A 56,498-nucleotide genomic window follows, 5' to 3' on the forward strand; every position below is an offset into this window, starting at 1 on the left:
GTGTGGTGGGGGGGGGGCGGGCTTGCGCGGGGGCGCGGCGCCCCGCCCCGGGCGCGGGATGGGAGGTCAGTCCCGGATCTGCGACTCCATGGGCACCCGGACACCGCGTTCGGCGGCGACCTCCACGGCGCGGGAGTAGCCGGCGTCGACGTGGCGGAACACGCCCATGGCCGGGTCGTTCGTCAGCAGCGCGGTGAGCTTGGCCGCGGCCAGCTCGGTGCCGTCGGCCAGGCCCACCTGACCGGCGTGGATGGAGCGGCCGATGCCCACGCCGCCGCCGTGGTGGATGGACACCCACGTGGCGCCGGAGGAGGTGGCGGTCAGGGCGTTCAGCAGCGGCCAGTCGGCGATGGCGTCCGAGCCGTCCAGCATGGACTCGGTCTCCCGGTACGGGGAGGCCACGGAGCCGGAGTCCAGGTGGTCGCGGCCGATGACGATCGGCGCCGTGACCTTGCCCTCGGCGACCAGCCGGTTGAAGAGCAGGCCGGCCTGGTGGCGCTCGCCGTAGCCGAGCCAGCAGATGCGCGCCGGCAGGCCCTCGAACTCCACGAACTCGGCGGCGCCGTCCAGCCAGCGGTGCAGGTGCTCGTTCTCGGGGAACAGCTCCTTGAGGGCCTCGTCGGTGACGCGGATGTCCTCCGGGTCTCCGGAGAGCGCGGCCCAACGGAACGGGCCCAGGCCCTCGCAGAACAGGGGGCGGATGTAGGCGGGCACGAAGCCGGGGAACTCGAAGGCGCGGGAGTAGCCGGCCTTGCGGGCCTCGTCGCGGATGGAGTTGCCGTAGTCGAACACCTCGGCGCCGAGGTCCTGGAAGCCGACCATCGCCTCGACGTGGCGGGCCATGGACTCCTGGGCCTTCTTGGTGAAGGTGTCCGGGTCTGCGGCGGCCTCGGCCTGCCACTGGTCCACGTCGATGCCGATCGGCAGGTAGGAGAGCGGGTCGTGCGCGGAGGTCTGGTCCGTGACGATGTCGATCTCCACCTCGCCGCGCTTCTGGCGCTCGAGCAGCTCGGGGAACACCTCGGCGGCGTTGCCCACCAGGCCCACGGAGACGGCCTCACCGGCGCGCTTGGCCTGCATGACGCGCTCGACGGCGCGGTCCAGGTCCGTCTCCACCTCGTGCAGGTAGCGCTTGCCCATGCGGCGGCGCAGGCGTTCCTCGGAGACGTCCACGATCAGGCAGACACCGCCGTTGAGGGTGACGGCCAGGGGCTGGGCCCCGCCCATGCCGCCGCAGCCACCGGTGAGGGTCAGGGTGTTCTTCAGGGTGCCGTCGTACTTCTTGCGGCCGATTGCCGCGAAGGTCTCGTAGGTGCCCTGGAGGATGCCCTGGGTGGCGATGTAGATCCAGGAGCCGGCGGTCATCTGCCCGTACATGATCAGGCCCTCGGCCTCGAGCTCGCGGAAGGTCTTCCAGTCCGCCCAGTCGCCCACGAGGTTGGAGTTGGCGATCAGCACGCGCGGGGCCCACACGTTGGTCTTGACGACGCCGACGGGCTTGCCGGACTGCACCAGGAGGGTCTCGTCCTCCTCGAGGTCCTTGAGGGTGGCGACGATCGCGTCGAACGCCTCCCAGGAGCGGGCGGCGCGGCCGGTGCCGCCGTAGACCACGAGGTCCTCGGGGCGCTCGGCGACCTCCGGGTCCAGGTTGTTCATGAGCATGCGCAGCGGGGCCTCCGTCTGCCAGCTCTTGGCGTTGAGCTCCGTGCCGCGGGGGGCGTGGATCTCGCGGGAGGGGTCGTGCTGGGTGAACGAGGCGGTCATGCCGGTCCTTTCGCTGGAGCGTCGCGGGCGACGTCCTCCCAGCTTTTCACGGGGCGGAGTCGTCCTGCCGCCCATTGAAACAGTGAGGGGTGTCACAGGCAAGGGGTGAGCGGTTAGCATCCATCCCCATGCCCGCGACCTCCGCCCCCGCCTCCACCCGCACCGTGGACCGCGCCCTCGAACTGCTGGCCGCCGTCACCGACCATGCACCGGTCACCCTCACCGACGCCGCCCGCACCGTGGATCTGCCCGCCTCCACGGCGCTGCGCCTGCTGCGCAGCCTCGAGCTCTCCGGCCTCGTGGCCCGGGACGAGGCCGGCCTCTACCGGCCCGGGCCCCGCCTGATCCAGCTGGGGGCCCGGGCCTTCACCCGCGAGCCTCTCGTTCGCCTGGCCCACGACCCCATGGAGGAGGTGGTCCGCCGCACCGGTGAGTCCGTGTACCTGGCCGTCCAGGCCGACGCCGAGACCGCCGTCTACCTGGCGATCGTGGAGGGCACCCACTCCGTGCGGCACACCAGCTGGGTGGGGCGCACCGTCCCGCTCGAGGGCACCGCGGTGGGCCGGGCCCTGCGCGGGCAGGCCCCCGCCGGCGGCCACGTGCTGGTCGCGGACACCGTGGAGCCGGACGTCACCGCGCTGAGCGCCCCGGTGATGGCCGGGGGCGTGGCGGCCGGGGCGCTGAGCACGCTCGTGCCCGCCTACCGGTGCACCGAGGAGCTGGCGCAGCGGTGCGCAGCGGCCCTCGTGGACGCCACCGCGCAGATGTCCCAGGCCCTCGGGGGCCCCGCCTCCTGAGCGACGACGGCGCCGCAGCCGGCAGGCCAGCACCCCGGGTTCAGCTTTCAGGAAGTCCCCAGGCGGCGCCCCTGGAACGCCCATGGAGCGGCCCTACGCTGAAGGCACCTCATCGACGGTGCGAGTGATGAAGGTGCGAGTGATGACAGACGAAGGCCCCGACCGGCAGCGGTCGGGGCCTTCGCCGTTGCAAGCCTTCGCTGCTCCGGGCCTGCCCCGTTCCGAGGCGGGGCCGGACGGGGCCGTCAGCGGCGGGCGGAGGTGAGCCCGGCCCACAGGCCGCCGAGCAGACCGGACAGCGCCAGCAGCCAGAACACGTGGAAGCCGATGGTCAGCACCGCCGTGTTGGAGAAGATCATCAGCACGAGCAGCGCGGCCACGAGCCCGCCCACGACCCCGCCGACCGCATAGCGCGCCACCGACCGCGCCGCACCGCCCTGGAACAGCACGAGCAGGGCACCGATCGCCGCGGTCAGGGCGCCGCCGAAGACCCCGAACAGCAGGCCCAGGGTGGTCTCCACGAAGCCGCGGCCGCTGGTGCCCCACTGCCAGGAGCCGCCGGTGGGCTGCTCCACCACCACCCGCAGCACCATGAACGCGGTGACCGCCAGGGTGGCGACGATCATCACACGGTTGCTGAAGCCCCAGCCGTCCACCGGGCGCACAGGCTCCACGGCCTCGGCCGGCACCACGGCGGTCCGCACAGGGCGGTGCGGGGCGGTGCGGTTCTCGACGACGCGGCGCTGGGCCGGGGTGCCGATCACGGCGGGGCCGGTGGCGATTTCGACGGCGTGGGCGCCGTGCAGGTTGCTGCTCATCGTGGCTGGTGCTCCCTCGGTTCCGCCCCGTCCCCGGGGCGTGGTGCGTGATGCCGGGCGCGGGGCGCCCGTCAGTGATGGACCTGCCCCGATTCTAGGTGTCCCCCCGCTGGCCAGGGCAATGACGGGCGGCTCAGCGGCCGGCGTCGGGAGCGGGCGGGGCCAACAGGTCCGTGCGACGCCCGGCGAGCACCGGCACCGTGCGGCGCACCTCGGCCGTGCGCTGCACGGACACCTCCGCGGTGGCCACCGCCTCGGCCTCCTCGGTGAGCTCGGCGGCGGTCAGGGCCAGGGGGTCGAGGATCGCCGAGTGGCCCACGGTCGCGGCCGAGCAGGTGTCCGCTGCCGCCACCCACACGGTGTTCTCCACCGCCCGGGCCCGCAGCAGGGTCTGCCAGTGCATCACCTTGTGCTCGCCGGCGAACCAGGCCGCCGGCACCGCCAGCAGATCTGCACCGGCCACCGCGAGCGCCCGGGAGACCTCCGGGAAGCGAAGGTCGTAACAGGTCTGCAGGCCCACGCACAGCCCGGCCAGCTCCAACGGTGCGGGGGCGCGGTCGCCGGGGGTGATCAGGTCCGACTCCCGGTGCGCGAACGCGTCGTAGAGGTGGAGCTTGCGGTAGGTCCCGGTCTCGGTGCCGTCGGCGTCCACGGCCACCAGCGTGTTGTAGGGGCGGTCGGTGCCGCTGGGCTCGTAGCCGCCGGCCACGATCGCCAGCCCGTGCTCCCGGGCGGCGGCGGCGAGACCGGTGCGGAACCGGTCCCAGCCGGCGTCGACGGCGGCCGCGAAGTCCCCTTCCACCTCACGGAAGGTGAACATCGTCTCCTCGGGCAGCACGAGCAGCGCCGCCCCCTCGGCGGCGGCGCGGGTGGCCAGCCGGCCGACCACGGCCAGGTTGTCCTCCACACGGCCGAAGGGCCCGAACTGTCCGACGCTGATCCTCACCGGGGCTGCTGCGCTCATGGCGCCAGAGTACCCACCGAGCGCCAGGGTACCCACCGGGGGCGACATGACCGGCCGAGGGTCCGTCCGGCCTGGTCAGACCCGCCCCCGGGACCGCAGAGTGGAGGCGGGGCCGCGCGTCGCCGTCGTGCGCCGGGTCCGGCCCCGGACCGACCGTGCACAGCCGCACGGCGCCGCCGCCGACAAGGAGCACACCGCCATGACCGCGCAGCAGCCCCCGATCCCGGGCACACCCGGCCCCGTCACCCCCGCCGCGCAGGAGCCGACGCCGCCGAGCGCCGCCGACGCCCCCCTCGCCCCGCCGGCCCCGGACCAGCAGGGCCCGGCCACCGTGTCCGCCACCGGCCAGGCCACGGGCGCGGACCCGGCCACCGCCGCCCAGGGCTGCCCCTACCTGACCACCGCCCACGGGGTGCGCCTGCGCGACTCGGACCACTCCCTCAAGGCCGGCCGCCGCGGCCCGACCCTGCTGCAGGACCACCACCTGCGCGAGAAGCTCAGCCACTTCGACCACGAGCGCATCCCCGAGCGCGTGGTGCACGCCCGCGGCGCCGGTGCCCACGGCGTGTTCCGCGGCTACGGCACCGGTGTGAAGATCAGCCAGGCCGGACTGTTCGCGAAGGACAAGGAGACCCCGGTGTTCGTGCGGTTCTCCACCGTGGCCGGCTCCCGCGGCTCCTCCGACCTCGCCCGCGACACCCGAGGCTTCGCCACGAAGTTCTACACGGACGAGGGCACCTGGGACCTGGTGGGCAACAACATGCCCGTGTTCTTCGTGCAGGACGCCATGAAGTTCCCGGACGTGGTGCACTCCGTGAAGCCCCACCCGGACCGCGAGATCCCGCAGGCCCAGTCCGCGCACGACACCTTCTGGGACTTCGTCTCCCTGCACACCGAGGCCCAGCACCTGACCCTGTGGAACATGTCCGACCGCGCCATCCCGCGCTCCTACCGGACGATGGAGGGCTTCGGCGTCCACACGTACCGGTTCATCGCCGCGGACGGCAGCACCTCGCTGGTGAAGTTCCACTGGAAGCCCGTGCTCGGGACCCACTCGGTGACCTGGGAGGAGGCGCTGATCACCAACGGCGCGGACCCGGACTTCCACCGCCGGGACCTCGCGGACGCGATCGAGTCCGGCGCGTTCCCGGAGTGGGAGCTGGGCGTGCAGGTGTTCGAGGACAACGAGGAGCAGATGTTCCAGGGCATCGACCTGCTCGACCCCACCAAGCTGGTCCCCGAGGAGCTCGCCCCGGTGCAGCCGCTGGGGAAGATGACCCTCAACGCGAACCCGACGAACTACTTCGCCGAGACCGAGCAGGTGGCGTTCAACCCGGCGAACCTGGTGCCGGGCATCGACGTCACCAACGATCCGCTGCTGCAGGGCCGCCTGTTCTCCTACCTGGACACCCAGCTCTCCCGCCTGGGCGGGCCGAACTGGACACAGCTGCCCATCAACCGCCCGCACGCCCCGGTGAACGACATGCTGCGCGACGGCATGCACCAGACCGCGGTGCACCGCGGGGTGGCCCCGTACCGGCCGAACACCCTCGACGGCGGCATGCCGTTCGAGACCCCGGCGGACGGGCGTCCGTTCATCGACCACCCGCAGCCGATCGAGGCCTCCGCGGAGAAGGTGCGCGAGCACGCGGCGTCCTTCGACGACCACTTCTCGCAGGCCCGCCTGTTCTTCCTCTCCCTCTCCGAGGTGGAGCGTGAGCATGTGGCACAGGCCTACACCTTCGAGCTGGCCAAGTGCTACGAGGAGGCCATCCGGGTGCGTCAGCTGCGGGCTCTGGGGGCGATCGACGCCCGCCTGGCCGAGGTGGTGGCCGAGGGTCTGGGCCTTGAGGTGCCGGAGCCGGCCGAGGCTCCCGCGGAGGATGTGGAGCCCTCGGCGGCGCTGTCCCAGGTGGGCGGTCAGTGGCCGGTGGACGGCCGGCAGGTGGGCATCGTGGTGGGCGAGAGCCCGGATGCCACCGCCCTGGACACGCTGGTGCAGGGCATCCACGCCGAGGGCATGGTCCCACTGGTGATCGCCCCGAAGGGCGGCCCGGTGGGCGGGGACCTGGTGGCCCAGCGCACCTACCTGACGGCGGCCTCGGTGGAGCTGGACGCCGTGGTGGTGCTCGGAGCGACCCCGCCGGCGGCCGACGCCCGGCACGGCCTGGACGCCAAGTCCGCCGCGGATGCCCCCGAGTCGGTGGACCCGCGCGTCGCGAAGGTGGTGCAGGAGGCCTGGCGGCATGCCAAGGCTGTGGCCTCGGTGGGCGAGGGTGCGCGGCTGCTCGAGGAGCTCGGTGCCGCCGGCACCCCGGGCGTGGTGACGGCCGACGACGCCGAGGCCGCCCTGGCAGCGATCACGGAGCTGGTGCCCGGTCACCGCGTGTGGGACCGGTTCCCGACGACCGGCCGCCTCGCCGACTGACACTTCCGTTCGAGAAACGGGAGGTCCCCGGAGCACTTCGGTGTGAGAAACGGGAGGTCCCCGGGGTGTTCCCGTTCGAGAAACGGGAACACCCCGGGGACCTCTTTGCGTCTCTTCCCGTTTCTCGAACGGAAGCGGTGGAGGACCCTCCCGTTTCTCGAACGGAAGCTCTGGCACCATCTCCCGTTTCGTGCACCGGAGCGGCCGGAGAACCTCCCGTTTCTCGAACGGAAGTGCTGCGGGTCAGTCCTCGATCAGGTCCCGGACCTGCACCACCTGGTCGCGGCCCGGGCCCACGCCGATCGCCGAGATCCGGCAGCCGGAGAGCTCCTCCAGCGCCGCCACATACTTCTGGGCGTTCGCCGGCAGGTCCTCCAGGGTGCGGGCCCCGGAGATGTCCTCGGTCCAGCCGTCGAAGTGCTCAAAGATCGGCGTGGCGTGGTGGAACTCGGTCTGCGTCATGGGCATGCGGTCGTGCCGCACCCCGTCCACGTCGTAGGCCACGCACACGGGGATCTTCTCGATGCCGGTGAGCACGTCCAGCTTCGTGAGGAAGTAGTCCGTGAACCCGTTGACGCGCGCGGCGTAGTGCGCCAGGACGGCGTCGTACCAGCCGGTGCGGCGGGGGCGGCCGGTGTTCACGCCGAACTCGCCGCCGGTGGTGCGCAGCTGCTCGCCCATCTCGTCGAACAGCTCGGTGGGGAACGGGCCTGCGCCCACACGCGTGGTGTACGCCTTCACGATGCCGATGGTGCGGGAGAAGCGGGTCGGGCCGATGCCCGCGCCCACGGAGGCGCCGCCGGCGGTCGGGTTCGACGACGTCACGAACGGGTAGGTGCCGTGGTCCACGTCCAGGAAGGTGGCCTGGCCGCCCTCCATGAGCACCACCTTGCCCTCGTCGAGGGCGTCATTGAGCATGTTCACCGAGTCCACCACCATGGGGCGCAGACGGTCCGCGTAGCCCAGGAAGTAGTCGGCGATCTCCTCGACGGTCACGGCGCGGCGGTTGTAGAGCTTCACGAGCAGCTCGTTCTTCTGCCGCAGGGCGCCCTCGATCTTCTGGCGCAGGATGGACTCGTCGAAGATGTCCTGCACGCGGATGCCCAGGCGGGCCACCTTGTCCATGTAGGTGGGGCCGATGCCGCGGCCGGTGGTGCCGATGGCGCGCTTGCCCAGGAAGCGTTCGGTGACCTTGTCCATGGTCTGGTGGTAGGGGGCCACCAGGTGCGCGTTCGCGGAGATCTTCAGGTTCGCGCAGGAGTGGCCGCGGGACTCGAGTCCGTCGATCTCATCGAACAGGGCCTCCAGGTTGATGACCACGCCGTTGCCGATCACGGGGGTGGCGTTCGGGGAGAGGATGCCGGCCGGCAGGAGCTTGAGCTCGAACTTCTCTCCGTTGACGACGACGGTGTGCCCAGCGTTGTTGCCGCCGTTCGGCTTCACCACGTAGTCCACTCGCCCGCCCAGCAGGTCGGTGGCCTTGCCCTTGCCCTCGTCGCCCCACTGGGCGCCGACGATCGCGATCGCTGGCATGCTGCATCTCTCCTCTGGGCCCGCCGGGACTGCTCCGGGGCGGGCCCGCACATGGAAAACGCCCCCGGCTGTGCGCACGGGAGGCCGTACCGGTCGATCCTACCAGCGTGACGCGCACCACACGCTGGTAGGGGGGGTCTCACGCGTTGGCCGGGGCGTCCGTGCCCGCACCACGACGCCGGAGAGCCGGCGCGGGCGTGTGCGTCGCCTCACCCTCGGCGCGGCTGGCGGCCTCCGCCGCCGAATCCCCGTGCCCGGACCCGCAGCAGCCGCCCGCGGCGCTGCCGCAGCCGGATGCGGAGGCGGGGGTGGAGGCGGAGGCGCTGCCGCAGCCAGAGGCGGCCGCGCCGCCGCAACCACCCCCGGGGTGACCGTCGGCACCGTCGAGCGCGGCACCGTGGTGCGGGGCGTCGTCGTGCGGGGCGTTGTCGTGCGGAGCGCCGTCGTGCGCAGTGCCGGCATGCGCAGGGCGGGACTCGGCCCCGACCACCGTGTAGCCGGCGTCGGCGATCATCCGCAGATCCGCCTCGGCCGCCTGGCCCTCGGAGGTGAGGTAGTCCCCCAGGAAGATCGAGTTGGCCACCTGCAGGCCCACCGGCTGCAGGGTGCGCAGGTGCATCTCCCGGCCGCCGGCGATGCGCAGCTCCTTCTCCGGGCAGGCCAGGCGGACCATCGCCAGGATGCGCAGGCACTCCAGCGGGCTCAGCTGCACGTGCCCCTCGAACGGGGTGCCGTCGAAGGGCATGAGGAAGTTCACGGGGATCGAGTCCGAGTCCAGCTCCCGCAGCGCGAACACCGCCTCCACGAGCTGCTCGTGCGTCTCCCCCATGCCCGCGATCAGCCCGGAGCAGGAGGACAGCCCCGCGGCGCCCGCGCGCTCCACCGTGTCCACGCGCTGCTCGTAGGTGTGCGAGGTGCAGATGGACTCGTAGTGAGACTCGGCGGTGTTCAGGTTGTGGTTGTAGGCGTCCACACCAGCGGCCTTGAGCTTCTCCGCCTGGCCGTCCTTGAGGAAGCCCAGGCACGCGCAGACCTCCACGTCCGGGTGCTGCTCCTTGAGCTGTCCGACCATCCCGGCCACGCGGTCCACATCCCGGTCCGTGGGGCCGGTGCCGGAGGCCACCATGCACACGCGGGTGGCGCCGCCGGCGATGCCCATCCCAGCCTGGCGGACGGCCTCGTCCGGCTTGAGCCACGTGTACTTGAGGATCTCCGCCTCGGTGCCCAGGCGCTGTGAGCAGTAGGTGCAGTTCTCCGGGCAGAGGCCGGTCTTGAGGGAGACGAGGTAGTTGACCTTCACGGTCCGGCCGAAGTGCTTCTCCCGCAGGCGGGAGGCGGCCGCGACGATGCCGAAGGTGTCCGCGTCCGGGGCGTCGAGGACGGCGAGGGCCTCCTCGGCGGTGAGGCGGTGGCCGGCGTCGATCCGGGCGACAAGGGCGTGGATGTCGAGGGCGGGGGCCGGGGTGACGGTGTCGACCGGGGTGGCCTGGGGGTCCTGGATGGCGGTCATGGCGGGCCTCGTTCCGTGGGTGCAGGGTGCTGGCGGGGTTGCGGGCGACGGTGCCCGGCGACGTCGGGCCGACGACGGCGGCGGGCCGGCCCTGCTGTGCAGGCGGCCCGGGCGGCGTGGCGGATCCGACATCGGGAGCACCGCTCCCGCAGGTCTGAGTGGCACCCTAACAGGGTTCCTGAACAGTGTTCAGCAAGCGTCGGAGTGAGGCGGTTCGGTGAGGGGCTTCGGGAGCGGCTCGGCGGGGTGGTTCGGGAACGGTTCGGCGGGGCGACTCACCGCGAGGCCGCCGGACTCTCGCCGCATCGACGGTTTCTCGTCGCAACGACGCGGCCCGCGCAGGTTCCGCGAGAGACCGTCGGTCCAGCGCAGCACCGTCGGCCCGAGGACGCCGGGGCGCCGTCGTCGTGCTCTCAGACCGCCGATTCAGAGGGTGCGGCGCAGGCGGCGGGTGGCGGCCAGCGCGAAGGCGAAGGCGAGCAGAGCCAGCACCTGCCAGCCCACCAGGACCCATCCCACACCCCACGCGGCCCCGGCCGCACCGCCGAGGAGCGTCGCCACGGGCGCGGAACCGCGCGTGAGGGTCCGCCGCATCGCGGACACTCTCCCCAGGGTGCCCTCGGGGCAGGCGCGGGCGAAGATCCCGGCATTGGCGATGTTGCCCAGCACCACCATGAACCCCCACAGGCCGACTCCGGCGATCAGGAGCGGCCGCGCGTAGGTGCGGTCGACGAGCACCGCCAGGTGCAGCACGACGACGAGGGCACAGCCGACCGACCCGATCAGGACGCACCCGCCTTCGCCGACGACCTCGATGGCCCGAGCCGCGACGCTGGAGGCCGCCAGGGCGCCGAGCGCCCCCACCGTGAGCTGGAAGCCGAGGAACTCAGGGCCGAGCTGCAGGTCCGTGAGCACCCACACAGCCTCCACCGGAGCGAACAGGGCCATGCCGATGTTGGCGGCCACGCTGCTGAGCGTGAGCAGCCACAGCAGAGGGGTGTGTCGGAGCGCGGTCCAGCCGTAAGCGGCGTCACCCCAGAACCGTGCCCAGCGGGAGAGGACGACGGCGGCGGTCGCCTCGGCCGGCTCGGAGGCCGGCGAGGGGGCCGCGGGAGCCATGCGCACCTTCAGGGCCACGAGACCGCCTGCGGCGAGGAACGCGGCGGCGACGCCCAGCACCGGCCCGGCTCCGAGGGCGCCCACGAGCAGGCCTGCAGCGGCCGGGACGATCAGTCCCAGAGAGGCGTCCGCGGACTCGAGGCGCGCGATGAGTCGGCTGATCGACGTCGGGGCCACGAGACGCGGGACCAGGGTGGTCTGGATGGTCTCGGCGAGGACGGTGAGCACGCCGAGGAGCGCCATGACCCCGGCGAGATGGACGAAGGTGAGCGCGTCCAGGGCCCAGGCGGCCACGAGAGTGGCGAGCAGGGCCGCCTTGGCCAGGCCTGCCGCGGCCAGGAGCCGAGGGCTGAGACGACGGTCCACGAGGATGCCGATGGGGACGCCGAAGAGCAGGAAGCCCAGCCCGGAGAGCGCCATGAGCACCCCCATCTGATCCGTTCCGAGACCGAGCGCCAGAACGGCGAGCACATCCAGGGCCACGTCTGACGCGGAGCGGCCACTGGCGTCGAGGGCATTCGAGACCACCAGCCTGCGGGCGGCCCCGGGCAGTCCGGCAGGGCGAGCGGAGGCAGACCGGGCAGTCGGATCGGGGACCATGCGCCAAGGATGGCAGATCCGCGCGGGGACGGGATGGGGCCGGTCGGGGTGACTCAGCGCGACGCGGCCGGACCGACACTCACTCACCGCATCGACGGTTTCTCGTCGCAACGACGCGGCCCACGCAGGTTCCGCGAGAAACTATCGGTCCTACGCAATACCCTCGGCCCTATGCAGCGCTCTTGGCACGACGACGCCGGCCCCCACCGAGGCGGTCGCCGCAGGACTCCGCGCACCTCGCCCGAGCCCTCCCGGGCGCACACACCCCGAGCCCTCCCCGACACAAACAAAGGGCCCCGGATCTCTCCGGGGCCCTTCGCCTGTCATCACTCGCACCTTCATCACTCGCACCTTGATGAAGTGGTTCCACCGTAAGCACCCCACATGGACACACCCCCCAGAGCAGCTGGCAGAACCCTGGCAATCCCGCGCCGCCACAGCCCAGCACGCATCCCCCTCAGCCCAGCCGGCCGCCGGACTCTCTCAGGTAGCAGGACGCACACAGCGACTCGTACGTCACCTCCACGCCGTCGATGGCCACCTGGTCCCCCTCGAACACGAACCGCCGCTCCCCTGTGCCCGCGTCCGTCACGGCCCGCGTATTGAACACGGCCTTGCGCCCGCACCGGCAGATCGTCTTGAGCTCCTCGAGCGAGTGCGCCACCTCCAGCAGCCGCGCCGAGCCCGGGAAGGAGCGCGTGCGGAAGTCGGTGCGGATCCCGTAGGCGAGCACCGGCACGCCGTCCAGCACGGCGATCCGCAGCAGGTCGTCCACCTGCCCCGGCTCCAGGAACTGGGCCTCGTCCACGAGCAGGCAGGCCACGGGCGGCACGGGCCCGTCCACGTGGTCCACCAGTGCGTCCGGGTCTTCCACGGCCGCGTGCCGCCGGAACAGCTCGAGCACGGACACCCCGTGGGGGATGAGGAAGTCCACGGGGCGGGTCACGCCCAGGCGGGAGACGACGTCGGCCTCGCCCTTGGTGTCCACCTGCGGCTTGGCCAGAAGCACCCGTTGGCCGCGTTCCTCGTAGTTGAAGGCGGCCTGGAGCAGGCCGGTGGACTTGCCGGAGTTCATCGCTCCGTAGCGGAAGTAGAGCTTGGCCATGCCTGCGGCGGGTCCGGGTGCCCGGCCTCAGCGGCCGAGGGCCTCGATGTTCTCGGCGGCGGTGGGGTCGGAGTCGTTCAGGAACGTCCGGATGCGCTCGACCTCCGCGGACTCCCCGATGCCTGCGGCGGCCCGGCCCAGGGCGTACAGGGCGCGCAGGAACCCGCGGTTGGGTTCGTGCTCCCACGGCACCGGCCCGGCCCCGCGCCAGCCCGCCCGGCGCAGCGCGTCGAGGCCGCGGTGGTAGCCCACCCGCGCGTAGGCGTAGGAGTCCACGGTGCGGCCCTCGGCCCAGGCGTCCTCAGCCATGAGCGCCCACACGAGGGAGGAGTCCGGGGCCACGGGCACGATGTCCTCGGGCAGGTCGCCGGCCTCCAGGCGGGCCTGCACCTCGGGTTCCTCGGGCAGCCGGGTGGCCGGCGGCTCCATCAGGTTCCGGCCGATCGGGGACTCGGACATCGCTTCCTCCTGGGCAGGGCCGCGGCACCGGGGTGGCGGCGCGGGGCGCGGACGCCGGCACGGAGCCGGCGGGGTCCCGGCCGAGTCTAGCCACGGCCCACCGGGAGCTCACAGGGGCGGGCGGGGCCGCGTCCGGGTGGGTCCGGTACCGTATGCGGAGCGTCCGTCCGGGGGTCTCTCCGCGCGCCTGGACGCGAGCGCCGTCGAAGGAGTCCCGCATGCCCCATCCCGCCCCCGCCCGACGTCGGGCCGTCGCCGCCGCAGGCACCGCGGCCCTGGCCCTCGTGCTGGCCGGGTGCGCCGACGGCGGCCAGTCGCCCGCCCCGGCCGTCACGCCTGCCGCTGCGAGCGCCGTGCCCACCGATCCGGTGTCGTCCGCGAGCGCGGCCGCCACGGACCCCGCCTCGCAGGCGGCGGCCTCGATCTCCCAGGCTCTGGAGTCGGAGCAGGCCGCGGGCACGCGTCGGCCGGAGCCGCGCCAGGCCCTGGAGACCCGGGGTCCGGGGGTGAAGGGCGGGGCCGCCACGTCCCTGTGGCAGCGGCTGGCCTCGGCGAAGAACGACACGGTGTCCGTGATGGACTGCACCCGGGACGTGCTGGACCAGCAGACCCTGGACGCGGTGGCCACGCACATGCCGAATGCGAGCCAGCTGGAGATCGTGCAGTTCTTCGCCTCGGCGGATGACACCCACGAGTTCCTCACCTGTGTGTACACGGGCCTGTACCAGCGCAGCCCGGGCATGCCCATGGCCCAGGTCCACTACCAGCACAACCTCGACGGCTCCCGCCTGGACTGGTGCACCGAGACGCCTGCGGCCGTGGCGGACGAGTACTCGTTCGACCCGGTCACAGGCAAGGGCCTGATGGCGCTGCTGCGCCCGGGCATGGTGGGCGGCGAGGACGGCGCCCCCCTGCTGCCGCAGCGCACGGGCTGGGCGTGCACGGAGGACGGCACGCAGATGGTGTCGGTGACCTTCGGCGCGATGGAGGGCTTCGGGGACGCCAACAGTGGCCTCACCCAGGTGACGGGCTCACCGGTGGCGCAGAGCACGACGGTCGTCACCCAGGCCCGTGACCATCTGGCGGACACGGTGCTGAAGGATCCTTCGGCGTTCCAGCGGGTCATCGCGATGAGCTCCCCGTTCTTCCTGGACGCGCAGATGGATGAGGAGACCCTCCGCAAGGCGGAGCAGGTCCCGGCCGGCCGGGTGCCGCGGGAGCAGTTGACGGATCAGTCCACCATCGACCGGCCCGAGGGTGCCCCGGAGCCGGTGGCGCCGGGCCAGCCGCCGCGCCCGTTCCAGGGTGCTGCCCGTGAGGCGGCGGAGTCGGCCCGGGCGGCGGCCTCGGCCAGTGCGTCGGGGGGCCCGTCCGCGTCGGCGAGCGGCAGCCCGCGGCCGTCCTCGGAGAGCCCGTCCCCGTCGCCCACGCAGGACTGAGCAGGTCTGGGCCGGGCTGAACAGAGGCAAGGCTGAGCAAAACTCGACCGCGCACGACGCCGGCCGGTCGCCTCCCACGCGGAGGTGACCGGCCGGCGTCGTGGTGGGGGTGCGGGTCCGCACCCGGGCCGGTGCCCGGGGCCGGTGCCCGGTGCCAGCGCCAACCGCCAGTGGTCAGCGGCCGGGGTCGAGCTCCCCGGCCCGCCGTTCCCAGGCCTCCTGCTCGATTTCGCGCTCGGTGCGGCGGTCCAGGCGGAGTTCGAGGCTGTCCACCCGGGCCCGCAGCCGATCGACCTCCGCGCGGGCCTCGTCCCGCTCGGTGCGGGTGCGCTCGAGCTCGGCCGCCTGACCGCGGCCGCGGTAGACGATCAGCAGGACCGCAATGGTGGTCAGCGCCAGGATCACCAACACGAGCACGTCCGCCGCGTTCGTGGGTACGTCGGCCGCCACGGGGGCGAGGGCCGGCAGCAGCTCTGCCGTGAGGGGCATCGCCACGGTCAGCGGATGGACTTGCCGGCGGAGCCCAGGTTCTGGGCGGCCACGCCCACCCGGGCGGCCATGGCCTCCTCGGCCTTGGCACCCCACACGCGCGGGTCGTAGAGCTTCTTGTTTCCGACCTCGCCATCCACCTTCAGGACGCCGTCGTAGTTCTGGAACATGTGGGCCGCCACCGGGCGGGTGTAGGCGTACTGGGTGTCGGTGTCCACGTTCATCTTCACCACGCCGTAGCCCACCGCGTCCGCGATCTCCTGCTCGGAGGAGCCCGAGCCGCCGTGGAACACGAGGTCGAAGGGGCGCTGGCGGCCGAACTTCTCCCCCACGGCCTCCTGGATCTCCTTCAGGATCTCCGGGCGCAGCTTCACACCGCCGGGCTTGTACACCCCGTGCACGTTGCCGAAGGTCAGGGCGGTCAGGTAGCGGCCCTGCTCGGAGGTGCCGAGCGCCTCCACAGTGGCGATGCCGTCCTCCACAGTGGTGTAGAGCTTCTCGTTGATCTCGTTCTCGACGCCGTCCTCCTCGCCGCCGACCACACCGATCTCCACTTCGAGGATCTGCCGGTTCGCGTGGGTGCGGGCCAGCAGCTCCTTGGCGATCCGCAGGTTCTCCTCGAGGGGCTCGGCGGAGCCGTCCCACATGTGGGAGTTGAAGATCGGGTCCCGGCCGGCCTTGACCTCGGCCTCGGAGGCGTCCAGCAGGGGCAGGACGAAGGTGTCCAGCTTGTCCTTGGGGCAGTGGTCGGTGTGCAGGGCGATGTTGACGTCGTACTGCTGGGCGACCGCGCGGGCGAAGGCGGCCATCGCGAGGGCGCCGACCACCATGTCCTTCTTCGAGGCCCCGGAGAAATAGGCGGCGCCGCCGGTGGAGACCTGGATGATGCCGTCGGATCCCGCCTCGGCGAAGCCGCGGATGGCGGCGCTGAGGGTCTGGGAGCTCGTGACGTTGATGGCCGGATAGGCGTAGCCGCCGTTCTTGGCGGCATCGATCATCTCGGCGTACTTGTCCGGGGTGGCGATGGGCATGCTGTGCTCCTGACTCGCGGGGCGACGGGTTCTCTGGCTCAGGCGGCACACTGCACACGGGCACAGCAACGCCGCCGTGCTGCCCTCATCGTAGCGGCCGACCACCGGCATGGCCCGGGCCCGTGCACGCCCCGCCGCGGCCTGCGATGCTGGAGGGGCCGACGCAGTCGGCACCCGCCACACCCACCCGAAGGAGCCCACCATGCGCGCCGAGCAGGTCACCGATCCGATCGTCTTCCACGGCGAGGGCCCCGTGTGGTCCGAGTCCTGGGGCGGACTGCGCTGGGTGGACATGCTCGCCGGGGACTACCTGACGCTCCGGGAGGACGGCACCGTGGACCGCACCGGTGTGGACGAGGCGGTGTGCGCCGTCGTGCGCCCGCGGGTGGGCGGGGGCGCCGTGATCGCGGTGGAGCGCGGGTTCGTGCTGGAGGAGGCCGACGGCACCCAGCGCCGGCTGCCACCCGTGTGGGAGGACCCGAACATCCGCATGAACGAGGGCGGCTGCGACCCGGACGGCCGCTTCTACGCCGGCACCATGGCCTACGACCGCACCGAGGGCGCCGGCAGCCTCTACCGGCTGGACCCCTCCGGGGAGGTGACCGTGGTGCTCGAGGGAGTGAGCACCTCCAATGGCCTGGAGTGGAGCCCGGACGGCTCCCTGGCCTACTACAACGACACCCCCACCCGGCAGGTGGCCGTGTTCGACTACTCCCGCGAGGAGGGGCTCACCGGGCGGCGCGTGTTCACCGACGTGCTCGGCGGCGAGGGCAAGCCGGACGGGCTCACCGTGGACGCCGAGGGCGGGGTGTGGGTCGCGGCGATCGGCTCCGGGAAGGTGCTGCGCTACTCGCCCGAGGGCACCCTGGACGAGGTGCTCGAGCTGCCCGTCTCCCGGCCGACCGCCGTGACCTTCGGCGGCCCGGACCTGGACCGGCTGTACATCACCACCACCCGGGAGAAGGCGGACCTGGAGGCCGAGCCGCTGTCCGGGTGCCTGTTCGTGGCGGAGCCGGGCGTGCGCGGCCTGCCGGTGCGCCCCTTCGCCGGCTGAGGGGCGGGGGCGGCGTCGTCCTCGGCCTCGGCCGGGGCGAGGCCCTCACCCCCGCGGCCGGCCCTCCCACCGGGAGGCGGCGAGGTGCCCCACCACGGTCAGCACCAGGACCGCCGCCAACACCCCGAGGGCCACGTCCGCCACCAGGACCACGAGCGCCAGGCCGATGTCCCCGGACGCGGCGTGACCGGCCACGACGGCCACCAGACGACCCACGGCGACGAGGGTGAGGACCGCCAGGACGGAGGCCACGATGACGGACCGCCGCGCCCAGGCGAGGCTGAACACGGGAGCCACCACCGCGGCCAGCGCCAGGCTGACGTCGAGAGCCAGCACATGGTCGTTCCACGCACTCTCCAGAGCGCGGCGCGGCACCACCCCGGCGTCCACGACCAGCGGCACCGCCACGAGCAGGACGGTGAGCACCAGGCCCACCATCCGCCATGAGGGAGACGAGCCACGGCGGGGCGCCGCCCGCGCACCCTCAGCGGCCATTCCACGTGTTCGTCTTGTAAGCAATGGCAGCCTTATATATCAAGGTGAACTGCGAACATGGAATGACTGCCATATTTCCGGCATAGTACCAGCGACAATTATACTGCATTCGCCTGATCAGACTAGCATCTGCAGACCTGCGCGCCGACCGCTTTGCATCCAACGTTATATTCATGGACCGGATTCTCTCGATAGCCATATCATGGTAGGCACAAGGACCCCTGAAATCGGCAGCCCCCCACGAGTCAGGTGAATATGAACAGTAGTCATGTAGGGTCCGATCGCGACATCCAATATAGGGGCAATAGATGTAGCCGCGGGGCACCGTTACAGGACCCGCCATCGCAAGCGTTGAGGCCTGACCCACGGTCCCCTTTTCTATCCAAGCAGATTCTTTTAGGGAGAGATCCTCCAGAGCACCGGCCTGAATGGCCGATGCCCCTTCGCCCACGACTCCACTAACAATCACACCACCATTGACTTCAGAGGCCGTGAGGACCACCCCCTCCGCCGCGACGTCTAATGAATAAGAGACTGGCGCACGCGAGACTCCGTTGAGGATGGGTCTAAATTCCCGATCACCCCCTTGGCAAGCGAATTTTTCACCGGTAACAGAAGAGCATCCCGAGGGTGCTTGGAAGAGAATCTTCAGGTCATCGCCAGAGGGGGTGACTTCTTGGACGTTATAAATAAAAAGATCGTCCTCAATCGCCCCTCCGGAGGTGCCGGAAAGAATGGCGTTATAACCAGTTGAAATGGGAGCCGCTTCCGCTGAAGTACTCCAGCACATGAGGAGCAAGATACTCGCAACCCACCCTGCCACTTCTCTTCTTACCCGCATTCTGACACCCTCTCCAAGAAGTCACCGCACCAACCGCGAAGTGATGGGCCGATTGTAAGATGAGTTGGAGTGGAAGTCAAGGACGGCTCCCCGCGGCGTGCTGCCGGATCCAGGCGTGCATCGCGATGCCGGCGGCCACGCCCGCGTTGATGGACCGCGTGGAGCCGTACTGGGCGATGGACAGCACCGCGTCCGCGGCCTGGCGGACCTCCTCGGACAGCCCCGGTCCCTCCTGGCCGAACACCAGCACGCACGCGCGCGGGAAGTCGAACGCCTCGATCGGCACGGACTCCGGGAACAGGTCCACCCCGAGCACGGGCAGCCCCTCGGCCGCGGCCCACGCGGTGAACTCCTCGACCGTCTCGTGGTGGTGAACGTGCAGGTAGCGGTCCGTGACCATCGCCCCGCGGCGGTTCCAGCGCCGCCGCCCGATGATGTGCACCCCAGCGGCGTTGAACGCGTTGGCGGTGCGCACCACGGTGCCGATGTTCAGGTCGTGCTGCCAGTTCTCGATGGCCACATGGAACGGATGCCGCCGGGCGTCCAGGTCCGCGACGATCGCCTCGAGGGACCAGTACCGGTACCGGTCCACCACGTTGCGCCGGTCGCCCTCACGCAGCAGCTCCGGATCGTAGCGGGCATCTTCCGGCCACGGCCCGGACCACGGGCCGACGCCGACCACGCGCTCCGGCGCCCCGTCCTCCGGGGGCGGGGCGCCGTCGTCGTGGTGGGGCCGGTGGGGTACGGGCCCGTTCAGCGGCGGCCGTCCTTGCGGTCGACGGCGGCCCAGGCCGCACCGGCGGCGGCCGCGGTCACGGTGAGCACGGACGGCCACGCGCCGATCCGCTTGGCCAGCGGGTGGGAGGCGCCGAAGCCACCCAGGTACAGCGCGCCGAGGCCACCGGCGACGGCGGGGCCGCCCTTGGCCAGCCACGTGCGGCCCGCGTAGAGGCCGGCGGCGGCCAGGACCGCGCCGCCGAGCGGGCGGATGCCGGTCTCGCGGGCGGTGAGGTAGCCGCCGATGAGCCCGAGGGCGGTGATGGGGGCGGTGCGCACGGCCTCGGCGGGCAGCAGGGTGAGGCCGTCGCGGGAGGGGGTGCTGGAGTGCGTGGTCATGGGTCCACGCTACGGCGAGCGGCTGGGCGCTGTCCCGCTGGGCGCCCGTTTCTCGAACGGGAGTGGTGGGGGGAGGCTCCCGTTTCTCGAACGGGAGTGGTCAGAGGACCTCCCGTTTCTCGAACGGGAACGTCGGGGAGAATGGGTGGCGTGACCATGATCGACAACGCCGTCTACAAGGACGGCCGCCGCCTGCACGCCCCCACCACCCTCGAGCAGACCTGGGAAGCGTGCCAGGCCATGGGCGGCATGGCCTGGATCGGCCTGTACCGCCCGGACGGGGAGGAGTTGCAGGGGGTCACCGACGAGCTGCACCTGCACCCGCTGGCCGTGGAGGACGCCCTGGCCGGCGGCGAGCGCTCCAAACTGGACCGCTACGGGGACGACTGGTTCATGGTGCTGCACCCGGCCCGGTACGTGGACGAGACCGAGACCGTGGAGTTCGGTGAGCTCGCCGTGTTCACCGGGGCGGACTACGTGGTGACGGTCCGCCACGCCGAGGAGCCGGACCTGGCCGGGCTGCGCCGCCGCCTGGAGACCGAGCACCCGGAGCTGCTGGCCCAGGGCCCGCGCCAGGTGAACTTCGAGATCCTGGACCGCGTGGTGGACGGCTACTTCCCGGTGGCCGAGGGCCTCGAACAGGACATCCGCGAGATCGAGGACCAGATCTTCTCCGGGGACGCCGCCGTCTCCCGGCGCATCTACGAGCTCTCCCGCGAGGTCATCCACTTCGAGCGGGCCATCCGGGCCCTGCCTGCGATGGTCGAGCAGCTCCAGGCGGACGTGCAGGCCCGCCGGGCCGCCTCCTCCAACGGCTCCCACGCCCACGACGGCGACGCTCCCCTCGACGAGGACGGCCTGCCCGAGGTGCCGGACGAGGAGGCCGCCGAGCGGGCGGCGGCCGCGGACGCCGTCGAGCTGGAGAACCTGCGGCGCCTGCGCGACGTGCACGACCACGCCGTGCAGATCAGCGAGCGTGTGGGCTCCATGCGCGCGATGCTCGCCAACGCCCTGGAGCTGGACTCCACGCTGGCCTCCAAGCGGCTCGCGGAGCAGGCGATCGAGCAGAACGAGCAGGTCAAGCGGATCTCGTCCTGGGCGGCGATCATCTTCGCCCCGCAGCTGATCGGCTCGATCTACGGCATGAACTTCGACCGGATGCCCGAGTTGCACTGGGCGTGGGGCTACCCGTTCGCCCTGGGGCTGATGGCCGCTGTGGCCGTCACCCTGTACACGCTGTTCCGCCGGGCCGACTGGCTCTGACCCGCGGCGGGAGGGCGGCTCAGGCCAGGCCGAGCTCGTCCTTGCCGAAGGCGTACAGGTAGGGCACGCCGGCTTCCTCGGCCACGCGCTCGGCGGCGCCGGTGGCGCGGTCCACGATCACGGCCACGGCCTGCACGTCACCGCCGGCCTTCCGCACGCCCTCGACGGCGGTCAGCGCGGACCCGCCGGTGGTGGAGGTGTCCTCAAGCACGACGACCTTCCGGCCCTCCACGCCCGGGCCCTCGACCTGGCGGCCCATGCCGTAGGACTTCTGGGCCTTGCGGACCACGAACGCGTCCAGGTCCCGGCCCTGGGCGACGGCCTGGTGCATCATCGCGGTGGCCACCGGGTCCGCGCCCATGGTGAGCCCGCCCATGGTCTCGAACTCGATGCCGTTGTCCTCGAGCAGGCGCAGCATCACGCGGCCGATCAGCGGGGCGGCCTCATGGTGGAGGGTCACGCGGCGCAGGTCCACGTAGTAGTCGGCCTCCTTGCCGGAGGACAGGGTGACCCGGCCGTGCACGACGGCGAGCTCCTGGATCAGCTCCTTCAGGCGGGCGCGGTCCTGCTCAGGGGTGGGGGTGGTGGTCTGCGCATCGGTCATGCGCCCATGCTACGGCGGCCCCACCCCCGGCACTCCCGTTCGAGAAACGGGAGGCTCCCCCGGGCACTCCCGTTCGGGAAACGGGAGGCTCCCCCGTCATGCCCCGGACACATCCGCCCCCTACGCTGGCCCCATGCGTGAACTCCAGCAGCAGATCATCGCCGAGCTGGGCGTGCGGCCCGAGATCGACCCGGCGGCCGAGGTCGAGGCCCGTGTGCAGTTCCTGGTCGACTACCTCGTGGCCACCGGCGCCTCCGGGTTCGTGCTCGGCATCTCCGGCGGGGTGGACTCCAGCACCGCCGGGCGCCTGGCCCAGCTGGCCGTGGAGCGACGCCGCGCCGAGCTCGGCGTGCCCGACGCCGTCGCCCTGGGCGGCCCCACCGGCACCCCCGCGCCCGCGGCCTCCTCCGCCGGATCCTCCCCCTCCGGAGCCGGGGACGACGCCACCCCCTCCCCCGAGCACCCCGTGTTCACCGCGGTGCGCCTGCCCTACCGGGTGCAGCACGATGAGGCCGAGGCCCAGGCCGCCATGGCGTTCGTGGACGCCGACCGCCAGGTGACCTTCAACGTGGCCGAGGGCGTGGACGGCGTCGCCGCGGAGTTCGCCCGCGCCACCGGCGGCCAGATCAGCGACTACAACAAGGGCAACGTGAAGGCCCGGGTGCGCATGACCGCCCAGTACGCGCTCGCCGGCGCCCACGGCCAGCTGGTGATCGGCACGGACCACGCCGCGGAGTCCATCACCGGGTTCTTCACGAAGTTCGGCGACGGCGGCGCGGACGTGCTGCCGCTGTCCGGGCTGAACAAGTCCCAGGTGCGGGCCCTGGCCCGCGAGCTCGGCGCCCCCGAGGCCCTGTGGTCCAAGGTGCCCACCGCGGACCTGCTGGACGGCACCCCCGGCCGCACTGACGAGGACGAGCTCGGCCTCACCTACGCGGACATCGACGCGTACCTCGAGGGCCGCAAGGTGGACGGGGCCGTCGCCGAGCGGCTCGAGGGCATCTGGCTGCGCAGCCGCCACAAGCGCACCACCCCCGTGGAGATCCACGACACCTGGTGGCGGTGAGCCCGGCCGGCCCTCGACGGCCCTCCCTTCGATAGCCTGGCCGGGTGAAGATCGCCACCTGGAACGTCAACTCCCTCCGTGCCCGCGCCGACCGCGTGGAGGCCTTCCTTCAGCGCCACGACGTGGACGTGCTGGCCATGCAGGAGACCAAGTGCCGGGACGAGAACTTCCCCTGGGAACTGTTCGAGCGCGCCGGCTACGAGGTCGCGCACTTCGGCCTGTCCCAGTGGAACGGGGTGGCGATCGCCTCCCGTGTGGGCCTCACGGACGTGCAGCGCGGCTTCCCCGGGCAGCCGCACTTCGGCAAGGGCGGCAAGGACCCTGCCCTCGAGGCCCGCGCGATCGGGGCGACCGTGGGCGCGGAGTCCGCCGACGGCGTCGGGCCGGTGCGCCTGTGGAGCCTGTACGTGCCCAACGGGCGCGGCCTGCAGGACGAGCACATGGGCTACAAGCTGGAGTGGCTGCGGGTGCTCGCCGAGCACGCCCGCGAGCGCCTGGCCGACGACGACGCCACGCGCCTGGCCCTGGTGGGCGACTGGAACATCGCCCCGCAGGACGAGGACGTCTGGGACATGCAGTTCTTCCTGGACAACGGGCTGACGCACGTCTCCGAGCCGGAGCGGGCCGCGTTCGGCGCGTTCGAGGACGCCGGCCTGGTGGACCCGGTGCGTCCCCGCCACCCCGGCCCGGGCGTGTACACGTACTGGGACTACACGCAGCTGCGCTTCCCGAAGAGGCAGGGCATGCGGATCGACTTCCAGCTGCTCTCGCCCGCCCTGGCGGACACGGTCACGGACGCGTGGATCGACCGGGACGAGCGCAAGGGCAAGGGTGCCTCGGACCACGCCCCCGTGGTCGTGGAGCTGGGCTGAGCCGTGCACGACGCCGGCCCCCGCCTCCGTTGAGCATGCGCACCGCCGCCGCCGCGCACCTGCGCGTCTTCCAGCCGTTGTCCGCGTACCCGGACGCCGTCGCCGCGCGCCTGGTGGCCTCCGCCCACCGCAGCCGCGCCGAGGTGGAGGCCGAGGCACGGGAGAGGGCCCGGCGTCGTCTGCTGCGGCGCGTCCCGGACCCGTTCCCCGAGCCCGGGGAGGACGACCTCGTGCGGGTGCTCGAGGTGGACGGCTCCGCGTTCTACTGCCCGGACGAGCTCGCGCTGCGGGCCGAGATGGCTGCGGCGCTGCTCGAGCGGGGTCAGGACCCGGTGGTGGTGGAGGCGGCCGTCCCGGCGGCGGCCCGCGCCGCGAACCGGGGCCGGGTGCTGGCCGCCCTCGAGGACGAGTGGGGGCTGTCCCCCGACCCGGACGCGGCAGGCGCCGCCCCCGCAGGCACCGCCCACCAGGATGCGGACACTGACGGACGGACCCACCGGGTGCAGACCCGCACCGCCCTGTGGGGGGTGCCGCACGCGTGGCTCGTGGTGTTCGACCCGGAGGAGCCCGTGCGGCGCCTGGTGGACGGGGAGACCACGGCCTACCGGCAGGCGCCCGTGGCCGCGGCCCTCGAGCGGGCCAGCCATGCGGCGGCCGTGCTGGCCCGGCAGGCCCCGGAGGCGGAGCTGCTCGGGGAGTTGGCCGTGATGCTCCCCTGGCTGCAGGCCTTCCACCCCGACTCCGTGCTGGAGTTGGACTACGCGGGGCTGACCCCGCACGTGTGGCCGGACGATTCCGTGTTCGACCTCTGGACGCTGGTCGACGCACTCGATGAGGGGGACGAGGTGACCGCCGGCCTCGCGCAGCAGCGGCTCAACCGACGCTGGGGGCCGGTGGGGATGCTCGCGCATGCCGGCTGAGAGTGTCTAGCCTCGGGGATCCGCTGCAGAAACGACCCCTCTGAACCGCTGGCCCGCCCTCAGAGGGGTCGTTTCCGCAGCGGATCTGGACGGGGCCGGCGGGGAGCCGTGAGCGCACCCCTCGGCCGCCCCCTCACCCGCGCGGCATCGCGCCCAGGAACGGGGCCGGGTCCAGGGCCGGCTTGTGGGAGGCGGCGAGGCGCTCGCGGTGGTGAGGGTCGACGTCGCCGACGTACAGCCAGCCCATGAGCAGCTCGTCCTCACCCACCCCATGGGCGGCACGCACCTGCGGGGCGTTGGTGTGCGGGCCGGAGCGCCACATCACACCCCAGCCGGCCTGCCACAGCGCGAGCTCGAGCAGGTGCGCGGCGCCAGCGGCGGTGGCGTGCTGCTCCCAGGCGGGGACCTTCTCGTGCTCGGTGTGCCGGGCGACGACGGCGATCAGCAGCTCCGCGCGGAACGGCTTGGGATTCACCTCCCCCGGCTCACGCACAGTGCCGGCGGCGGCGTCGAGGGCCTCGCCGAGCACGCGCCGGTCGTCCCCGCGCAGCAGGATCAGCCGCCAGGGGCGCAGCGCCTTGTGGTCCGCGACGGGGGTGACGGCGGCCAGCAGCCGGGCGATCTCCTCGTCCGTGGGGGTGGCCGGGCCCACCTTGGACACGGACCGGCGGGAGGCCATGGCCTGCAGGACGGGGTCGTCGAAGTGCTTCATGGGCTCGATGATGCCGCATCCCGGCGCCGGGCCCCATGGCCGGGGGTCAGAGGCTCAGCCGGCCTGGGCGACGGCGGCCGTGAGCCGTTCGAGCTCCGCGGCGGGCAGGGCGGTCTCGCCGAGGGCCCGCACGTGGTCACCCTCGAGCGCCAGCACGCCCTCCTGCGGGTTGATCGGCGTCAGGTGGGTGCCGCCCTGCACGAGGTGGAACAGGTACAGCCGCCCGGACCCCACGGACAGCTCCGGGACGGCGGGCAGCACGGCGCTCTGCCCGTCCTGCGTGCCGTCGAGCACGCGCACCTGCACCGTGTGCCCGGGGGTGGCGCGGCCAGAGAGCACCGACGTGATCTCCACGGTGTAGACGGTGGAGGGCAGGATCAGGGGCTCGGGGTCCTGGGGGTTGGGGACGGCGCCCGGCTCGGCCATGAGGTCGCCCTCCTCCTCACGCGCCGAGACGACGCGGCCGACCACGACCATCTCCGCGGCCTCGCGCATCTGGTCCGCCGTGGTGTAGCTGGGGTAGCGGATGAGGGTGGCGGGGGCGTCCTCGGACGCGGAGGAGGCGGAGCCCGCGGCGGTCGGGACGGTCGCCTGGGCCGTCTGGGCCGCCGGGGAGGCCGACGTGCCGGAGGCCGACGTCTGAGCCTGGAGCTGCGGGCCGGCGCAGCCGACGAGCAGCAGTCCCGCCGTGAGCAGGCCGGCTCCGGAGAGGAGGGACGGGTGGCGAGCGGTCATGGGGGTCTCCTTCAGCAGCAGCGACGGGGTCGGCGGGACCTTCCCTGAGAGACGCCCCCCCCCCCGACCTACCTGTGCCGCCACTGTACCGCCGTCGTCGCGCCGCGTCTCGGGCCACGGCGACCCCCACCCGGCCGCCAGCCCGCTACGGTGACGGGGTGAGCACCGCCGAGAGGATCTACTCCCGCCTCGTCACCCGCAGCGAGGACGCCGACCAGGCCCTGCCTGAGCAGGTGCGCCGGGACGTCCCCGCCAACGGGCTGCGCCTGGTGGGCGCCACCACCCTGCAGTCCTCCGGGGACCAGGTGGTGAACGCGGGCACGGTGCTGCCGTGGCTGTTCGCCGTGTTGGGCGTGCCGGCCGGACTCACCGGCCTGCTCAAGCCGATCCGCGAGTCGCTGTCCATGCTCCCGCAGGCGTTCCTCACCCCCTTCGTGCTGCGCGCCCGCCACCGCAGACGGGTGTTCGCCCTCGGCGCGCTGGTGCAGGCGGCCTCCGCAGCCGCGATGGCCGCCACCGCCGCCCTCGGCCGGGGGCTGGGGGCCGGCGTCGTGATCCTGGGGGCGCTGGCCGTGTTCGCGCTGGGCCGGTGCCTGTGCTCGATCGCGTCCAAGGACGTGCAGGGGCGCACGGTGCCCAAAGGTGAGCGCGGGCAGATCACAGGCCTGGCGACGACGGCCTCCGGGCTGGTGGCCGTCACCCTCGGCCTGGGGATCCGCTGGCTGGGCGGGGACGCCCTCACGGCCGGCGGCCTCGCCGCGCTGCTGGGCCTGGGCGCGGCGCTCTGGGTGGGGGTGGCGTTGGTGTACCTGAGGGTGCGCGAGCCCGCGCAGGACCCGGAGGAGGCCACAGACACAGCGGACGACGACGACGCTCCCTCCCCCCTGCGCCGGTCCTGGTCCCTGCTGCGCGAGGACGCGCCGTTCCGCCGGTTCGTGACAGTGCGGGCCCTGCTGCTGGTGACCTCCCTGAGCCCGCCGTTCTTCGTGGTGCTCTCCCTCGAGGCGGGCACGGACGCGCTGGCCGGGCTGGGCGGGTTCGTGATCGCCTCCGGGGCGGCCTCACTGATCGGAGGGCGCCTGTTCGGGCGGGTCGCGGACCGCTCCAGCCGTCGGCTGATGTCCTGGGCGGCGGGGGCAGCCTCGGCGGTGATCGTGGCCGCCCTCGTCCTGACGGCGTGGCCGGTGCTGCCCCCGGGCGGTGCCGCGGGCCTGGTGCTGGTGGGGGCGTTCTTCCTGGTGACCCTGCTGCACACGGGGGTGCGGATGGGCCGCAAGACCTACCTGGTGGACATGGCCTCCGGGGACACCCGCACCCTGTACACGGCCGTCTCCAACACGGTGATGGGTGTGATCCTGCTGGTGGTGGGGGCGGTGAGCTCGGCCGTCGCGGCGGTGAGCGTGCCCGGGGCCCTGCTGCTCCTGGCGGTGCTCGGCGGGGCCGGCGCGGTGGCCGGGCTGCGCCTGCCGGAGGTCTCCGGGGGCCGGTGAGCCGCCGGGCCCACCCTGCCGGGTGTCCGCCCGTCCGCCTACCCTGGGACCCATGAGCACGCAGCCGCTGAGCACACCGCCCTCGGAAGCCCGCAACCGCCCCACCACGGCGTGGTGGTCGGACGCGGTGATCTACCAGGTGTACCCGCGCTCCTTCGCCGACGGCGACGGCGACGGCATGGGCGACCTGCCCGGCGTCACCGCCCGCCTGCCCTACCTGCAGGCCCTCGGGGTGGACGCGATCTGGCTCTCCCCCTTCTACCTGTCCCCGCAGAACGACGCCGGCTACGACGTCGCCGACTACCGCACCGTCGACCCGCGCTTCGGCACGCTCGAGGACGCCGACGAGATGATCGCCGCCGCCCACGAGGCCGGCATCCGGGTGATCGTGGACCTCGTGCCCAACCACACCTCCAGCGAGCACGCCTGGTTCCAGGCGGCCCTGGCCGCCGCCCCGGGCTCCGCCGAGCGCGCCCGCTACCACTTCACCGAGGGCCGCGGGGAGCACGGCCAGCTGCCCCCGAACAACTGGCAGTCCACGTTCGGCGGCGGCGCCTGGTCCCGTGTGACCGAGGCGGACGGCGCCCCCGGCCAGTGGTACCTGCACCTGTTCGACACCACCCAGCCGGACCTGAACTGGGAGAACCCGGAGGTCCGCGAGGAGTTCGAGTCCATCCTGCGGTTCTGGCTGGACCGCGGCGTGGACGGCTTCCGCGTGGACGTGGCCCACGGGCTCATCAAGAAGCCCGGCTACCCGGACGCCGAGCAGCCCCGCATGGGCATGGTCACCGACGCCGGCGAGGACGAGGACCCTGCGTTCGACGTGGACGCCCACGAGCCGGCCATGCCGTTCATCGACCAGGACGGCGTGCACGAGGTCTACCGCTCCTGGCGGCGCCTGCTGGACTCCTACCCGCACGAGCCGATGATGGTGGCCGAGGCGTGGGTGGCCCCGCTGCCGCGCATGTTCCGCTACGTCCGCCCGGACGAGATGCACCAGACCTTCAACTTCACCTACCTCATGGCCGGGTGGGACGCCGAGTCGCTCTCCTCGGCGATCACCCGCTCCTTCCGGGAGGCCGAGAAGGTCGGGGCCCCGAACACCTGGGTGCTCTCCAACCACGACACCGTCCGCCACACCTCCCGCTACGGCTTGGCGGACCCCAGCTCCTACCCGGCGGGGCTGACCGCGGAGCACGAGCAGCCGGACGAGGCCCTGGGCCGGCGCCGGGCACGGGCGGCGGCGATGATCGAACTGGCTCTGCCCGGCTCCGCCTACATCTACCAGGGCGACGAGCTGGGCCTGCCCGAGCACACCACCCTGGCCCCCGAGCACCGCCAGGACCCGTACTTCTTCCGCACCGGGGGCGCCGAGCCCGGCCGGGACGGCTGCCGGATCCCCCTGCCCTGGGCCGCGGACGAGCCCGGCCTGGGCTTCTCCGGAGGCGCGGACGCCACACCGTGGCTGCCGCAGCCGAAGTCCTTCCGGGCGCTCGCCGCAGACCGCCAGGTGGGGGTAGAGGGCTCCTCGTTCGAGCTGTACCGGCAGCTGCTGCAGCTGCGCGCCGAGGCCGAGCTCGGCACCGGGGTGTTCGCCTGGGCGGACCTGCACCGTCCGGCCGAGGGGGTGCTGGCGTTCACGGTCACCACGGGCGGGGGCCGGCACCTGGGCTCGGGCGAGCCGATCCCGGAGCGCACCCTGCTGGTGGTGGCCAACCTCTCCGCCGAACCCACGGCACTGCCCGCCGGGGCGGAGCCGGTGCTGCTGTCCCTGCCCGAGGAGGAGGCGCTCGTGGACGGCCTGCTCGGCCCCGACGTCGCCGGCTGGTTCCTGCTGGGCTGAGCCCCGGAAGGAGGACACCCCCGACATGTGGTGACGCGGTGGCCGTGCGTGGTCCATCATGACGTGTCACGTCCACCGAATGTCAGGAGTCCCCGTGGCCCATACCCCCGACTCGGCCGCCCCCACGGCGACCGACACCCCGGCCGAGGCCGGGCTGCACCGTGGCCTGAGCAAGCGCCACATCATGTTCATCGCCCTGGGCACGGCCATCGGGACGGGCCTGTTCTATGGCTCCGCCGGGGGCATCCAGGCCGCCGGCCCGGGCGTGATCCTCTCCTTCGCCATCGCCGGCCTGGCCGTGTTCCTCGTGATGCGCGCCCTCGGCGAGATGACCCTGCGCGAACCGGTCTCCGGCTCCTTCGCCGCCTACGCCTCCCGCTACCTGGGCCCGTTCGCCGGGTACCTGACCGGCTGGACCTTCGTGTTCGAGCTGGCCGTGGTGATCGTGGCGGACACCTTCGCCATCACCAAGTACATGCAGATGTGGTTCCCGGGCGTACCCGCCTGGGTGTGGGTGGCGGCCACGATCATGGTGATCGGCCTGATCAACCTCATCCACGTCGGCAACTTCGGCGAGGCCGAGTTCTGGCTCTCCCTCATCAAGGTCCTCGCGATCGTCGCCATGATCTTCGGCGGCGTCATCCTGATGTTCATGGGCGCCGAGGCCGACGACGGCACCACCGCCGGCCTGCACAACCTCTGGGAGCACGGCGGGTTCCTGCCGATGGGCTTCTCCGGGGTCATCGTGGCCCTGACCATCGTGACGTTCTCCTTCGGCGGCATCGAGACCCTCGGTGTGGCCGCGGGCGAGGCCAAGGACCCGTCCCAGGCGATCCCGCGGGCCATCAACAGTGTGCCCCTGCGCATCCTGCTGTTCTACGTGGGCACCATGATCGTGATCATGTCGCTGATGTCCTGGCAGTCCGTGGACGGCAGTGCCAGCCCGTTCGTGCAGATCTTCGAGAAGCTCGGGGTGCCCTTCGCCGCGCACCTGCTGAACTTCGTGGTCCTCACCGCCGCGGTGTCCGCGATCAACGCGTGCATCTACGCCGCCGGCCGCCTGCTCTACGCCATGGCCAAGGACGGCCAGGCCCCGCACACGTTCACCCGGGTGCACCGCGGCGGCGTGCCGTGGCTGGCCGTGCTCGTGATGCTGGGGGTCATGGTGGTCGGCGCCGTGCTGATCACCACCAACGGTGAGCTGTTCAGCGTGGTGGCCGGTGTGGCCTCCTACGCGGTGGTCCTCACATGGTCGATGATCCTCATCTCCCACCTGGCGATGCGCCGCCGCATGCGTGCCGCGGGCGCGCCCGTCCCGGCGTTCTCCATGCCCGGCGGTGTGTTCGGCAACGCCTTCGGCCTGCTGTTCGTGGCGGTCGTGGCCGGCGGCATGCTCCTCACCCCGGGCTCCCGGCAGGCCCTGATGATCGGCGCGCTCTCCACGGTGCTGCTGACGATCGCCTGGTTCACCACCGGCGTGCGAAAGTCCGCGGCCGTGCACGACCGCACCGGCGTGCTGCCCACGGTCCCGTCCCACACCGAGGGCTGACCCCCTGCCGGTGCCCTGCGGGGCGACCCGCCGGCACACACGAAGGAGGCCCTCCCCGGGGAACCGGGGAGGGCCTCCTTCGTTGCCGTCCGGAACGCTCAGGCGCGCGGGGTGCGGCCGGCGTCGTGCGCGGGGGCAGGGGCGGGCGCGGCGGCGAACGCGGGCAGCCGCTCGGCGTCCGCGACGTCCGGATCGTCCGTGTCCAGGCCGAGCCGGTCCTTGATGGAGGCCAGCTGGGCCTGCCGGCGCACGGCCCTCACACGGGCCACCGAGTAGCCCAGCGAACGGTGCGTGGCCACACACATCACCAGCATGAGCACGGAGAACGGCAGACCGATGGTGATGGCCAGCGTCTGGATCGCCTGCAGACCGCCCGCGGCCAGCAGCGCGGCGGCCATGAAGGCGGTGGCGATGGCGAAGAAGATCTTCACCGTGGTCCTCGGGTTGACGTCCCCACCGGTGGCCAGCATGCCCATCACGAGCGCGCCGGAATCCGCGGAGGTCACGAAGAAGATCGCCGAGAGCAGGATCGCCCCGATCACGAGCATCGTGCCGGCCGGCAGCTGCTCCAGCACCTGGAACAGGGCGGAGTTCGAGTCGATCGACCCGTCCGCGCCCACCACGGAGGTGTAGCCCGCCGGGTTCACGGTCTCCAGGTAGATGGCGGTGCCGCCGAGGATGCCGAACCACACCACACACACGAGGGTCGGCACGAGCAGCACGCCCATCAGGAACTCACGCACGGTGCGTCCGCGGGAGATGCGGGCGATGAAGATGCCCACGAACGGCGTCCAGGACATCCACCAGCCCCAGTAGTAGGCGGTCCAGCCGGCCTGCCAGGCGTCGCCGTCGTCCCCGTAGAACGCCGAGACGTTCAGGGAGTTCGCGAAGAAGTACTGCAGGTAGTGGCCGAAGGACTGCACCATCTCCTTGAACAGGAACGCGGTGGGGCCCACGAACGCGAGGAACACCAGCAGGCCGGCGGCCAGGATCAGGTTGATGTTGGAGAGCCACTTCATGCCGCGCTCCACACCGGAGACCACGGTGTAGAGGACCACAAGGGTCACCATCGCGATCATCGCGTACTCGAGCCAGGCGGAGTCCTCCGGCACGACGCCCAGGGAGCGCAGGCCCGCACCCATCTGGGTGACGCCCAGGCCGAGGGAGGTGGCCACACCGAACACGGTGCCGATCAGGGCGATGTTGTCGATCAGGTGGCCCCAGCCACCGCGCGTGCGGCGCTCGCCGAGCAGCGGCTCGAACGCCCACCGCAGGGACAGCGGGCGGCCGCGGCGGTGGATCGCCAGGCCCACGGCCACACCCACGACGGCGTAGATCGCCCAGGGCTGCAGGCCCCAGTGCAGGAACGTGGTCGCCAGGGCGGATTCGGCCGCCTGCGCCTGGGTGGGGTTCGTGGCGGCCAGGTCCGGGCGGGGGCCCACGTAGTGCATCAGGGGCTCGGTCATACCGAAGAACACCAGGCCGATGCCCATGCCTGCGGCGAACAGCAACGAGAACCAGGAGACGGTGGTGAACTCGGGCTTCTCATCCGGCGCACCCAGGGTGATGTCGCCCTTGCGCGAGAAGATGAGGTAGCCGCAGAACACGACGAAGAAGAACGCGACCAGCGCGTACCACCAGGAGAAGCTGCTGATGATCGCGGCCTGCACGTCGCCGATGATGCTGTTCATCTGATCCGGGAACAGCAGGGTGGCGCCCACGAAGGAGAGCACGATCAGCGAGGAGGGCCAGAAGACCCAGGGCAGGAGCACGCGGGCCCGGGCGGCACCGCTGGCCGTGGCGGGGGCCACCTCGGAGCTCGCGGAGGCCTCGACGGCCGTGGCGCCCCGGCCGGGTGGAGAGTGCGGGGAATGGGGTGGAGTGGTGTCGGTCATCCCTCCACCGTAGACACCGACGTGCCGCGGCTGACGCTTCATCCTTGTGCCGGCCGCATGATCTCGGAGGTGGGCGTGAGCACTCTCACACGGGCCCGTGACTCGTGCCGCCACTCAGGAGGCGGGCGCCGTCGTCCCTGGTCAGAGGGGGTTCCGGGAACGAAGAAGGCCCCCGCTGCTGCGGGGGCCTTCTCACTCCGTGTGGCTCCGACCGGCGTCGATCCGGTGACCTTACGATTTTCAGTCGTACGCTCTACCAACTGAGCTACAGAGCCCGGCGACTCTCGTCACCTAGATCTCCATTGACACCGGAATCCTCCGGCGATCGGATGATCCGAGCGACCCTGACGGGACTTGAACCCGCGACCTCCGCCGTGACAGGGCGGCGCGCTAACCAACTGCGCTACAGGGCCATGTTCTGTTGTGCATTCCACAGGGGAAGTCCCCTGCGCAACGAGGTGAGACTCTATCAGAACCTCTGCGCACCGCGCAAACCAGCCCGGGCACGTACCCCCAACGGGATTCGAACCCGTGTCGCCGCCGTGAAAGGGCGGTGTCCTAGGCCACTAGACGATGGGGGCGCACCGTCCAGAACGCGCCGGACGTGCCTGGGAAGTCTATGGTGACGAGACTCCCCCGGCAACTCCCCCAGGAGACCCCCGTGACCGATTCCCCCGCACCGCAGCCCGATCCCGCCGGCGTCGGCACCCCCGAGGTGCCCGGCCCCGCTACCCCCGCCCCGGAGGCACAGGGCCCGGAGTGGATGAGCGAGGAGGAGTTCGACGCCGCCGTCGACGCCGCCCTGGCGCGCATCCCCGACGAGCTGGCCCGCCTGCTGACCAACGTGGTGGTGGTCGTGGAGGAGGAGTACGAGCCCCAGCGCTGGGAGGACCCGGACACCGAGCTGTTCGGCCTCTACGAGGGCATCCCCCTCACCGAGCGCGGGGACCTGCCCTGGCAGATGCCGGACCGGATCGTGGTGTTCCGGGGCCCGCTCACCCGCCACTGCCGCAGCCGGTCCGAGCTGGAACGGGAGATCACCGTGACCGTGATGCACGAGGTGGGGCACTTCTTCGGCATCGACGAGCAGCGGCTGCACGAGCTCGGCTGGGGCTGAGGCCTTCCCCGGGACGACGCGCGGGGCGCGCCGACACCCGGCACGCCCCGCCCTGTTCAGGGGGTCCGCTCAGGCCATGCTGACGCCGCGCGGGGGCTCCTGCTCCGCGACCGGACCGAAGTCCCGGCGGCGGGCCAGGCGCTCGTCCTCGCGGTAGGGGACCACGAGCAGCGGCCCGTGCAGGTGCTCGGCCACGCTGCGGCTGGTGGAGCCCATCAGGGCCCCGGCGACGCCGCCCATGCCACGGGTGCCGATGACCGCCAGACGCGCGGCGCGGGTCTCGGAGGCCATCACCTCCACGGGGGAGCCGTTGAGCACCTCGGTGCTCACCTCCAGGCCGGGGACGACGTCCTGCAGCCAGCGGGCGCCGGCGTCGAGACGGGCGGCGATCTCCTGGGCGCGGGCCTCCTCATCCACGGTCAGCCCGAGCCACACGGCGTTGGCCCCGAGCGGGGGCAGCGCGGTGATCATGCGCAGGGGAGCCCCGCGCAGGTGGGCCTCCTCCGCCGCGGCGAGGGCGGCGGCACGGGCCTGCTCCGAACCGTCCACACCGACCACCACGGGGCCGCCGCGGTGGGCGCGGGTGGTCTCCCCGCCGGAGGGGACGATCGCCACGGGGCAGCGTGCGTGGCCGGGCAGGGCGGAGGCGACGGAGCCGAGCAGACGGCCGATGAAGCCTTCACGGCTGCGGGCACCCACCACCAGCAGGGTGGCGTGGGCGGAGAGGTCCAGCAGGACGCGGACGGGGTCGCCGGTCTCCACGCGCAGGGCGGGCTTCACACCGTCCTGGTCGAGGCGGCCGGCGACCTCCTCGAGGAGGGCCTGGAGGCCGCCGGAGATCCGCTCGTCGTCCAGCACCGGGCTCACACCCTCCATGCCGTACCCCCAGACAGCGGGGGCGGTGTAGGCCGTGACGAGCGTGAGGGGCTCCTGGCGGCACCCGGCCTCACGCTGGGCCCAGACCGCCGCGGCGACCGACTGCTCCGAGCCGTCCACGCCGACGACGACACCCAACGGGGCCTCCTCGACCTGACCGGCCTCGATGGTGTGATGGTGGGACATGGCGACCTCCTGTGTCGACCGGGCCGACCTCAGCGGTGAGGCCGGCTGATGCCCTCAGCCTAGTCCTCACGCCCTGCACAGCACATGGTCAGGGCGCCTCGGAGACGACACATTCGGGCCTGCCGCAGGTCAGGGCGCGGGGGCGGCGCCGGCGACGAACCGGCCGACGTCGTCCACCAGACGGGCCGGGAGGGCGTCGGCGAGCAGGTCCCGGGCCAGGCCGGCGCGCCCGCCCAGGGCCTCGGCCGCGAGCGGGAGGGTGGAGGCGGCGGCGATCACGTTGCCGCGGCGGCGGCCCTTGAGCATGGCCGGGTCCGCCATGACCTCCACATGGGGGAAGGTGGCGGTCAGGGCGGCGACCTCCCGGCGCACCGAGGTGAGGTCCGGCCCGCCGCCGATGTTCAGCAGGTACACCCCGCCGGGCACGAGCACCCGCGCGGCGTGGGCCGCGGCCGTCAGCCCGGTCAGGTGCGCCGGCGTGACATGCACCCCCTCCCCCCTGCGCTCCCGTTCGGGAAACGGGAGGTCCCCAGAGCGCTCCGGTGTGGGAAACGGGAGGTCCTCAGGGGCGAACACGTCCCGCACGATCACCTCCCGGGTCTCCGGGCGCAGCCCGGCCAGCACCTCCCCGGCCTCGCCCACCCGGATCTTCAGCTGCGGGGCCCGCGGCAGGGCGAAGCGCTCCCGTGCCAGGGCGGCCAGGCCGGCGTCGAGCTCCACCGCGAGCTGATGCGCCTGCGGCCACACATGCGTGACCCACCGGGCGAAGGTGCACCCGGCCCCGCCCAGGTGCAACACCCGCAGTCGGTCCACATCCGGGGCGAACCGGTGCCGCAGCACGGCCGCGGACCAGCGCATGTATTCGAAGCCGAGCGTCTCCGGCCGGTCCGGGTTCAGCTGTGAGGACTCCACCCCGTTGACCTTGAGCAGGAAGACGCCGTCGGTCCACGGGTCCGGGAGGATCTCGGCGGCGCCGGAGGAGATGGGGAACGTTCCCGGGGTGATCATGCCGACGATTCTGCCCCGCCGGGCCGGGCACCCCCGCGGACCATGCGCTGCTCCCGGGCCGACCCCCAGGGGCCGCCGAGCGCCACCGGCTCCCCCTCCGCACGGAATCCGTGCCGCTCGTAGAACCGCACGGCCCGGTCGTTGCCCACGAGCACGTCCAGGCGGGCGGGCGCGTCCGCGAGCGCGGCCTCGAGCAGCCGGTGCCCCAGCCCTGTGCCCTGCCGGCGCGCCAGCACGTACAGGGCCACCAGCTCACGCCCGTCGGGGCCGAGGGCCTCGTCCTCCGCGGGACCGGCGGTGGCCATCCCGACGACGGTGCCCCCGGCCTCCTCGGCCAGCCACACCTCAGTGCCGGGCTGGTCCAGCAGGTCCGTCCAGGCCTCCACCGCCAGCGGCAGCACCTCGTCCTTGCCCGCCAGGTACCGCTCGGACAGGAGGTGGCCGTAGGTCTCCCGCCAGGCGAGGTTCTTCATGGCCAGCACGGCCGGCAGGTCGGCGGCCGTGGCGCGCCGCAGCACGGGCGGCTCAGAGGCTTCACGAGATCTGCTGCGGAAACGACCCTTCTCGCACCTGCAGAGGGCCTCAGAGGGGTCGTTTCCGCAGCGGATCGGGGCCGGCTCCGCCCCAGCCGTCACGGGCGCTCCGCGAGCGCGGCCGCCACGGCCTCGTGCACCGAGGCGGGGTCGCCGTCACGGGAGGGGGCGTGGCCGACGTCGGCGGGGGCGCCGGAGGGGGAGACGGAGAAGGCGACGATCATGGGATCAGTCTGCCTCCGCCTGCTCCCGCACGCGAGGGTCAGCGGCGCCGCGGCCGCGGGTGCCGGGCTCGTGGGTGCCGGCCTCGTGGGAGCCGCCCCCGTCCTGGTATTCACCGGTGGTGTAGTCGTACTCGACGGGCTCGCCGTGCTCGTCGGTGCGCCGGTACCAGTCGGTGACCTCGGGGGCGTGCGAGTCGAAGTCGCCGCCGGCGGCGTAGGGGCTGTCGGCGGGCACCTGCTGCACGGCCAGGGTGAAGTCGTCGCCGTGGTCGGCGATGCCGCGGCGCACGGCTTTCTCCAGGGCGGCCCGCTCGTAGCGTCCGCGGATGGCGGCGGGGTCGTTGCGCAGCTCCCGGTACAGGGCCACGGCCATCAGCACGAGCACCACCGCGAAGGGCAGGGCGGTGATGGTGATGAGGTTCTGCAGGCCGGTCAGGGCGGTGTCCCCGCCGGTCAGGAGCATGACGACGGCGATCCCCGCCATGCACAGCGCCCAGAACGCGGTGATCCAGCGCTTCGGTGCGGGTGCCCCGCGCTGGGACAGCTGCGAGTTCACGAGGGAGGCGGAGTCCGCGGTGGTGATGAAGAAGACCGCGAGCATCACGAGCACCACGGGGGCCACCACGGAGGCGCCGGGCAGCTGGTCCAGCACCACCCAGAAGATCTCCGCGGGGGCGGGCAGGGAGGCGGCGGTGCCGTCCGGGGCGATCGCGCCGGTCTCGCGCTGCAGCCAGATGGTGGTGCCGCCGATGATCGTGAACGCGGCGATGATCACCGCGGAGGGGATGAACAGGGCACCGAGCACGAACTGCCGGATGGTGCGCCCGCGCGAGATCTTCGCGACGAACACGCCCACGAACGGTGCCCAGCTGACCCACCAGGCCCAGTAGAACGTGGTCCAGGAGGAGAGGAACGCCTGGGTCTCGGGGCCGTCGGCCATGCTCGCGGCGAGCGCGTCCGGGGCGGTGGCGGCGTACTTCACGACGACGGCGGGCAGCACGTTCAGCAGGAACGCGGTGGGGCCCACGACGAAGAAGAACAGCGCGAGCCCGAGGGCCAGCACCATGTTGATGTTGGACAGCCAGCGGATGCCCTTGGCGACGCCGGAGACGGCCGAGGCGATGGTGCCGAGGGTGAGCACGGCGATGATGCCCATGGCGGCGGCGTTGCCTGCAAAGGACCAGCCGGTGACGATCTCTGCGCCGCGGCCGATCTGCAGCGCGCCGATGCCGAGGGAGGCGGCGGTGCCGAACAGGGTGGCGATGATCGCGAGGGAGTCGATCACCCGGGCGCCGAGGGAGCTGGAGTCCTCCTTCCTGCCGAACAGCGGCATGAGGATGGAGCTCATCAGGGGCACGCGCCCGCGCCGGTAGGACACGTACGCCACGGCCAACCCGACGATGGCGTAGATGGCCCACGCGTTGATCCCCCAGTGCAGCGCGGCCTGGGCCATGGCCCCGGTGACGGCCTCGGCGCTGCCGGCCTCGTAGGCGCCGGGGCGCGGGGACAGGTAGTAGCTCAGCGGCTCGTAGGGGCCGAAGAAGATGATGCCGATGCCGATGCCCGCGGCGAACAGCATGGCCGCCCAGGAGGGGGTGGAGTACTCGGGCTTCTCCCCGTCCAGGCCGAGGGTGATGCGCCCGTAGCGGGAGAAGGCCAGGGCGAGCAGGAACAGCACCATGCCGATGGCCAGGGTGGTGAACACCCATCCGAGGTTGAGCATCACCCAGTTCAGGGCGGCGGTGGAGACCTCCTGGACGGTCTGGGGGCGCAGCACGCCCCACGTCACGAAGCCGATCACCAGCACCCCGACGACGGCGACGATCGCCTTGTCCACGCCGTACCGGACCCGCTGGTCCTCGATGGACACGCCGGGCACGAGGGCCGGGTGGATGTCGTGGGGGTAGGTGATCTCCCGGATGAACCTCGAGCGCATCAGGCACCGCCGAACAGCGGCTGCAGGGCCTTGTACAGCTCGTTGGCGCCGAGGAGCAGGAAGATCGCGGTGGTGACGCCGAGCAGGATGTTGTTCACCCAGCCGTTGCGGAACCGGGAGGGGACCTTCTTCGAGTTGTTGAGGAACAGCAGGGTCACTGCCAGGAACGGCATGAACAGGGCGCCGAGCGTGCCGTAGAGCAGGATCAGGAAGATCGGGCGGTCCAGGAACAGCAGGGCCATCGGGGGCAGGGTGATCCACACCAGGAAGAAGCGGGCCGGGGTGGAGGACAGGGACGGGGCGTCGTCCTGGTCCAGCTGGTCGGCGGGCTTACGGAAGTTCGCCCAGAAGTCAGCGAACATCAGGGACACACCGTGCCACACGCCCAGCAGGGAGGAGAAGGACGCGGCGAAGAAGCCGATCAGGAACACGGTGGCCCAGGTCTGGCCGTAGCGGTCGGCGAGGACGTCGCCCACGTCCACGAGGCCCCTGTCCCCCGAGGAGATCGCGATGTTCGCCGAGTGCAGCAGCTCGACGCCCATGATCATGGTGGCGATGACGAAGATGCCGGTGAGGATGTAGCTGGTGGCGTTGTCGAAGCGCATGATCCGCATGTACTTCGGGACGTTCCATCCCTTCTCGCGCAGCCAGTAGCCGTAGGCGGCCAGGGTGATGGTGCCGCCCACGCCGCCGGCCAGGCCGAGCACGTAGAACATGACGTTGGGGTCGCCGGAGGGGATGCGGGGGATCAGGCCCTCGAGGATCGCGCCCACGTTCGGGACGGTCAGTGCCGCGGAGAGCAGCACGGTCACGAACATGACGCCGATGAGGATCGTCATGAGGGTCTCGATGAGGCGGTACTTGTTCAGCCACACCAGGCCCAGGCCGACCAGGCCGGCGGCGATCGCGAAGACCTTCGCGTCCACCGCGGGGAACAGTGCAGCCAGCGGCAGCGCGGTGGAGGACATGGCGGTCGCGCCGTATACGAAGCCCCAGATCAGGATGTAGGGGCCGAAGTACCAGGTGGTCCAGGCCCCGAGGGACCGCCAGCCCTGGAAGATGGTCTTGCCGGTGGACAGGTAGTACCGGCCGGTGCCCTCGACGAGCACGATCTTCAGGATCACGCCGAGCACCACCGCCCACATGAGCATGTAGCCGTAGCGGGATCCGGCGGTCAGCGTGGCGACCAGGTCTGCGGCGCCCACGCCGGTGGCGGCGGCGACGATGCCCGGGCCCAGTGACGTGAGCTTCGGCCTGATGGGCTTCTCGTTGAGCTCAGCCTCGGTGAACCCGACGATGGTCGGATTGTGCACCGGGCGGGCCGAGTCGACGTGGCTGTGCGAGGCCATCACGGCCCCCCTCTCTGTGTGGTCCCGGTGCCCCACCTGGGGCGATCCGGGACGTGCGGTGTCGAAGAGAAGGGTATTCGCCGTCGCCTGTGGAGTCGCCGTGTGTCATGCACGACGACGGTGCGCCCCCTCGGCAGGCCCGGGCAGGCTCCCGGAGCGGGCGGATGTGAGGCGGATCCCCTTCGCAGAGGTACTTTCGTGTCCCGCGCACCGCCGCGCCTCTGTAGGCTGGCCTGCAGGCCCACCGCAGTGCGCCGTGTGGCCTGCCCGAATCGTCGTCCGCGAAAGGCCGTCATGCCCCAGGGAATCTTCGTCACCACGACCACACCGGGGGCTGGCAAGTCCCTCATCACCCTCGGTGTGGCGGACTCGCTGTACAAGCGCTCCGGGTCGGTGGGCTACTTCCGTCCCGTCGTCCCCGGGGACGATGTGGAGACCGACCCGATGGTCCTGCTCATGCGTGAGCAGTTCGGCCTCACCGCCGAGCAGGCGCGCGGCGGCATCACCGCCGCCGAGGCCCGTTCCCTGATGGCCGAGGGCCGCGGGGACGAGGTCCAGGAGCGCTGCGTCGAGGCCTTCGACAAGATGGCCGCCGCGGCCGGCGTCGTGGTGGTGGAGGGCACCGACCTCGTCGGCTCCGACCCGTCCGCCGACCTCGAGCTCAACGCCCAGCTCGCCATGAACCTCAACACCCCGGTGATCGCCGTGGTCTCCGCCGCCGGCCAGACGCCGGCGCAGGCCGCCGACGCCGTGGACCTCAGCCGCCACGCGGTGGCCGAGGCCGGCGCCGACCTGCTGGCCGTGATCGTCAACCGTGCCGAGGCCGACCTCGCCGACGAGATCTCCGCGGCCATCCGCCCGGGCGCCAGCAAGCTGCCCGTGTACGTGCTGCCGGAGCTGCCCGAGCTCGCCCACCCCTCCGTGGCGGAGGTCGCCGAGGCCCTCGGCCTGGAGCAGGTCGCCGGCCGCGAGACCCTCGACCGCGACGTCACCGAGGTCAAGGCCGTCTCCATGGAGGGCGGCAACTTCCTCGAGGTGCTCACCGAGGGCGCCCTCGTGATCGTCTCCGGCGACCGCTCGGACGCCATCATGGCCTCCCTGGCCTCCTCTCTGACGCCGGAGTTCCCCACCCCCTCCGGCATGATCCTCACCAACGGCGTCCTGCCGAACGCCCAGGTGCAGCGCCTCTACCTGGACGCCGCCTTCCCGGTGCTCGTCACCCACGACGACACCTTCCACACCGCCGCGAAGGTCTCCCGCGTCCGCTCCGAGCTCTCCAGCGCCCAGCCGCGCAAGACCGCCGCCGCCCTCGGCGCCTGGCACCAGCGGGTCGACGGCGACGAGCTCCTGGCCCGCATCGACCTGCCCCGCACCAACGTGGTCACCCCGCTGCGGTTCCTGCACGAGCTGATCGAGCGCGCCCGCGCCGACCGCCAGACCATCGTGCTGCCCGAGGGCGAGGACGCCCGCGTGCTGCGTGCCGCGGAGATCCTGCAGCGCCGCGACGTCTGCGACCTGGTGGTCCTGGGCGCCGAGGCCGAGGTGCGCGAGCTGGCCTCCCGCGAGGGCGTGGACCTCACGGGCATCACCGTGCTGGACCCGGCCCAGTCCCCCGAGCGCGAGCGCTACGCCGAGGAGTACCAGAAGCTGCGCGCCCACAAGGGCGTGGACATCGAGCGCGCCCGCGAGGTCATGCTCGAGGGCGCCTACTACGGCACCATGATGGTGCACCTCGGCGACGCCGACGGCATGGTCTCGGGCGCGGCCCACACCACGGCCAACACCATCCGCCCGGCCCTGGAGTTCGTGAAGACCCGCCCGGGCGTGTCGATCGTGTCCTCCGTGTTCCTGATGCTCCTGCCGGACCGCACCCTGGTGTACGGCGACTGCGCCGTGAACCCGAACCCGAACTCGGAGCAGCTGGCGGACATCGCCGCGGCCTCCGCGGAGACCGCCGCCCAGTTCGGCGTGGACCCGCGCGTGGCGATGCTCTCCTACTCCACCGGCACCTCCGGCTCCGGCGACGCCGTGGACAAGGTCCGTGCCGCCACCGAGCTGGTCAAGCAGAACCACCCGGAGCTCAAGGTCGAGGGCCCGCTGCAGTACGACGCCGCCGTCAACGCGTCCATCGCGGCCTCCAAGATGCCGGGCTCCGAGGTGGCCGGGCAGGCGACCGTGTTCGTCTTCCCCGACCTCAACACCGGCAACAACACGTACAAGGCGGTCCAGCAGTCTTCGGGCGCTGTCGCCGTCGGGCCGGTCCTCCAGGGCCTCAACAAGCCCGTCAACGACCTCTCTCGCGGCACCACCGTGGAGGACATCGTCAACACCGTCGCCATCACCGCCATCCAGGCGCAGGCCCAGGGCTGAAGGAGCCGAACATGACCCACAACACCCAGACCCCCGCCGAGGGCACCCGCGTGTCCGCCAAGGACCTCACCGACGACGGCCTGCTCGTGCTCGTCGTGAACTCGGGCTCCTCCTCCCTGAAGTACCAGGTGCGTGAGCTCACCCTCGACGGCGAGGACGCCGAGAGCCCCGTGGTGACCAAGGGCGTCGTCGAGCGCATCGGCGTGCCCGGCTCGGACACCCCGGACCACGCCGCCGCCCTGGCCAAGGTCGAGGCCGAGATCACCCAGGTCATCGGCGACCGCCGCCTGGCCGCCGCCGGCCACCGTGTGGTGCACGGTGGCGAGTTCTTCAAGGCCCCCGCCTTCGTGACCGAGAAGGTCATCGAGGAGATCGACCGTCTCTCCCCGCTGGCCCCGCTGCACAACCCCGCCGCCGTGCAGGGTCTGCGCGCCGTGGCCGAGCGCTGGCCGGAGCTGCCGCAGGTGGTCGTCTTCGACACCTCCTTCCACCAGACCATGCCGCGTGAGGCATGGCAGTACGCCCTGCCGCGTGAGCTCTACAAGGAGCACGGCATCCGCCGCTACGGCGCCCACGGCACCAGCCACGACCTCGTGGCCGGCATGGCCGCCGAGCACCTGGAGATCCCGCGCGACGAGTTCGACGGCATCATCCTGCACATCGGCAACGGTGCCTCCGCCACCGCCGTCAAGGGCGGCAAGTCCGTGGACACCTCCATGGGCTACACCCCGCTGGCCGGCCTGGTCATGGGCACCCGCTCCGGCGACGTCGACCCGTCCGTCATCACCCAGCTGGCCATCACCCAGGGCTACACCGGTGAGCAGCTGGACACCCTGCTGAACAAGCAGTCCGGCCTGCTGGGCCTGACCGGCCACGCCGACATGCGCGAGGTGGAGCAGGCCGCCGAGAACGGCGACGAGGACGCCCAGAACGCCCTGAACATCGCCGCCTACCGTGTGGCGAAGTACGTGGGCTCCTACCACGTGGCCGTGGGCGGCGCGAAGGCGATCGTCTTCACCGCCGGCATCGGCGAGAACTCCCCGCTGTTCCGCTCGATGGTGCTGGACCGCATCGCCGACGCCCTCGGCGTGGCCTACGACCCCGAGCTCAACAAGATCCGCAGCGGCGAGCCGCGCGTGATCTCCACCCCGGAGTCCAAGATCCCCGTGCTCGTGGCCCCCACGGACGAGGAGATGGCGATCGCCCACCTCACCCACCACATGGTGGAGGAGGAGGGCGCCTGGGTGAAGGCCGAGGCCTGATCCTCCCTCCCCCCGGGCACTGACCCGGGCCCCGGCCCGGCCGGGACACGACGCCGCGGCGACTGAGACTCCTCAGTCGCCGCGGCGTCGCCGTGTCTGCAGGCTGCGGCGGGCCGTGAGCCGCAGCCTGCGGATCTCAGTGAGCCACAGCGGGCCTCAGCGGGCCGCCACCGGCTGCACCCCCGGCGTCGTGGCGATCTCGGCCACCCAGCGCAGCACGTCCGCGGGGCGGTTGGTGGTGATCTCCTGGACACCCTGGGCCAGGAGGAAGGCGACGTCCTCCCGTTCGTCCACGGTCCACACCCGCAGCCGCCGCCCGGAGGCCAACCAGGCCTTCACATCCGCCCGATGGGAGCGCACGTACGCCAGGGACGGCCCGGCCAAGCCCGCACGGCCCCGCCACACCATGGCCTCGGCGTCCGCGAGGGTGCGGCGCACCGCGGCCCGCACGGCCGCCCGGCCCACCGGCCCGCGGGCGAGCCGGGACGGCGGCTGCTCCGGCATGAGGTCCACGAGCGGGCAGAGCGCGTCCGGGCCGGTCAGCGGGGCCAGATGCTCGAGCGCGCCGGGGTCGAAGCTCATAAGGGAGACCTCCACCTCGCCCACATGGCCTGAATCCGGGTCCCAGCCGGCGGCCACGAGCTCGCGCACCACGCGCTCCTCGAGCTCACGCCCGAACGGGGAGGGATGCTTGAGTTCGATCGCCAGACGCATCCTGCGCCCCGCCCCGGCCACGATCCCCAGCGCCTCGTGCAGGGTGAGCACCTGCTCCTCGGGGCGGCCGTAGGCCGCGGGCAGCCCGGGCCCGCCCGCGGCCAGCCCGCGGTGCCAGGAGAGCACGTCGAGGCGGCGCAGGGCGGCCAGGGTGTGGTCCGCGAGCGCGCCGCGGCCGTCGGAGGCGCGGTCCACGGTGGGGTCGTGCCAGAGCACAACCTCTCTGTCCTTGGTGAGCTGGACGTCGCACTCGATGCCGTCGGCGCCCACGGCGATCGCGTGGAGGAGGGCGGCACGGGTGTGTTCGGCGAAGGCGGCGGACGCGCCGCGGTGGGCGATCACGAGGGGGAGCACGCCGCCAGGCTAGAGAGGCGACGTTGCCCGGCCGCCACGGGCGGCCCACGGGCAGGTGAACCGGGGGCGACGACGTCGGGCCGGCGTCGGCGACTACGCTCGGGTCCATGCCCCGCACCTCGGCTCCCCCCTCCGCCGTCCTGGCGCCTCCGGCCGCCCTCAGCGACTCCGCCCGGCAGCGTGCCGCGGGGCTGCGGCACATGAAGCGGGTGGCCACGGGCCTGCTGGTGGTGCTGGCCGTGGTGTTCGCGGTGGCGTTCCCGTTGCAGGACGTGCACCCGGTGTGGGGGTTCGTGCGGGCCGCGGCGGAGGGCGGCATGGTGGGCGCGCTGGCGGACTGGTTCGCGGTGACGGCCCTGTTCCGGCATCCGGCGGGGGTGCCGGTGCCCCACACGGCACTGATCCCCAGGAAGAAGGACCAGCTCGGGGCGGCGCTGACGGAGTTCGTACAGGAGAACTTCCTGGACTCGGACGTGGCCCGGGAGAAGGTGGAGGGCCTGGAGGTGGCCCATGCCGTGGGTGGGTGGCTGCGCCGCCGGGAGAACGCCGCGCGCATGGCCGGTGAGGTGGCCACGGCGGCCCGGTCCGCGATGGCTGCCGCAGACGACGACGCGGTGCAGGAGCTGCTGCAGCAGCTCATGCAGACCCACATGGTGGAGCCGGACTGGTCCCCGACCCTGGCCGGGGTGCTCGAGGACGTGCTGGCCGGGCGCCACCATGTGACGGCGGTGGACCTGCTGGTGGCACACACCGGGGACTGGGTGGCCGCGCACCCCGAGGTGTTCCTGGAGACCGTGCGGCGGCGCTCCCCGGAGTGGAGCCCGGAGCTGGTGGACCGGCTGCTGGCCGAGCGCCTCCACGCGGAGGCCCTCAAGTACCTGGCGGGGGTGCGCGGCGACCCCCACCACGAGGCCCGCCGTTCGATCGACGACTGGCTGGCGCGCCTGGCCGCGGACCTGCGGGCGGACACCCCGGCCCGGGAGTCCGTGGAGCGATTCAAGCGCACCCTGTTCGCAGACGAGAACCTGCGGGCGTGGGTGGGCCGGGCCTGGGCGGCGCTGCGGGACTCCCTCCTGGACGCCCTCGAGGACCCGTCCTCGGACCTGCACCGGGCGCTCGTGGCGGCGCTGGAGGACCTCGGCGCGCGCCTGCAGGAGGACCCGGTGCTGCGGGCCCGGGTGGACGAGCGGGCCCGCCGGGCGGCGGCCTATGCGCTGAGCACCTACGGGCCGGCGCTGACGGGGGTGATCGAGGAGACCGTGTCCCGCTGGGACGGGGAGCAGACCGCGCGCACCCTCGAGCTGCTGGTGGGCCGGGACCTGCAGTTCATCCGGATCAACGGCTCGGTGGTCGGGGCCCTGGCCGGGTTGGGCATCCACACGCTCGCCACGCTGCTGTTCTGAACCGCGCCCGGCGCGGGGACGACGACGGCGACGCACCCGGGCGGGGGCGTCGCCGTCGTCGTGGGGGCGGGTCAGGCCGAGGGGGCGTCCTCGTCCTTGCGGCCGCCTGGCAGGGCCTTGAGCACGCCGGAGAGCAGGCCGCCACGGGAGCGCCCGCCCTCGACGGGGACGGAGGCGATCTCCTCGGGCAGGACGGTGGGCAGCGGGCCGAAGAGCTCGCGGGCGTTCTGCACGACGGCCTTCGCCATGGCCCGGTTGCCCACACCGCCGATCACGGCGCCGATGCCGAACGGCACCGCACGGCCCACGAAGCCGGCGCCCTGGCGGACCAGCAGCCGCTTGATGAAGCGCTTCTTGAGCTGCTCGACGACCATGGCGCCCATGCCCGCCCCGGAGCCGGTGCCGAGCATGGCGGTCAGGCCCGTGGAGGGGTCCCCGGGGCCGCGGCCGCCGGAGCGCTGGGCGAGCTCCCCGAGCAGCTCCTTGGCGTCCTCGCCCAGCATCACGGCCATGACCAGCGCCTTCGAGCGCTCCGGGTCCTGGGTGGTGATGCCGTGCAGTTCGGCCAGGGACTGCGCGTACAGGGCCGTGGCCTCGAGGAAGCCCACCGTGGCGGCCGCGGAGAGCCCCAGGGCGGCCACCGTGCCGATGCCCGGGATGATCGCGGTGCCGCCCACGGCCGCCCCGGCGCCGGTGACGGTGTTCACGTACTGGTCGCTGAGCCGCTGCGCGAGCTGCTCCGGCGTCTCCCCGGGATGGTTCTCACGGATCCGCTGGATGTTCTTGAGCACCAGCGGACGCTGGACGTCCAGCGTCCGGAAGACGACCTTCTCGAACGTCTCGGTGGGGTTGCCGTCCTCGTCGAACGCCGCCTTGACCGCGAAGTCCTTCGCCTTGCCGGAGGCGTACCGGCCCATCATCGAGTTCTTAGCCATGGCGGCCACAGTAGTTCCCGGCACCGGCGCGGACGCAGGGCTGAGGCCCCGCGGGGCGCTCAGCCGAGCGTGTGCTCCAGGAAGATCCGCACGTCCCGGGCCTCCTCCGGGCCGGTGGAGTGCAGCATGCCCGGGTAGGTGCGGGCCGTGAGCAGGGTGTGCTCCTGTGCCCAGGCGGCGGTGTGGGCGATCGCGTCCGGGTGGATCACCACGTCCGAGGTGTCCCGGCCCCAGAAGAACGGTCGGGGCCCCGGGCCCTCTGCGGGCGAGTCCAGGACGTTGAGCAGCTCGTTGTCCACGGCGAACCCGCTCAGACCCACCGCGCACGTGAACGCCTCCGGGCGCAGGCGCAGGGCCGTCGTCGCCATGGCCATGCCCTGGGAGAAGCCGAGCAGGGACACCGTGCGGAACCGCCCCTCGGTCACGTCCTCGGAGGACAGGGCGTCGTACACGCGGTGCGCGGCGGCCAGCACTTGGGCGAAGTCCGACTGCAGGAACAGGTCCAGCAGGAACCAGCCGTGGGCGCCCGGATCCCCCGGGCCCTCGGCGGCGGAGGAGTCGATCTCGAACCCGCCGCGCAGGGCCAGGCCCGTGCAGCGCTCCGGCAGCATCGGGAAGAACGTGCGCGCGGCGCGCACCTCATTGGAGCCGTACCCGTGCAGGACGAGCACCAGGTCCGTGCCCACACGCTGCCCGGCCGGGCGGGACCACACGGCGTGGCCGCCGCTGCTCAGGCGTGAGGGCGTGGGAGCGGGTCCGGAGGGCATGGCTCCATCCTAGGTGTGACGCACGCCCTAGGGCCGCTGGTGGCCCGCAACCGCCCCCACTCGTGATGTTCCGGGGGCGAAAGCCCCACTCGTGATGTTCCGGGGGCGAAAGGGGCCGGAATCCGGGTGGAATTCCGGGCCCTTTCGCCCCCGGAGCGCGGGGAAGGGCGCCCCGAGCGCTGGGGTTTCGCCCCCCGGAGCGCTGGGGCATGGGGGAGGGAACCCCTGTGCTGTGGGCCCTGCGGGGATCGAACCCGCGACCAGCGGATTAAAAGTCCGATGCTCTGCCAGCTGAGCTAAAGGCCCTCCACGCCGGCCCGTCACCGGACCTGTGCGCCCTGTCATGGTAGCCGAGCCCCGCCGGGGCTACCGTGGACCGTCCGCCCACCGACCCCGAGGAGTCCCGTGGCCCACCACCGCTCCGGCCGCGGCACCAGCTCCAGTGCCGCCGGCCTGGTCCGACCGCACCGCCCCCGCCTGACCTCTCCCGAGCAGCTGGCCGTGCTCGCCGGCGGCGAGGACCCCCAACAGGTCTCCGCCGCGGCCGCGCGTCTGGCCCACGCCCTCGTGGAGGGCGGCCGCGCGGAGGAGGACCCGGACGTCGTCGCGCGTCTGGTGGGGCTCGTGCGGGAGGTGGGGGTGGAGACCCTCGCGCAGCTGTGGGCCGACGCCCCCGCGGTCTCGCTCGCCGGCGCCCTGTGGCGGCTCTACGCCCTGCAGGAGGCCACCGCCCGCGACGGCGAGCGCTGGGCCGCCTGGTACCGCGGCGGGTACGCCAACCAGGCCGCGCGTGCCGTGGCCGGGGCCGTGGAGCCGCCCGGGCCGGAGGAGCTGCGCCGGCTCACGGACACGATCCTCACGGGCGCGTACCGGGCGGAGCTGGACGTCGCGCTCGAGCGGGCGGCCGCCTACGCACGGGTGGTGGCGCTCGGCCAGACCCACCACGCCGACGACGCCGACGCCTCCTCCCCGCCCCGGGCCGCCGCCCTCACGGGGCGGGCCGCGCGGCTGATCGCCACAGCGGAGGCCCTCGAGGCCTCCGCGGCGGCCTGGAGGGCGGGCGTGCTGGACTGACGCCCGAGGACGGCCCCGGCCGGGAATCACGGCGGCGGCCGGCTCGTTAGACTGGGAGACGACGGCGCCGGACCGCAGGTGACCCCGGGCTCCAACATTCAGCCGCCACGAGCGGCCTTCCGCCGAGAGGCGTCCCCGGTCCGGTGCCGTCGTCGACATCCCGCCTGAGCAGAGAGGCTGAGCGCGCCGATGGCACCACGTCTGCCCTGGCTCGTCACCCGCGACACCCCCGCCCTCCGTCACCTCGCGGACCTCTGCCTGGCCCTGGGCCGGGCGGTCACCCTGATGGCGCAGCTCAGCTCCACCACCGGGCAGCGCCAGGATCGGGTGGAGCGCGAGCTCACGGACCTCGACGGCACGGCCACCGCCTCCCTCATGGCGTTCCTCACCGCCCTGCGCAGCTCCTATGTGACCCCGATCCCCCGACAGGACCTCTACCAGCTGGCCGGGGGCGTGCACACTGCCGCGCACCGGGTGGTGGGTGCGGGTGTGATGGTGCAGCGCGCCGGCCTCGAGGAGCTGCCCGCCCCCGCCCTGGACCTGTTGGAGACCGTGGGCCGCCAGGCCGAGCTGCTGCGCCGGGCCATGGACCAGCTCCGGGACCTCGACGCCCTCGAGGACACCTGGATGCAGCTCGAGAGCGGCGTCCGCCGGATGGACCGGATCCTCGTGGAGTGGCTCGCGGGCCTCGGCCACGACCTGCTGCAGCGGGACTTCAACCGGCAGCGGGAGGTGGCCTGGGCCCTCCAGTCCGCCGTGGAGTCCCTCTCCCGTGTGAACAGCTGCCTGGGCATGGTGCTCGTCCGTGAGTCCTGACCTGCTCACCCTCCCCTGCACCCGGCGGGCCCACCGGTGACGGCGCCGCTGGTCGGGGTCCTCGCCCTACTCGTGCTGCTGGCGGGCCTGATGGGCTTCCGGGACGCACCGAACGCCGTCGCCCTGCCCGTGCGGCACGGAGCACTCACCCCCCGGGTGTCCCTGGTGATGGCGGCCGTGCTCAACGGTGCTGGGGCTTCCCTGGGGATCCTGCTGGTGGCGGTGGGGGTGCGGTTCGTGGAGCAGCACGTGGGCTCCGGGGGCCCGGGCCTGCTCACCGTGGCCGCGGGTCTGGTGACGGTGCTCCTCTGGGGGGTCCTGCTGTGGTGGCGCCGCATCCCGGCCTCCACCACCAGCGCCCTGATCGCGGCCCTGGCCGGGGCGCACCTGGCCGCGCATGTGGCCCTCGGCGCGCCCCTGGATGAGCGGATCGGCCAGCGGATGGGCGTGGACCTGGCTGTGGGGCTGGTGTTCTCGCCCCTGCTGGCGTGGGCGCTGGCCCGGGTGATCACCCGGCCGGTGGTGGGCCTGGCGACGACGGGCACCACCGTGAACGTGCAGCGCCGGGCCCGGATTGCCCTGGCGGTCTCCGGGGGGACCACCGCGTTCGGCCACGGTGTGCAGTCCGGTCAGCGGCTCGGGGTGCTCTGGGCGGCGTCCGTGCTGGCCGCCGGCGGGCCCTCGCCGGTGCCGGAGGCGTTGACGACGGTGCTGCTCGCTCTGGCGGTGGCCGCCGGCACCCTGGGTGGGGCCTGGCGCATCGCCTGGACGCTCACGGAGCGTCTCACGGACCTGGATCCGCTGCGGGCGGCCGTGGCCACCGTGGTGCCGGCGGCGCTGATCTTCGTCGGGACGATGCTGCTGCACGTGCCGCTGTCCTCGAGCCACACGGTGGCCGCGGGTGTGGTGGGGGCTGGGCAGACGCAGACGTACGCGTCGGTGCGCTGGCCGCAGGTGCTGCGTGTGCTGGGCTGGTGGCTGCTCACCCCTGTGCTCTGCGGCGCCGTGGCGTACGGGCTGGCCCTGGGCCTGGTCGCCGCGATCACCTGACGGCCCGTCCTCGGCACAGCGGGCACCGACGAGCGCCCCGCCGACGGCGGCCCCCGGGTGCAGCCCACCTCCTCCCCCGACGACGGCGGCCCCCGCCTCCGACGCTCCGTGGAACGCCGAGGGCGGGGGCCGCCGTCGTGCAGCTGTTGCAGGCTCAGCCGAAACGGCCGGAGACGTAGTCCTCGGTCTGCTGGTTCGAGGGGTTGTTGAAGATGACGTTGGTCTCGTCGAACTCGATGAGCTTGCCGGGCTTGCCGACGCCCTGGATGTTGAAGAACGCCGTCTTGTCCGCCACGCGCGCGGCCTGCTGCATGTTGTGCGTGACGATGATGACGGTGTACTGCTCCTTGAGCTCGTTGATGAGGTCCTCGACCGCGAGCGTGGAGATCGGGTCCAGGGCGGAGCAGGGCTCGTCCATGAGGATCACGTCCGGCTGGACGGCGATCGAGCGGGCGATGCACAGGCGCTGCTGCTGGCCGCCGGAGAGGCCGGAGCCCGGCTTCTCGAGGCGGTCCTTGACCTCGTTCCAGAGGTTGGCACCCTGGAGGGACTTCTCCACGATCTCGTCCGCACGGGCCTTGTTCAGGCGGGTGCCGTTGAGCTTGTATCCGGCCAGGACGTTGTCCCGGATGGACATCGTGGGGAACGGGTTCGGGCGCTGGAACACCATGCCGATCTGGGAGCGGACCCGCACCGGGTCCACGCCGCTGCCGTAGATGTCCTCGCCGTCGAGGAGGATCTGGCCGTCCACGTAGGCCCCGGGCAGGACCTCGTGCATGCGGTTGATGCTGCGCAGGAAGGTGGTCTTGCCGCAGCCGGAGGGTCCGATGAACGCGGTGACGGTGCGGGGGGCGATGTCGATGGTGACGCCCTCGACCGCCTTGAACTTGCCGTAGTAGACGTCGACGTCGTTGGCCTGGATGCGCTTGGACATGGAGGTTCGGTTCCTTCGGGAGTCGCGTGTGGGGTGGGGCCGACGTCGGTCAGCGGCCGGTCTTGGGGGCGAACGCCTTGGCAATGAGCCTCGCGAGGAGGTTCAGGGACATCACGATCAGCACCAGCAGGAGCGCGGCGGCCCACGCACGGGCGGTGGAGGGGTCGGTGGCAGTCGGCGAGAGCGGGGACACCAGCTGACGGTAGATGTAGACCGGCAGGGCCGTCATCCAGTTGTCGAACGGGTTCCAGTTCACGCTGAGCGCGAAGCCGGCGGTCACGAGGATCGGGGCGGTCTCACCGGCCACACGGGCGATGGCCAGGGTGACGCCGGAGGCGATGCCGGAGATCGCGGTGGGGAGGACCACCTTGGTGATGGTCTGCCACTTGCGCACGCCCAGGGCGTAGGAGCCCTCGCGCAGCTCGTTGGGCACCACGCGCAGCATCTCCTCGGTGGAGCGGACCACCACGGGGATCATCAGCACGGAGAGGGCGATGGCGGCGGTGAAGCCCATCTGCACGTTCTGCAGGGCGCGGGCCTGGCTGCCCATGGTGATCTCCAGGACCCAGGTGACCGCGGCGTAGGCGAACAGACCGGCCACGATCGAGGGGATCCCGGTCATCACGTCCACGAAGAACACGATGGCGCGGGAGAAGACCCCGCCCCGCCCGTACTCCACGAGATAGATGGAGGTGAGCAGACCGATCGGCACGGAGATGACGGTGGCGATCAGGGTGATGACCACGGTGCCGATCAGGGCGTGGCCGAAGCCGCCGGCCAGGCTGCCGGCCGGGGAGCCGGCGGCCACCCAGGCGGCGTCCTCCGCACCGGTGACGCCCTGCATGTCGTAGGCCATGATCTGCGGGTTGGAGACCAGGGTGGGCAAGCCGGTGGCGATGACCGACCACAGCACGGACACCAGGGGCGCCAGGGCGATGAGGAAGGCCAGGCCCACGAGGTTGCGCCACAGCCCGTCGGTGGCGCGGCGGCGGTTCTCCATGACCCGGGTGACCAGGTACATGCCGAGCACGTAGGCGATGGCGGAGAGGACCAGGAACCCGGCCACGGGGAACCCGTCGGCCAGGAGGACGGTCAGGAGGGCGCCCACGGCGAGGGCGCCGGCGGCCACGGCCATCCAGACCCAGCCGGGCTTCTGCCCGCCGGTGAGGGAGTGACGCTGCGGGGCGCGCTGGTCGCCTCCGGGGCGGGTGCTGGTCGTTGCGACGGTGCTCATGTCAGTTCGCCCCCGAGAATTCCTTGTGCTTGTTGACGATCGCGCGGGCGATCATGTTCACCGCGAGGGTGATGATGAAGAGCATGAGGCCGGCGGCGATCAGCTCGTTGAGGCGCATGCCGAAGGCCTCCGGGAAGTTCAGCGCGATCTCCGAGGGGATCGTCTGGTTGCGGCCGGACTCCACGAGCGACCAGGAGAAGATGCCGCCGGAGAGCACCATGGTCACGGCCATGGTCTCGCCGAGGGCGCGGCCCAGGCCCAGCATGACGGAGGAGATGATGCCCGCACGGGCGAAGGGGAAGACGGTCATGCGGATCATCTCCCAGCGTGTGGCGCCGAGACCGAGCGCGGCCTCCTCGTGCAGCTTCGGGGTCTGGGTGAAGATCTCGCGGCACAGCGCGGTGATGATCGGCAGCACCATGACGGCGAGCACCACACCCGAGGTGAGAATGGTGCGGCCGGTCGTGGTCGGCGTCCCGGCGAAGAAGGGGATGAAGCCGAGGTACTCGTTGAGCCACTCGTAGATCGGCACCATCAGCGGGGCCAGGGTGAGCCAGCCCCACACGCCGTAGACCACGGAGGGGATCGCCGCGAGCAGGTCGATGAGGAAGCCGACGGGCTGGGCGATCCGCGGGGCCGCGTAGTGGGAGATGAACAGCGCGACGCCGATCGCCACGGGGGTGGCCAGCAGCAGGGCGATGACGGCGGCCATGAGCGTGCCGGCCATGAGCGGCCACACGTACTCGAAGAAGGAGCCCCCCGAGGGCAGGTCCGCCCCCGGCTGGAGGGCGGGCAGCGCCTCCCCCACGAGGAAGACGGCCACGAAGGCGAGGACCATCAGGATCAGGACGGCCGAGGTCAGGGCCAGGCCGGAGAAGATGCTGTCGCCGGCGGTCCCGCCGCGCGCTCCGCGCAGCGATGTAGACGACGTGCCGGTCGTCTCGGGTGCAGAAGTGGTCACTGTGCCTTCCCTGGGTAGGGCGGGTGGTGGTGGAGGTGGGACGGGGTCCGTCCCGGACGCGGCGTCAGCCGCCGACCCCGAGGTGGGGCCGACGGCCGACGCCGCGGGGATCCGTGCGCCGGATCAGCCCTGAGCGGAGATGGCCTCGATGCGCTTCATCGCGGCCTCGCGGGTGGTGTCGGAGATCGGGGCGTTGCCGGCGGTGTCGTGGGCGGTGGTCTGGCCGTCCGCGGACACCACGTACTCGGCGAAGGCCTTGACCATGTCGGCCTGGTCCTGCGTCGGGTACTGGTTGCAGTAGATGTGGTAGGAGATCAGGACCACGGGGTACACGCCGGCCTCGGAGGTGCCGCGGTTGATCTTCACGGAGCCGTCCTCGTTGGCCTCGGAGGCGTCGACCATCTTGGCGGCGGCCTCGGAGGAGAGGGCGACGTACTCGTCGCCGACCTTGACGTCCACGTTGCCGAGGTCCTTGGCGGCAGAGGCGTCGGCGTAGGTGATGGCGCCCTCGGTGTTGGACACCTGGCCCACCACGCCCTTGGTGCCCTGCGCGGACTCGGCGGTGATGTCGGACGGCCACTCCTCGGCGACCTCGTAGGTCCAGGCCTCGGGGGCGGCCTCGGAGAGGTAGGAGACGAAGTTCTTGGTGGTGCCGGACTCGTCGGAGCGGTGCACCACGGTGATGGTGGTGTCGGGCAGCTCGACGCCCGGGTTCTGGGAGGCGATGGCCTCGTCGTTCCAGGCGCTGATCTCACCCTTGAACACCTTGGCGATGGTCTCGGCGTCCATCTTGATGTTCTGGTCCACGCCCGGCAGGTTGTAGGCGATGGCGATCGGGGAGATGTAGGCGGGCACGTGGAAGGCGCCCTGGTCGCCGCAGACCTCCTTGGACTTCTCGAGCTCGTCCGACTTCATGGCGGAGTCCGAGCCGGCGAAGGCCACGGCACCGTTGAGGAACTTCTCGCGGCCGGAGCCGGAGCCGTCCGGGGAGTACTGGACCTGCAGGTTCGGGGCCACCGAGGTGACACCGTTGGTCCAGGCGCCCATGGCGGACTCCTGGGAGGTGGCACCGGCACCACGCAGCTGGCCCTGGACCTCGGAGGTGGTGCCCTGCGAGCCGGAGCCCTGGGAGCCGGCGGCGTTGTCGCCGTTGTTGCCGGCGGAGGAGCAGGCGGTCAGGGCGATGGCGGCCACGGACAGGACGGCGGCCGAGCGGCCGAAGCGGAGAGCCTTCACGAGGGGTGCCTCTTTCGTTGCGCGATGACGGTGACGGCAGGATCCGCGGAGACCCGGACCTGCACCGCTGACGACGCTAGGCGGCCCACGTGAATCGAATGTCCGGGACGGGTGAACAGCGGGTGAACTCACCGGAGGGGGTCGGTGACGGACACATGACGCGCATCACATCTGACGGTGAGCACGGGTCAGTACCCTGGACGCATGACGGACCGCATCGCCACCGCCACCGGGACGGTGCCGATCGTGGCCCCCTCCTCCCGCACCGAGCGGACCCGCCAGTTCCTGGTGCGCCGGGCCCGGGCCGGGCGCGCGCGGGTGCGCTCCTCCGTGGGCCAGGCCCTCCTGCTCGCGGTGTGCTCCGTGGGCGCCTACGCCTTCGCGGAGCAGGTCCTGGGGCACCCCCGCCCCCTGTTCGCCTCCACCGCCCTGCTGATCGCCCTCGGCTTCCAGCGTGAACCCCGCCTGCGGCGCGTGGCCGAGGTCGCCGTCGGCTGCACCCTCGGGATCCTCATCGGCGACCTGCTCATGCTGGGCCTGGGCCGGGGCGTGTGGCAGGCCGCCGTCGTGGTGTTCGTGTCCCTGCTGGTGGCCCGCTTCCTGGACTCCGGCCAGGTGTTCACCACCCAGATGTCCCTGCAGTCGGTGCTGGTGGTGCTGCTGCCGCCCGACGGGGCGAGCCCGTTCGCCCGCAGCCAGGACGCCGTCGTGGGCGGGGTGCTGGCGCTGATCGTCACCTTCCTCTCCCCGAAGAACGCCGCCCGTGGCCCCGTCTCCCGGCTCCAGGGGCTGCACGGGTCGATGGCGCAGGTGCTGCGGGACCTCTCCCACAGCCTCCGCCACACCGACTCCGGCGAGGCGTGGATGGCGCTCGTGACCGGCCGCACCACCCAGAGCGCACTGGACGACCTCCGCAAGGAGCTGCGCCTGTCCCGCGAGCAGGTGCAGTTCAACCCCCTGCAGCGGAACGTGCGCGGCATGGTGGAGGCCGCGAACACGGCGGTGGACCGCACGGACCTGGCGCTGCGCTCCATGCGGATCGTGGCCCGGCGCGTGGTCAGCCTCCTGGACAACGACGGCCTCGACGACGAGCACCGCGAGCTCCTGGCCGTGTGGTTCGACGAGGCCGCGGATGCCGTCGAGGTGCTCAACCGATCCCTGTCCGAGCCGCAGGAGGAGGGGCGCCACCGTTCCCTCACCGGCGCCCGGGATGCCCTGGGGGCCGCCGCCTCCCGCCTGGACCCGCACACGCTCGGCGGCGGCACGGTGCACGGCGAGGCCCTCGTGATGCTGCTGCGCCCCATGATGGTGGACCTGCTGGAGTCCACCGGCGCCTCCCATGCGGACGCCGTCGCCTACCTGCCGCGGGTCTGAGCGCCCCGGCGCACCGCGCCCGCCACCACGACGCCGGCCCCGGCCGCTACCGCGTCCCCCTCACCCCTAGAGTGACGGCATGGCCACGAAGTCCTCGGCGAAGCGCACCCCCGGATACCGCTGCACGGAGTGCGGCTGGACCTCCCTGACCTGGGTGGGCCGCTGCCGCGAGTGCCAGGCGTGGGGCACGGTGGAGGAGGTCGGCGCGGGCTCGACGCCGGGACGCACCGCCCCGTCCGCCGTCGCCCATCCCGCCCCGCCCATCGCGGAGGTG

The 56,498-nt window shown here is 72.3% G+C and carries 50 protein-coding genes and 4 tRNA genes (1 of these 54 running past the window's edge); 20 read left to right on the forward strand and 34 right to left on the reverse strand.

All coding sequences use genetic code 11. From position 1 onward, the window contains the following. Nucleotides 1-66 precede the first annotated feature (66 nt). Nucleotides 67-1,764, reverse strand: coding sequence for a urocanate hydratase (gene hutU, locus SPI96_RS08940; protein WP_321082019.1), 1,698 nt, complete (start codon nt 1,762-1,764; stop codon nt 67-69). Between the two features lie 128 nt (nt 1,765-1,892). On the opposite strand from hutU, the gene SPI96_RS08945 reads away from it, so the two are divergent. Further along, nucleotides 1,893-2,561, forward strand: coding sequence for an IclR family transcriptional regulator (locus SPI96_RS08945; protein WP_321082020.1), 669 nt, complete (start codon nt 1,893-1,895; stop codon nt 2,559-2,561). A 245-nt stretch (nt 2,562-2,806) separates the two neighbouring features. Here SPI96_RS08945 and SPI96_RS08950 read toward each other — a convergent pair whose 3' ends face one another. Both SPI96_RS08950 and SPI96_RS08955 read right to left on the reverse strand, forming a co-directional pair. Beyond that, nucleotides 2,807-3,379: a hypothetical protein gene (locus tag SPI96_RS08950; protein ID WP_321082021.1), complete on the reverse strand. Its 573-nt coding sequence runs from the start codon at nt 3,377-3,379 to the stop codon at nt 2,807-2,809. Between the two features lie 133 nt (nt 3,380-3,512). Then, entirely contained in the window at nt 3,513-4,325 is an 813-nt protein-coding gene (locus SPI96_RS08955) for a nitrilase-related carbon-nitrogen hydrolase (protein WP_321082081.1), read from the reverse strand. Between the two features lie 217 nt (nt 4,326-4,542). On the opposite strand from SPI96_RS08955, the gene SPI96_RS08960 reads away from it, so the two are divergent. Then, nucleotides 4,543-6,771, forward strand: a complete 2,229-nt coding sequence (locus tag SPI96_RS08960; RefSeq protein ID WP_321082022.1) for a catalase — start codon at nt 4,543-4,545, stop codon at nt 6,769-6,771. 243 nt (nt 6,772-7,014) lie between these two features. Here SPI96_RS08960 and SPI96_RS08965 read toward each other — a convergent pair whose 3' ends face one another. From SPI96_RS08965 to SPI96_RS08985, 5 genes are all read right to left on the reverse strand, one after another. Further along, nucleotides 7,015-8,304 carry an adenylosuccinate synthase gene (locus tag SPI96_RS08965; RefSeq protein ID WP_321082023.1) on the reverse strand — a complete coding sequence of 430 codons (1,290 nt, stop codon included), beginning with the start codon at nt 8,302-8,304 and terminating at the stop codon, nt 7,015-7,017. A 139-nt stretch (nt 8,305-8,443) separates the two neighbouring features. Further along, the gene (gene bioB, locus SPI96_RS08970) at nt 8,444-9,814 is read right to left on the reverse strand and encodes a biotin synthase BioB (protein ID WP_321082024.1); all 1,371 of its coding nucleotides are present in this window, start codon (nt 9,812-9,814) and stop codon (nt 8,444-8,446) included. Nucleotides 9,815-10,240: 426 nt separating this feature from the next. Next, the gene (locus tag SPI96_RS08975) at nt 10,241-11,533 is read right to left on the reverse strand and encodes an MFS transporter (RefSeq protein ID WP_321082025.1); all 1,293 of its coding nucleotides are present in this window, start codon (nt 11,531-11,533) and stop codon (nt 10,241-10,243) included. A gap of 457 nt (nt 11,534-11,990) precedes the next feature. Beyond that, a complete protein-coding gene (locus tag SPI96_RS08980) occupies nt 11,991-12,638 on the reverse strand; it encodes a thymidine kinase (protein ID WP_321082026.1) in 648 nt (215 codons plus the stop codon). Nucleotides 12,639-12,665: 27 nt separating this feature from the next. Continuing rightward, nucleotides 12,666-13,097 (reverse strand): DUF3151 domain-containing protein, encoded by a 432-nt coding sequence (locus tag SPI96_RS08985; protein ID WP_321082027.1) that lies wholly within the window; start codon nt 13,095-13,097, stop codon nt 12,666-12,668. A gap of 218 nt (nt 13,098-13,315) precedes the next feature. On the opposite strand from SPI96_RS08985, the gene SPI96_RS08990 reads away from it, so the two are divergent. Then, the gene (locus tag SPI96_RS08990) at nt 13,316-14,536 is read left to right on the forward strand and encodes a hypothetical protein (protein WP_321082028.1); all 1,221 of its coding nucleotides are present in this window, start codon (nt 13,316-13,318) and stop codon (nt 14,534-14,536) included. Between the two features lie 174 nt (nt 14,537-14,710). On the opposite strand, the gene SPI96_RS08995 is transcribed toward SPI96_RS08990, so the two are convergent. Both SPI96_RS08995 and fbaA read right to left on the reverse strand, forming a co-directional pair. Then, nucleotides 14,711-15,025 carry a hypothetical protein gene (locus SPI96_RS08995; RefSeq protein WP_321082029.1) on the reverse strand — a complete coding sequence of 105 codons (315 nt, stop codon included), beginning with the start codon at nt 15,023-15,025 and terminating at the stop codon, nt 14,711-14,713. 8 nt (nt 15,026-15,033) lie between these two features. Beyond that, complete coding sequence (gene fbaA, locus SPI96_RS09000) at nt 15,034-16,056, reverse strand: class II fructose-bisphosphate aldolase (protein WP_321082030.1); 1,023 nt, start codon at nt 16,054-16,056, stop codon at nt 15,034-15,036. A 202-nt stretch (nt 16,057-16,258) separates the two neighbouring features. Here fbaA and SPI96_RS09005 point away from each other — a divergent pair, with 202 nt between their 5' ends. After that, nucleotides 16,259-17,110 (forward strand): SMP-30/gluconolactonase/LRE family protein, encoded by an 852-nt coding sequence (locus SPI96_RS09005; RefSeq protein ID WP_321082031.1) that lies wholly within the window; start codon nt 16,259-16,261, stop codon nt 17,108-17,110. A 45-nt stretch (nt 17,111-17,155) separates the two neighbouring features. Here the strand turns inward: SPI96_RS09005 and SPI96_RS09010 are convergent, their stop codons facing one another. The 3 genes from SPI96_RS09010 to SPI96_RS09020 form a co-directional block, all read right to left on the reverse strand. Further along, nucleotides 17,156-17,548 carry a hypothetical protein gene (locus tag SPI96_RS09010; RefSeq protein WP_321082032.1) on the reverse strand — a complete coding sequence of 131 codons (393 nt, stop codon included), beginning with the start codon at nt 17,546-17,548 and terminating at the stop codon, nt 17,156-17,158. Nucleotides 17,549-18,522: 974 nt separating this feature from the next. Continuing rightward, entirely contained in the window at nt 18,523-19,203 is a 681-nt protein-coding gene (locus SPI96_RS09015) for a TrmH family RNA methyltransferase (RefSeq protein WP_414601936.1), read from the reverse strand. Beyond that, entirely contained in the window at nt 19,200-19,562 is a 363-nt protein-coding gene (locus SPI96_RS09020) for a hypothetical protein (protein WP_321082034.1), read from the reverse strand. Before SPI96_RS09020 ends, SPI96_RS09015 begins: the two co-directional genes overlap by 4 nt. Before the next feature lie 150 nt (nt 19,563-19,712). Between SPI96_RS09020 and SPI96_RS09025 the strand changes: the two genes are divergently transcribed. Further along, a complete protein-coding gene (locus tag SPI96_RS09025) occupies nt 19,713-20,825 on the forward strand; it encodes a magnesium and cobalt transport protein CorA (RefSeq protein ID WP_321082035.1) in 1,113 nt (370 codons plus the stop codon). A gap of 19 nt (nt 20,826-20,844) precedes the next feature. On the opposite strand, the gene pyrE is transcribed toward SPI96_RS09025, so the two are convergent. Then, on the reverse strand, nt 20,845-21,429 hold the full coding sequence (gene pyrE / locus SPI96_RS09030; RefSeq protein ID WP_321082036.1) for an orotate phosphoribosyltransferase: 585 nt from the start codon (nt 21,427-21,429) through the stop codon (nt 20,845-20,847). 133 nt (nt 21,430-21,562) lie between these two features. On the opposite strand from pyrE, the gene nadE reads away from it, so the two are divergent. The 3 genes from nadE to SPI96_RS09045 are packed head-to-tail and all read left to right on the forward strand — an operon-like array spanning nt 21,563 to nt 24,287. Next, nucleotides 21,563-22,495: an ammonia-dependent NAD(+) synthetase gene (gene nadE, locus SPI96_RS09035; RefSeq protein ID WP_321082037.1), complete on the forward strand. Its 933-nt coding sequence runs from the start codon at nt 21,563-21,565 to the stop codon at nt 22,493-22,495. 44 nt (nt 22,496-22,539) lie between these two features. Beyond that, nucleotides 22,540-23,367, forward strand: a complete 828-nt coding sequence (locus tag SPI96_RS09040) for an exodeoxyribonuclease III (protein ID WP_321082038.1) — start codon at nt 22,540-22,542, stop codon at nt 23,365-23,367. 35 nt (nt 23,368-23,402) lie between these two features. Then, entirely contained in the window at nt 23,403-24,287 is an 885-nt protein-coding gene (locus tag SPI96_RS09045) for a hypothetical protein (protein ID WP_321082039.1), read from the forward strand. Between the two features lie 133 nt (nt 24,288-24,420). Here the strand turns inward: SPI96_RS09045 and SPI96_RS09050 are convergent, their stop codons facing one another. Both SPI96_RS09050 and SPI96_RS09055 read right to left on the reverse strand, forming a co-directional pair. Continuing rightward, complete coding sequence (locus tag SPI96_RS09050; RefSeq protein WP_321082040.1) at nt 24,421-24,999, reverse strand: nitroreductase family protein; 579 nt, start codon at nt 24,997-24,999, stop codon at nt 24,421-24,423. Between the two features lie 54 nt (nt 25,000-25,053). Continuing rightward, a complete protein-coding gene (locus SPI96_RS09055) occupies nt 25,054-25,734 on the reverse strand; it encodes a hypothetical protein (RefSeq protein ID WP_321082041.1) in 681 nt (226 codons plus the stop codon). A gap of 158 nt (nt 25,735-25,892) precedes the next feature. On the opposite strand from SPI96_RS09055, the gene SPI96_RS09060 reads away from it, so the two are divergent. The 3 genes from SPI96_RS09060 (at nt 25,893) to SPI96_RS09070 (ending at nt 30,616) form a co-directional block, all read left to right on the forward strand. Next, nucleotides 25,893-27,224, forward strand: a complete 1,332-nt coding sequence (locus tag SPI96_RS09060) for an MFS transporter (RefSeq protein ID WP_321082042.1) — start codon at nt 25,893-25,895, stop codon at nt 27,222-27,224. A gap of 52 nt (nt 27,225-27,276) precedes the next feature. Further along, nucleotides 27,277-29,067 carry a glycoside hydrolase family 13 protein gene (locus SPI96_RS09065; protein ID WP_321082043.1) on the forward strand — a complete coding sequence of 597 codons (1,791 nt, stop codon included), beginning with the start codon at nt 27,277-27,279 and terminating at the stop codon, nt 29,065-29,067. A gap of 79 nt (nt 29,068-29,146) precedes the next feature. Continuing rightward, a complete protein-coding gene (locus tag SPI96_RS09070) occupies nt 29,147-30,616 on the forward strand; it encodes an amino acid permease (protein ID WP_414601935.1) in 1,470 nt (489 codons plus the stop codon). A 98-nt stretch (nt 30,617-30,714) separates the two neighbouring features. On the opposite strand, the gene SPI96_RS09075 is transcribed toward SPI96_RS09070, so the two are convergent. From SPI96_RS09075 to SPI96_RS09090, 4 genes are all read right to left on the reverse strand, one after another. After that, on the reverse strand, nt 30,715-32,511 hold the full coding sequence (locus SPI96_RS09075; RefSeq protein WP_321082045.1) for a BCCT family transporter: 1,797 nt from the start codon (nt 32,509-32,511) through the stop codon (nt 30,715-30,717). Nucleotides 32,512-32,713: 202 nt separating this feature from the next. Next, nucleotides 32,714-32,786: transfer RNA gene (locus SPI96_RS09080), tRNA-Phe, on the reverse strand. A 64-nt stretch (nt 32,787-32,850) separates the two neighbouring features. Next, nucleotides 32,851-32,924: transfer RNA gene (locus SPI96_RS09085), tRNA-Asp, on the reverse strand. Between the two features lie 95 nt (nt 32,925-33,019). Continuing rightward, nucleotides 33,020-33,092, reverse strand: a tRNA-Glu gene (locus tag SPI96_RS09090). Nucleotides 33,093-33,274: 182 nt separating this feature from the next. Here SPI96_RS09090 and SPI96_RS09095 point away from each other — a divergent pair. Beyond that, nucleotides 33,275-33,628, forward strand: a complete 354-nt coding sequence (locus tag SPI96_RS09095) for a metallopeptidase family protein (RefSeq protein ID WP_414601937.1) — start codon at nt 33,275-33,277, stop codon at nt 33,626-33,628. A 69-nt stretch (nt 33,629-33,697) separates the two neighbouring features. On the opposite strand, the gene SPI96_RS09100 is transcribed toward SPI96_RS09095, so the two are convergent. The 6 genes from SPI96_RS09100 to SPI96_RS09125 form a co-directional block, all read right to left on the reverse strand. After that, a complete protein-coding gene (locus tag SPI96_RS09100) occupies nt 33,698-34,690 on the reverse strand; it encodes a universal stress protein (RefSeq protein ID WP_321082047.1) in 993 nt (330 codons plus the stop codon). A gap of 129 nt (nt 34,691-34,819) precedes the next feature. Further along, a complete protein-coding gene (locus tag SPI96_RS09105) occupies nt 34,820-35,698 on the reverse strand; it encodes a spermidine synthase (RefSeq protein WP_321082048.1) in 879 nt (292 codons plus the stop codon). Then, a complete protein-coding gene (locus SPI96_RS09110) occupies nt 35,695-36,216 on the reverse strand; it encodes a GNAT family N-acetyltransferase (protein ID WP_321082049.1) in 522 nt (173 codons plus the stop codon). The genes SPI96_RS09105 and SPI96_RS09110 overlap by 4 nt, the downstream gene beginning before the upstream one ends. Before the next feature lie 113 nt (nt 36,217-36,329). Further along, a complete protein-coding gene (locus tag SPI96_RS09115; RefSeq protein WP_321082050.1) occupies nt 36,330-36,455 on the reverse strand; it encodes a hypothetical protein in 126 nt (41 codons plus the stop codon). Between the two features lie 4 nt (nt 36,456-36,459). Continuing rightward, complete coding sequence (locus SPI96_RS09120) at nt 36,460-38,391, reverse strand: BCCT family transporter (protein ID WP_321082051.1); 1,932 nt, start codon at nt 38,389-38,391, stop codon at nt 36,460-36,462. Continuing rightward, on the reverse strand, nt 38,391-39,740 hold the full coding sequence (locus SPI96_RS09125; RefSeq protein ID WP_321082052.1) for an Nramp family divalent metal transporter: 1,350 nt from the start codon (nt 39,738-39,740) through the stop codon (nt 38,391-38,393). The genes SPI96_RS09120 and SPI96_RS09125 overlap by 1 nt, the downstream gene beginning before the upstream one ends. Nucleotides 39,741-40,034: 294 nt before the next feature. Here SPI96_RS09125 and pta point away from each other — a divergent pair, with 294 nt between their 5' ends. Beyond that, a complete protein-coding gene (gene pta / locus SPI96_RS09130; RefSeq protein WP_321082053.1) occupies nt 40,035-42,110 on the forward strand; it encodes a phosphate acetyltransferase in 2,076 nt (691 codons plus the stop codon). Nucleotides 42,111-42,190: 80 nt separating this feature from the next. Beyond that, complete coding sequence (locus tag SPI96_RS09135) at nt 42,191-43,372, forward strand: acetate kinase (protein WP_321082082.1); 1,182 nt, start codon at nt 42,191-42,193, stop codon at nt 43,370-43,372. 156 nt (nt 43,373-43,528) lie between these two features. Here the strand turns inward: SPI96_RS09135 and SPI96_RS09140 are convergent, their stop codons facing one another. Then, on the reverse strand, nt 43,529-44,440 hold the full coding sequence (locus SPI96_RS09140) for a glycerophosphodiester phosphodiesterase family protein (RefSeq protein WP_321082054.1): 912 nt from the start codon (nt 44,438-44,440) through the stop codon (nt 43,529-43,531). A 107-nt stretch (nt 44,441-44,547) separates the two neighbouring features. Here SPI96_RS09140 and SPI96_RS09145 point away from each other — a divergent pair, with 107 nt between their 5' ends. Beyond that, entirely contained in the window at nt 44,548-45,843 is a 1,296-nt protein-coding gene (locus SPI96_RS09145) for a DUF445 domain-containing protein (RefSeq protein ID WP_321082055.1), read from the forward strand. 71 nt (nt 45,844-45,914) lie between these two features. On the opposite strand, the gene SPI96_RS09150 is transcribed toward SPI96_RS09145, so the two are convergent. The 3 genes from SPI96_RS09150 to SPI96_RS09160 form a co-directional block, all read right to left on the reverse strand. Beyond that, nucleotides 45,915-46,778, reverse strand: a complete 864-nt coding sequence (locus SPI96_RS09150; RefSeq protein WP_321082056.1) for a hypothetical protein — start codon at nt 46,776-46,778, stop codon at nt 45,915-45,917. 59 nt (nt 46,779-46,837) lie between these two features. Further along, nucleotides 46,838-47,545, reverse strand: a complete 708-nt coding sequence (locus SPI96_RS09155) for an esterase (protein WP_321082057.1) — start codon at nt 47,543-47,545, stop codon at nt 46,838-46,840. Between the two features lie 233 nt (nt 47,546-47,778). Beyond that, nucleotides 47,779-47,851: transfer RNA gene (locus SPI96_RS09160), tRNA-Lys, on the reverse strand. A gap of 99 nt (nt 47,852-47,950) precedes the next feature. Here SPI96_RS09160 and SPI96_RS09165 point away from each other — a divergent pair. The 3 genes from SPI96_RS09165 to SPI96_RS09175 all read left to right on the forward strand — a co-directional run bounded on the left by SPI96_RS09165 (nt 47,951) and on the right by SPI96_RS09175 (nt 50,485). Then, nucleotides 47,951-48,619, forward strand: coding sequence for a hypothetical protein (locus tag SPI96_RS09165; protein ID WP_321082058.1), 669 nt, complete (start codon nt 47,951-47,953; stop codon nt 48,617-48,619). 189 nt (nt 48,620-48,808) lie between these two features. Beyond that, a complete protein-coding gene (locus SPI96_RS09170) occupies nt 48,809-49,435 on the forward strand; it encodes a hypothetical protein (protein ID WP_321082059.1) in 627 nt (208 codons plus the stop codon). A gap of 36 nt (nt 49,436-49,471) precedes the next feature. Next, nucleotides 49,472-50,485 carry an inorganic phosphate transporter gene (locus SPI96_RS09175; protein WP_321082060.1) on the forward strand — a complete coding sequence of 338 codons (1,014 nt, stop codon included), beginning with the start codon at nt 49,472-49,474 and terminating at the stop codon, nt 50,483-50,485. Between the two features lie 154 nt (nt 50,486-50,639). On the opposite strand, the gene pstB is transcribed toward SPI96_RS09175, so the two are convergent. The 4 genes from pstB to pstS form a co-directional block, all read right to left on the reverse strand. Then, nucleotides 50,640-51,419, reverse strand: a complete 780-nt coding sequence (gene pstB / locus SPI96_RS09180) for a phosphate ABC transporter ATP-binding protein PstB (RefSeq protein WP_321082061.1) — start codon at nt 51,417-51,419, stop codon at nt 50,640-50,642. Nucleotides 51,420-51,468: 49 nt separating this feature from the next. Then, nucleotides 51,469-52,653, reverse strand: coding sequence for a phosphate ABC transporter permease PstA (gene pstA, locus SPI96_RS09185; RefSeq protein ID WP_321082062.1), 1,185 nt, complete (start codon nt 52,651-52,653; stop codon nt 51,469-51,471). A gap of 1 nt (nt 52,654) precedes the next feature. Further along, nucleotides 52,655-53,614 carry a phosphate ABC transporter permease subunit PstC gene (gene pstC / locus SPI96_RS09190; RefSeq protein WP_321082063.1) on the reverse strand — a complete coding sequence of 320 codons (960 nt, stop codon included), beginning with the start codon at nt 53,612-53,614 and terminating at the stop codon, nt 52,655-52,657. A gap of 123 nt (nt 53,615-53,737) precedes the next feature. Continuing rightward, entirely contained in the window at nt 53,738-54,850 is a 1,113-nt protein-coding gene (gene pstS / locus SPI96_RS09195; protein ID WP_321082064.1) for a phosphate ABC transporter substrate-binding protein PstS, read from the reverse strand. Between the two features lie 204 nt (nt 54,851-55,054). On the opposite strand from pstS, the gene SPI96_RS09200 reads away from it, so the two are divergent. Both SPI96_RS09200 and radA read left to right on the forward strand, forming a co-directional pair. Further along, nucleotides 55,055-56,224 (forward strand): FUSC family protein, encoded by a 1,170-nt coding sequence (locus SPI96_RS09200; RefSeq protein ID WP_321082065.1) that lies wholly within the window; start codon nt 55,055-55,057, stop codon nt 56,222-56,224. A gap of 79 nt (nt 56,225-56,303) precedes the next feature. After that, a protein-coding gene (gene radA, locus SPI96_RS09205; RefSeq protein WP_321082066.1) for a DNA repair protein RadA crosses the window boundary here: on the forward strand, nt 56,304-56,498 show its start. It continues 1,212 nt past the right edge of the window; only the first 195 of its 1,407 coding nucleotides appear in the window; the start codon lies at nt 56,304-56,306; its stop codon lies beyond the right edge, outside the window.

The organism is Micrococcus sp. (assembly GCF_034179925.1).
Classification (GTDB): Bacteria; Actinomycetota; Actinomycetes; order Actinomycetales; family Micrococcaceae; genus Micrococcus.

Coding starts and splice junctions, on each gene's coding strand:
- hutU (WP_321082019.1), bottom strand. CDS start 1,764: ATGACCGCCTCGTTCACCCAGCACGACCCCTCCCGCGAGATCCACGCC.
- SPI96_RS08945 (WP_321082020.1), top strand. CDS start 1,893: ATGCCCGCGACCTCCGCCCCCGCCTCCACCCGCACCGTGGACCGCGCC.
- SPI96_RS08950 (WP_321082021.1), bottom strand. CDS start 3,379: ATGAGCAGCAACCTGCACGGCGCCCACGCCGTCGAAATCGCCACCGGC.
- SPI96_RS08960 (WP_321082022.1), top strand. CDS start 4,543: ATGACCGCGCAGCAGCCCCCGATCCCGGGCACACCCGGCCCCGTCACC.
- SPI96_RS08965 (WP_321082023.1), bottom strand. CDS start 8,304: ATGCCAGCGATCGCGATCGTCGGCGCCCAGTGGGGCGACGAGGGCAAG.
- bioB (WP_321082024.1), bottom strand. CDS start 9,814: ATGACCGCCATCCAGGACCCCCAGGCCACCCCGGTCGACACCGTCACC.
- SPI96_RS08975 (WP_321082025.1), bottom strand. CDS start 11,533: ATGGTCCCCGATCCGACTGCCCGGTCTGCCTCCGCTCGCCCTGCCGGA.
- SPI96_RS08980 (WP_321082026.1), bottom strand. CDS start 12,638: ATGGCCAAGCTCTACTTCCGCTACGGAGCGATGAACTCCGGCAAGTCC.
- SPI96_RS08985 (WP_321082027.1), bottom strand. CDS start 13,097: ATGTCCGAGTCCCCGATCGGCCGGAACCTGATGGAGCCGCCGGCCACC.
- SPI96_RS08990 (WP_321082028.1), top strand. CDS start 13,316: ATGCCCCATCCCGCCCCCGCCCGACGTCGGGCCGTCGCCGCCGCAGGC.
- SPI96_RS08995 (WP_321082029.1), bottom strand. CDS start 15,025: ATGCCCCTCACGGCAGAGCTGCTGCCGGCCCTCGCCCCCGTGGCGGCC.
- fbaA (WP_321082030.1), bottom strand. CDS start 16,056: ATGCCCATCGCCACCCCGGACAAGTACGCCGAGATGATCGATGCCGCC.
- SPI96_RS09005 (WP_321082031.1), top strand. CDS start 16,259: ATGCGCGCCGAGCAGGTCACCGATCCGATCGTCTTCCACGGCGAGGGC.
- SPI96_RS09010 (WP_321082032.1), bottom strand. CDS start 17,548: ATGGTGGGCCTGGTGCTCACCGTCCTGCTCGTGGCGGTGCCGCTGGTC.
- SPI96_RS09020 (WP_321082034.1), bottom strand. CDS start 19,562: ATGACCACGCACTCCAGCACCCCCTCCCGCGACGGCCTCACCCTGCTG.
- pyrE (WP_321082036.1), bottom strand. CDS start 21,429: ATGACCGATGCGCAGACCACCACCCCCACCCCTGAGCAGGACCGCGCC.
- nadE (WP_321082037.1), top strand. CDS start 21,563: ATGCGTGAACTCCAGCAGCAGATCATCGCCGAGCTGGGCGTGCGGCCC.
- SPI96_RS09045 (WP_321082039.1), top strand. CDS start 23,403: ATGCGCACCGCCGCCGCCGCGCACCTGCGCGTCTTCCAGCCGTTGTCC.
- SPI96_RS09050 (WP_321082040.1), bottom strand. CDS start 24,999: ATGAAGCACTTCGACGACCCCGTCCTGCAGGCCATGGCCTCCCGCCGG.
- SPI96_RS09055 (WP_321082041.1), bottom strand. CDS start 25,734: ATGACCGCTCGCCACCCGTCCCTCCTCTCCGGAGCCGGCCTGCTCACG.
- SPI96_RS09065 (WP_321082043.1), top strand. CDS start 27,277: ATGAGCACGCAGCCGCTGAGCACACCGCCCTCGGAAGCCCGCAACCGC.
- SPI96_RS09070 (WP_414601935.1), top strand. CDS start 29,147: ATGTCAGGAGTCCCCGTGGCCCATACCCCCGACTCGGCCGCCCCCACG.
- SPI96_RS09075 (WP_321082045.1), bottom strand. CDS start 32,511: ATGACCGACACCACTCCACCCCATTCCCCGCACTCTCCACCCGGCCGG.
- SPI96_RS09095 (WP_414601937.1), top strand. CDS start 33,275: ATGAGCGAGGAGGAGTTCGACGCCGCCGTCGACGCCGCCCTGGCGCGC.
- SPI96_RS09100 (WP_321082047.1), bottom strand. CDS start 34,690: ATGTCCCACCATCACACCATCGAGGCCGGTCAGGTCGAGGAGGCCCCG.
- SPI96_RS09105 (WP_321082048.1), bottom strand. CDS start 35,698: ATGATCACCCCGGGAACGTTCCCCATCTCCTCCGGCGCCGCCGAGATC.
- SPI96_RS09115 (WP_321082050.1), bottom strand. CDS start 36,455: ATGATCGTCGCCTTCTCCGTCTCCCCCTCCGGCGCCCCCGCCGACGTC.
- SPI96_RS09120 (WP_321082051.1), bottom strand. CDS start 38,391: ATGCGCTCGAGGTTCATCCGGGAGATCACCTACCCCCACGACATCCAC.
- SPI96_RS09125 (WP_321082052.1), bottom strand. CDS start 39,740: ATGGCCTCGCACAGCCACGTCGACTCGGCCCGCCCGGTGCACAATCCG.
- pta (WP_321082053.1), top strand. CDS start 40,035: ATGCCCCAGGGAATCTTCGTCACCACGACCACACCGGGGGCTGGCAAG.
- SPI96_RS09145 (WP_321082055.1), top strand. CDS start 44,548: ATGCCCCGCACCTCGGCTCCCCCCTCCGCCGTCCTGGCGCCTCCGGCC.
- SPI96_RS09150 (WP_321082056.1), bottom strand. CDS start 46,778: ATGGCTAAGAACTCGATGATGGGCCGGTACGCCTCCGGCAAGGCGAAG.
- SPI96_RS09155 (WP_321082057.1), bottom strand. CDS start 47,545: ATGCCCTCCGGACCCGCTCCCACGCCCTCACGCCTGAGCAGCGGCGGC.
- SPI96_RS09170 (WP_321082059.1), top strand. CDS start 48,809: ATGGCACCACGTCTGCCCTGGCTCGTCACCCGCGACACCCCCGCCCTC.
- pstB (WP_321082061.1), bottom strand. CDS start 51,419: ATGTCCAAGCGCATCCAGGCCAACGACGTCGACGTCTACTACGGCAAG.
- pstA (WP_321082062.1), bottom strand. CDS start 52,653: ATGAGCACCGTCGCAACGACCAGCACCCGCCCCGGAGGCGACCAGCGC.
- SPI96_RS09200 (WP_321082065.1), top strand. CDS start 55,055: ATGACGGACCGCATCGCCACCGCCACCGGGACGGTGCCGATCGTGGCC.